The following is a 57671-nucleotide window of genomic DNA, read 5'->3' on the forward strand; positions in this document are numbered from 1 at the left end:
TGCCCGTGTAGATACCCATGTTGCCGACGACGCCGTACCTAAATATTCTATTAAAAAATGGTTAAGCCTACCGGGTGAAACGCGCCCACTTATTTTATGTGAATACGCCCATGCAATGGGTAACAGCCTAGGTAGCTTTGACGATTACTGGCAAGCATTTAGAGAATACCCACGCCTGCAAGGTGGCTTTATTTGGGATTGGGTAGACCAAGGTTTATCTAAAACAGATAAAAACGGTAAGCATTACTGGGCTTACGGTGGCGACTTTGGTGATGAGCTAAACGACCGCCAATTTTGTATTAACGGCTTATTATTTCCAGACCGTACACCGCACCCAAGCCTGTTTGAAGCTAAATACAGCCAGCAACATTTACAATTTACACTGCGTGAGCAAACTCAAAACCAATACACCGTTGATGTATTTAGTGATTATGTATTTAGAGCAACCGATAACGAAAAACTGGTTTGGCAGTTAATAGAAAATGGCCAATGTGTAGAGCAAGGCGAGCAAGTTATTAATATTTCTCCGCAAAGCACGCAAACGCTAACGATTAATACAAAAACGGTGTTTAAAGCAGGTGCGCAATATCACCTTAATTTAGATGTTGCACTGATTAACGACTCAAGCTTTGCAAATGCCGAGCATGTATTAAACACCGAGCAATTTAAGCTTATAAATAGCCAAAGTTTGAGCGCTGATGCATTTTCGCCTGCGTTAACAAACGCCTCAACGCACGGCGCACTAAATATTAGCGAAACCAACACACAGCTAAGCATTGAAGGCGATACCTTTAAACTTGTGTTTAATAGCCAATCAGGCCTTATTGAGCAATGGCTGCACAATCAAACCCAAGTTATTAAAAGCCCATTGGTTGATAATTTTTACCGCGCCCCGCTTGATAACGACATAGGCGTAAGCGAAGTAGACAACCTAGACCCTAACGCATGGGAAGCACGCTGGTTGAGAGCAGGTATTGGGCAGTGGCAGCGTACATGTCGCTCGTTTGAAGTAGTGCAATCAACCGTAGATATACGTATTACCTGTGTATTTAGTTATGAATTTAATGGCGCAGTACAAGCAAAAACAACTTGGCTTTATACACTTAGTAATACCGGTGAAATTAGCTTAAATGTTGATATACAACTAAGCGATACTCTCCCGCCCATGCCACGCATAGGGGTAAGCACAACGCTTAATAAACCAAGCGATACACAAGTAAATTGGCTTGGTTTAGGCCCATTTGAAAACTACCCAGATCGTAAAGCGGCTGCGCGCTTAGGGTATTACAGCGCACAATATAATGAGCTACATACTCCGTATATATTCCCAACCGATAATGGCGTACGTAGTGATTGCAAATTACTAAGCATTAGTAATTTAACCGTAACTGGTGCGTTTTTGTTTGCCGCCAGTGAGTACTCACAAAACATGTTAACGCAAGCAAAGCACACTAATGAGCTAGTCGCTGATGATTGCTTACATGTACATATTGACCATCAACATATGGGGGTTGGCGGCGATGACTCGTGGAGCCCAAGTACCCATAAAGAGTATTTACTAGAGCAAAAGCAATACAACTACTCTTTAAAATTTAGTGCTAAATAAAACAGCGCTTAACCCATACAAAAATAGCGGCTAATTTAGCCGCTATTTTTTTAACACTGAATTGTTATTTACTACTACTGAGGCAGCGATTTATTCGCTAACTTTTTAGCAATTACGTTATCAACCGATAAGCTACCTGCACCTTGTATAGCCAGTGCAGCCGTGGCAACTAACAAAGTAAGTGCGAACTCATAGCCGTTGTTGGCTACAAATAAACCATGACTAATGTGCACGCTAAATATCGCAATCAGCATAGTAAACGCCGTAACTACAGCCGCTGGGCGCGTTAATAAACCAATGGCTAAAGCAATGCCGCCAAAAAATTCAGCGCTGCCTGCCATCATTGCAAGCCAGTAGCCAGGCTCAAGGCCAATGCTTGCCATCCACTGCCCTGTGCCTTCAAGGCCGTAGCCGCCAAACCAAGCAAATAATTTTTGTGCACCGTGCGCTGCTAAAATTAAACCAACGGGTACACGTAAAATAAGTGCTGCCATGCCTGCGTTAGAGCTTAATAATGAGTGTAAGTATTTCATAGTGTGATCCTGTTTTATTGTTAATAAGGCTAGTAACCAATGAGTACAGTTTACTATCATCATTTAAAACAATTAATACGAATATTATTGCCAAATTATCAACATGGTGTTTTTAATTACTTAACTAAGTTGCGCCTATTTTGTACTTAGCGGGCATAAACACCTCAGGAGCTAATTTAATAGCGCACTTTTAAGCGTTATTAAACAGTAAACTAATAGCTAAATAGTCCGGCTCTGCTAGTATAAAAAAGTAGTAAAAATTGGATCCGCTTATGAGCTATAAAGGTAATAGATTGACGTTTTTCCCACCTAAAAATAAGGGGGCGCTCTTTTTTGTTTTCATTACTTTGCTCGCGTTATTTATTACTTTTGATTCTCATGCTGCCGATACATGTAAAATAAAGCACTTAAACTCACCCACGCCTGCCTCTGTGCTAAAGGTAAATACTCCTTCTGAACTCACTGCTCAACGCGGTGTTAATCAATATCAAATAAGTTGCTCTGTTAAAAATGGTGGCGTACTAAGCTTTTTACGCCCGGGGCTAGATAGCTTTACTTGGCAGCAAAACAACACTGTAAAAGCGCCCTTAAAAGCAGGGCAAGTAGCCTACTTAATGGACTCGGGGGCTTTTACAGCCACAATAACATTAGAATCAAAGCTTAATTACACACCGCGGTTTAAATGGCAGCCAACTCATATTTATTTTAAAAAAGCACAGCAACATTCGCTGATTATGGGCTCATTTTATGGGTTGTGCATTACACTTATTTTTTATGTATTAATAATGGGACATAGACTTAACGAAAGTGTATTTAAGCTCTACAGCATTTACATTTTTTGTATTGGCAGCTTTATTTTACTCCAAGAAGGGCAACTGTATTTATTTGTAACGCAGCATGTATCTGGCGTTATTTTTAACTTATACCTACTTAGCATTGGCTTAACCGTACTAAGTGCCACGTGGTTTATGCTTGCGTTACTCGAGACTAATAAACGCTGGCCTAAATTAACTAAGCTGCTCAAAACATTGGCCTGTACTGTAATGCTATGCGCGGTACTTAAAATGCTCGTTACCGACCTGTTATTTTGGACAATAGCAGGGCATATAATGGCTTATTCTTCGCTGTTTATTGTGGCTGTTATTTTTACTTTAGCAGCCATGCAAGCCCTCAAAGGTGTGCGCGAGGCAACACTCGTATTTGTAGCGCTTAGCTTTGTATTAGTAAGTATGATTTTTAGGGTGCTGCTTATTAACCAAAGCCCGTTTATACAGCGTTATGGGTTTGTGTTAGCGTTTGCGGTTGAATCATTTTTATTAGCTGTTGCGGTTTCAAGGCGTATAAGCCGAATGCGAATTGCACAAAAGCGCGCCGAAACCGAAGCCGACTACGACCCCCTTTGTGGTATTTTAAACCGCAGGGGCTGGGCTAAAAAATCATCCGCGCTTATCAATATGCACGCCAAAAAAGGCGGCGTATTATGTTTGATGTATATAGATTTAGACGACTTTAAACAAATAAACGACAGCTACGGCCATGCTGTAGGCGATGACGCTTTATGCAACGTTGCCCGTTGCTTAAAAAGCAGTGTTCGCAGCAGCGATGCTGTAGGGCGCTTAGGCGGTGATGAATTTGTCGTACTTGCACATTTTTATACTAATGCGCAGGTAAATCCTAAAACTCATCATTTAAAAACCGCCTTAAATAGGCTCACAATAAATCACAACAACGACCCTATAGCCATTAAAGCGAGTATGGGTACTACCGTATTTAGTGAACCGCCCCACTCTATTGATGAAATTTTAAAAGCGGGCGACACCGCCATGTACCATGAAAAAATACAACGAAAGGTTAAACCGCTCACGTTAGTAGATGGCTAAATTTAAGTAATACTGCTTATTGCTATTAAACCGTAGCCGGCTTGGCAAATTGTTTACGGTTTACATAGTGGCTCATAATAATGGTAAATAAAGTTGAGCACACTGCAGCCGCTGCATATACCTGCCAAATCACAAATTCAAACTTAAGCGCGAGTGCAATCACAGCAAAAAACACACAGCCCCCTAACGAGCCAATAATGCCGCCGTTAAGCACCTTATACGCCGAGTATTTTTTATCACTTGCATGCGCAATACTGCCCATAACCGCCAAAATTACCGGAAAAGTAGAAAGTAACCCGCTCCACATTGACCCTATTTTTGCCGATATAAACGTAACTAACATAATAAAGCAGCTGACCAATAGCATTTTTAGCGGCAGCTCCCACGCAGCGGTAAAAGGTTTGGCATCGGGCGCAAATTTTAACTTACTCGATGCCAGCGCAAGCACCAATAAAGTACTAAGCGAGAGCACCGATGCAAAGGCAATATTAACCGGCAATAACAAGGTAAATGCACTAAAAGCGCACCATAGTGTTAATGCAGCAAACAGCGCTTTAACCACCCCATATTTTGCAAGCATGGCAGCATAACAAAAACAAAATAAGCCTATACCACTCATGCCATACAGCGACGCCACAGCCGAGTTACTCGCAAATAACTTACCTTGCTCAAGCGCAATAAAATACGAAATAGGGCCCGATGTAATAGGCAAGCCCGGAATAATACCGCTCACAAAACTGCCAAAGCGTTTTTGAGCAAGGTGAATAAATAATAAAAGTAATGGCGCAATGGTGAGTTTTAACAGCAACATAAATAACTATAAAGTATGAGAGTTGCGCGTTAGTCTACGTTTAAAATTCCGTACTGTAGAGTGAATAAATATCACTCATACGGTGTAATTATTTTCATCTATAGGTACAAAAAAGGCCACTACAAAAGTGGCCTATCCTTTAATAAATATTGCTTACGCTTTTTTAAATAAAACCTCAGGGTTTACCATGGTTTTCATTTCAAGCACGTTGCCGTTTGGATCTTCAATAAAAAAGGTTTCTTGTTCAAACTCATCACCAACAAAACGACGATACGGTTTATCTAGGTATTCAAGCCCCGCATCTTCTATACGTTTTTTTAAACCGTTAAATTCATCTTCTGATAAATGAATACCAAAATGCGGTACCGCCACTGCGCCCATATCTACATCGTGGCGAACAGTGGGTAAGCGCTCTTCGCTTTGGTGTAAGGTGAGCTCATTACCCCAAAAGTCTATGTCTACCCAGCGCCCTTCTTCGCTGTTCCCTGTTTTACAGCCAAGCACATCACAGTAAAACGTTTTCGCTACTTTTAAATCGCCAGCGGGTATAGCCAAGTGCAAACAGTTAGACATAAATTACCTTTAATCTTTTAAATTTGTATATTAATAACCTCTATTATACATAAAATATAATTTATGAAACATTAACAGCCACAAATAAGCATAGTTAATACCAAGCCAGCTTAAAAAGTAGCCTTAATAACATTTAACGCTAACATCCACATTTTATTTATTAGAGATAGTTAGAAAGCGTAAAAGGATTAGTTTAAAATGCGCTGCTATGATTAAATTCTTATTTTTAAAGTTTATAACCTTCTTTTTAGGCTTTGTAGCCTGCTTTGCCATGCACACAACTTTTGCATTGCCTTTAGTTATTTCGGCGGCGCTTACAGGGCTAATTGGCTCGTTTATTCCTTTTCCTGCTCGGTTTAAAAACCATCCCTATGCGGCTATTTACGCAGGTAGTTTTGCCGGCATGTGCTCTACACACTTAATTACAAGTTATTGGGAAATAGCCATAATTTCTGTTATTGGCGCCAGTCTATATGTGCTTACCATAAATATGTTTACCGGATTTGGCGGTAAGCTTGGCAGTGTTGCCTTTGCAAGCGTGGCTTTATTTATGTTGGCCAAAGGAATGGTTTTATGAATTTAGAATACCCATTTATAGCCTTATTAGGTGCGTTTTTAACGTTTTACTTAGCCAAACATAATCGTTTTGACGGCATACGTGCCTCAGCCTCGCTTTCTATTATTGCTTATTTACTATTAAGTGCTTTAAACCTAAACCCCGACTTATACTCAGTCGTGTTTTTTGGCGGCACGTTTATAGGCATGAGCGCCCCACACCGATTTGGTATTTATACCGTGGCCAACTCATCTATTTTATTTTCGTTTTTATTTGAATACCTAGTACCAAAGCTTGATGGTTATGGCGGTGCGTTAGGTGTGAGTGCGTTTTTATCTATTTGTATTTGCCACATGTTTATTTTACTCGGAGCGCCAAGAAGTAAAAAGCCAAGCTCTTAAAAGCAAGCTAAAACCAGTAAGTAACTTGTTTATTTTATTGCTTAAAGTAAACGCAACATGAAAAAATTCATAGCTAGTTATGTTCCTTTTTTCTACAACTCTGTTAGAATCCTCCGCGATCTTTATTTACCCTAAATAAAGACTAATCGTATATGGATTTATGAATATGAAAAAAATAATCGCAGTAGCAGCACTTTCTTTACTTCCTTTCTCTAACGCAATGGCTGACCAAGATATTGGTTGTGGCCTAGGCTCTATGTTATTTGCTGGTCAGCAAGGTAAAGGCGTTAAAATTTTAGGCGCTACAACTAATGGTACTTCTGGTAACCAAACTTTCGGTATCACATTTGGTACTTTAGGTTGTGACGGTACTGGTACAGTTACTTCTTCTGAAAAAATCGCATTATTCATCGATGGCAACATGGAGCAACTTGCTCGTGATATGTCTCAAGGTGAAGGCGAAACTTTAGCAACACTTGCTGAGGTTTGGGGCGTTTCAGAACAAGATAAAGCAGCATTCAACAAGCTTGCTCAAGCACAGTTTTCTTCAGTATTTACTTCTGAGAACGTAACTTCACAAACAGTGTTAGAAAACCTAAACGCTGTTGTAGCAAGCGATGCACAACTAGCTTCTTATACTCTTTCTTAATCAGCTAAATTAGCCGGTTTTATATGTATAAATAAAGCCGCTAGAGTATCCTCTAGCGGCTTTTTTATGATTTAGTGATTATGAAAAAAATATTATTTACTTTGCTAGCCATACTTTTTAGTACGCATTCACATGCTAAAAGTATTGAAAAAAGTACCTTAGCCACACACCCTTATTGGCTTAAACTGGGCCACTACCGCAATACCACATTAGGTAGCTTTAAAAGCGAAGTAGATAGCGCCGAATTTTTTTTATCGCCTACAGGTAAAACCAGCCCAGTAGATGAGCTAAATGCCACCATTAACGCATTTAATGCCAATAAAAGCAGTCAACAAAAATACAGCTGCCAATTTCCAGCTCGCTACACATGGCTAAAATCAAAAATTAAAAACAATTGGCCTGCTCTTGATTGCGCTGAGCTTAAAGCCTGGCAACAAGTCATTAATCCTAAAGGGGTTACGCTTGTATTCCCTACTGCATTTATGAACAGCCCTTCTTCTATGTTTGGGCACACTTTGCTGCGCATCGATGCTAAAGATCAAACCCGTAGTAAAGAGCTAATTGCCTTTGCTGTAAACTTTGCGGCAGAACCTGATGGCTCAGATAACGCTGCTATGTACGCATTAAAAGGCCTTATTGGTAGCTATCCGGGTAAGTTTTCGCTTATGCCGTATTATAAAAAAGTACGCGAATATAATGATTTAGAATCACGCGATATTTGGGAATACAAACTCAACTTAACCGAGCAACAAGTTGAGCTGGTGTTACTACATTTGTGGGAGCTACAACACGCCACTTTTGATTACTTTTTTATAGACGAAAATTGCTCCTATCAGTTACTCGCGTTACTGCAATTAGCAAATGAGGAGCTTAACTTAACCTCACAATTTAATATGCAGGCTATTCCTTCAGACACTGTTGCCGTGTTAAGGGATAACAATTTACTGCAAACGCCAAATTATCGTCCCGCCTTTGGCACTAAGTTATTCCACTATTCAACACAATTAAGTGATCAACAACTAAGTGATGCCAGAGCTCTTATGCAAGGCAAGCCATTAAATACACGTAATTACTCGCAGCAAGAACTTGTGGCCATATTAGAAATGGCGTACGAATGGTTAAATTTTGAATTTTACGACAAAGCACTTAACCGTGAGGAAATAGCCCCTCGTCTTACTAAGTTACTTTTAATGCGCAGTAAGTATGCGGTTCCTTCACCTTTGTCTAAGCCGGCAAAGCCTAAAGCGTCACCAGAGCAAGGCCATGGCTCTTCAAGGCTAACGGCTAAAAGAGTGCAAAATAATAACCAGCAAAACACCACCAATGTAGCTTATCGCCTTGCTTATCATGATTTACTAGACAGACCCGCAGGCTTTATACCCGGTGCACAAATTAGTTTTTTTGACTTATCAGCCAACCTATCAGATAGCGGAAATAGCCATATTGAGCACTTTTACTTACTTGATGCTATGTCGCTTGCCCCCGATAACCGTGTATTTGATAGCTGGTCGTGGAATATAAAAATGGGCTTTGATAGGCAACCAAGCCCAAACAAACGCTCTGGCCGTTTTTTTACCAAGGGTGGATACGGTAAATCTTATGGCAATCCAAACAGTGTGCATGGCTACATTTTGGGACAGTTTGAGCTAAATACTGGAGATATTACTAACCAGCTCAGTGTTGGACTAGGCAGTGAAGCGGGCGTTATTTGGCAAGTAAATAACAACCACAAGCTAGCCCTTACAGGTAATATGTTTTGGCTAAGCGATAATAATGCTAATAACCACAGCGAAGCTGCCCTAACCTGGAGCTACGCGCTGTCGCGTAACATAGCGCTTCGCAGCCAAATAAAGCACGAAAAATGGCACAGCTATAATACTGCGACTAGTTTTGCAGTGCAGTTTTACTTTTAAGTCTGTTATTTAACTTTAACGCTACTGGTTGGGTAGCCAAATAGTACTTTGCATTTAGCTTTTAACCCTTTCGCCGTATAGGTACTTTTTAATAAATGAGCCCACTGATGAAACGTTATTATTAGTGGGTTATTACTATTTAGCTGCCCTACTATGCCGTATTTACAGGGCTGATTTTTGTCTTCTTCTACAAAGGTGCCAAATAATTTATCCCAAATAATAAGCACACCGGCAAAGTTTTTATCAAGGTAGCGTTTATTAATTGCATGATGAACCCTGTGGTGCGATGGCGTATTAAATACGCTTTCAAACCAGCCTAATTTAGCCACTATTTGCGTGTGCACAAAAAATTGATACGCCAAATTAAGTGCCACTACGCTAAATACGGTTAAAGGGTCAAACCCTAGTAGTATCATAGGTAGCCAAAATACCCACATGCCGGCTACTGGGTACATTATGCTTTGCCTAAACGCAGTGGTAAAATTCATTTTAGTGGAGCTGTGGTGCACCACATGCGCAGCCCACAACCAATGAATATGATGCGACGCACGATGAAACCAATAATACAAAAAATCTTGCAGTAAAAATGCAAAAGCAACGCTTAATACACTTAGCTTTATATCAAATAAGCGGTACTCGTAAAGCATGTGAAAAAATGGCATAAGTAGCAGCAGTGCCATTGCATCTGCGCCTTGGTGCAACAAGGCTAAAACGGTGTTTGCTAGGCTGTCTTTTATATTGTAATAGCGCTTAAATTTTACAAATTCAAAGCATACAAACACTAAAAAAACAGGGCTTAGGGCAAGTAAAATAATTTCTGAGCTCATACTTTGCCCGCCATAAAGTAATGCTGCAGTTTATTTAATGCCTGGGTTATATCTTTACTAATTAGGTGTTTTAGCAAAGCATTTGGCAGCCACCACGGCGCTTTGCAGCGTATACAATAATTAAGCTCAGTAGTGATACTTTTAGCCCCTGTATTAGCAACTAAATAAATATCACCTTGATGGTGTGCCACAGGCTTATTGCCTACTATTTGGTAGCAAATGTGGCTGGGGTTAGCCATTATTATACGCTCATTAAACGTGGCATTTGCAATTTTCACTTGCCTAATAGCGCCTTTACCGCCTTTTAGCTCACCGCTATTTGCTGTTTTTATTAGCTCAAACTTGGCATTAAAAAAGCGATCTAACTGTTGATGATCCAACAAGGTGGTTATTATTTGCAAAGGATCTGCATTAAGCGTTTGCTTTATTGATATAAAGATCATTGTTTACAGCGAAGATAATTACTCATGTAACTAGCATATAAAAATTGAACATGGCAAGCTTGCTCATACACGACCATTTTTTAGCTTTAGACGACAAATGCATACACTGGCTGATCATTACTTTTCGAGCATTTTAGATTACTTGCAAACCCAAGGGATTGATTCTAATACGGCTCTTAAGGCAATCGGGTTTACTGAATTTAGTCGCCAGCATAGTCAGCAATTAGCACCCCGCATTAGTTTACAAAGTTACAATGCGCTGCTTGTGTATGGCCAAAAAGCGCTAAACGATGCGCTGTTTGGTTTTACTTTAGGTATGCACATTCGTCCCGCAGATTACGGTATATTGGGCTATTTAATAGAATCGAGCGATACCCTAAGTAGCGCTATAAAGGCACTGTTAAATTACGACAGCTTAGTGGCAGATATTGGTAAAGCGCAGTTTTTGCAAACGGCAGACACCGCTACGGTGCGCTGGCATGCTCATCCTCATTGTAATGAACAAGTAGTATTACGAAACATGACTGCGTGGGTAAGCGTTATTCGCCAGTTAATAAACGCATCACTTTGCCCAAGCAGTATCAGCTTTATACATAATTGGCCTAAAAGGCACACACAACAGTTAGAGGCCTGGTTTAAATGCCCCGTTATAAGCGGCGCAGCGCATAACCAAATAAATTTTCCGAGCAGTTATTTAAACCTTGCCTTTAAAACCGATAACGCCATTGTAAATGCTACATTTAAGCAGCTTTCACAACAGCAGCTATCGCATTTTAAAAGCCAGCAGTGCCTAACAGAAAAAGTTAAACAGCTACTTATTGCAAAAACAACATTACAAAATTGCCAGCTTATTACAGTTGCAAGCGCACTAAACGTAACACCGCGCACGCTACAGCGACATTTAAAAAAACAACATGTAACCTTTGCGCAATTGCTCGAACAAGAAAGAAAAAACCGCTCCCACACGTTAATTGGCACGCTCCCACTTAGCGAACTAGCTAACCTGTTAGGCTTTAAAGATCAGAGCTCGTTTAATCGTGCTTTTTTACGATGGCACCATTGCACACCCACACAATTTTTAAAACGTAAATGAACCACAGTGTTATTCACATTAAATAAACATTTATGGTATACCTTTTAATCAACACTCTTTAAACTAGAGCGCATAATAATTAAAAATATGGGTTATATTTGTGCGTGTAGTATTAAGTATTTGTGTGTTTATGCTTTATAGCGCCATGTGCAACGCACAGACCATTACCTTTGTAGCAGAAGATCTCCCGCCTTATCATTTTATAAATGAAAATAACGAACCCGACGGCGCATTAGTTGATTTAGCCAAAGCCACCATTAAACATACAAAGCTATCCGCCAAGTTTGAAATAATTCCTATGGCGCGTATTTTTACAATGCTTAAAAACAACCCAAATGCAATTGCGTTGTCTCTTTTAAAAACCCCCATTAGAGCAAGGCAATACACCTGGCTAGGTGAGTCATACTTTGCCGATGCTTATTTAGTTAGCTTAAAAAACCGTACTGATGAAGTTACCCACCTTAATCACGCAAAATTTTACCAAGTGGCCACAATACGTGGCTATTCAAGTGCCACCTATTTAAAAAACGCCGGTTTTACCGAAGACAAAAACCTAGTTCTTGTAAGCTACTATCAGCAACTGTGGCAAATGCTTTATAAAAAACGCATCGACTTTGTACTAACCAACACACTTACGTTAAATAACGAGCTAAAGCACTCAGGCCTAAATCCCAATTTAATAACTAAGCGAATTCATTTAACCGACTACCCTTCAAAATTATATTTTAGTGCCAACAAAACCCTAGATAAACACACCGCAAGCGCTATTAGCCATGCACTTAACACGCTAAAAGAAAACGGCGAATATCAGGCTATTTTAACCAAGTGGCAACTACCGCTTCCGGCTACTGCCAACAAGTTGTAATAAACAGGGTCTATAATTTTAGCAACGCAAACACTGCTAGTTGGCTATGCGAACAATTAAAACACCTCAGGGTATAAAACTCAGTTACCAAGACGAAGGCGATAAAAAAGCCCCTGTAATCATACTTATTATGGGTTTAGGCGCACAAATGACCGTGTGGCCCGACTCGCTTTACTACACCTTAGTAAAAAAAGGCTTTAGGGTTATACGCTTTGATAACCGCGACACTGGCCTTTCTACTCATTTAGAGCATCACCCTAGCCCGAGTTTATTTAAATCGTGGTTAAGTAAACGCCTGCCCATACGCACGCAAACCCCCTATTTACTTGATGATATGGCAAACGATGTATTGGCGCTTATGGCGGCGCTTAAAATAAAAAAAGCGCATTTTGTAGGTGCTTCTATGGGCGGTATGATTGCTCAGCTAATTGCAGCTCAACATAAAAAAAAGGTGCTAAGTTTAACCACTATTATGTCAAGCTCTAGCCTGCCAAGGCTGAATGCCAAAAGCATTGGCGTATTTATAAAGCTTGCCAAATTAAAGCCCAAAACATCCAGCCGTGATGAGGCGATAAACTACAACATTAAACTTAACCAACTTATTGGCAGCCCCGCTTACCCTCAATCAGAAAACGCACTTCGCCATCATGCAACGCAAATTGTAGAGCGCTCGCATAATCCAAGTGGCTACAAACGCCAGCTTATTGCTATGGCCGCGAGTAAAGACAGGCAACATTTAATTCGTAAAATTAAAACGCCTACTTTAGTAATTCATGGCAGCGACGATGTGGTAATACCCGTAAGTGCAGGCAAAAAAACGGCAAGCCTTATAAAAAAAGCCAAACTAAGAGTAGTCCCTGGGATGGGCCATAACTTTGCGCCAGAACTTATGCCTCTTATGACAAAGTGGATAGTTAAGCATGTAAAAAAAGCGCAGCGCAAACACCTAAATAAAAAACGTAAAAAACAACAGCAACAAAAAACCACTTTGGTATAACCAAAAAGGCACTATAAAAACTACGAAAACAAAAAATTGGTAATGTTGATATTTTAAATTGGTATGTTAGATTAAAGTTGAGCGAAGTTAATATCGCTCATTTTTAATATCATCACACAGAGACAACAATGAAAAATCTAACATCTACCTTTAAACTCACAGCACTGGCTGCTGTTACCCCTTTGCTATTTATGGGCTGTGCCAGCACAAGTACACCTGTTGATAGTAATGTCGCAGTACCTGCGTCAAAATTTGATTTATCGCAATGGAAAATAAACGTACCTGTAGATCTCAATAACGATGGAAAAATAGATACCATAGACGTAGAAGAGATCCAAACCTACGCGCACCCTGATTTTTTCTACCTTGATGATCAAGGTTATATGGTATTTACCTCGCCAAACAAAGCGCTTACCAGCGCCAATTCAGCCAATACCCGCAGTGAACTAAGACAAATGATCCGCGGCACCAATACCAAAATAAAAACTAAAAATTCAAAGAATAACTTTGCCCTAGCAGTACACCCGCTATCGGAGCGTTTTGGCTCGGTAGGCGGAAAAATGGAAGCCACCCTAAAGGTGGATCACGTTGCACTTCGCGCTAACGATCCTAATAAAAAAGCCGCGTATTCTGTGGTGGTAGGGCAAATTCACGCAGGTAAAGATCAGGCCTTAATAGATACAAAACTGGGTTTTGGCTGGGGTAACGAACCGCTTAAAATTTATTATAAAAAATGGCCTGGCCATAAAACCGGATCTGTTTTTTGGAATTACGAACGTAACTTACCAAAAAAAGATCCTAACCGAACCGACATTACATACCCTGTGTGGGGTAATACCTGGGAAAACTCGGACGATCCCGGTGTGGCGGGCATAGCGCTTGGCGAAGACTTTAGTTACACAGTAAACGTGCACAAAAACATGATGTACTTAACCTTTAGCGCCCAAGGCAAAAAAGACGTTAACTACGCAATTAACTTAGGCAATAACGTCGATGCCTATGGCAAGGTAGATGATAAAGATCACCCTAATGGCTATGCTGCCGATTGGCATTATTTTAAAGCGGGTGCTTATAACCAATGTAGCACCAAAAGCGCTAAAGGCATTTGGTACCCAGGTTGTTTAGGCACGGGCGATTGGGCCACCGACAAACAAAATGGTGATTACGCCCAAGTGAGCTTTAAAAAATTAGTATTAAGCCCATCAACTAAGCCGTAAGCGTTGTTGTAGTTAAGTAGTTTTTAAGTGATGTAAACAGTGGCGATGGTAAATTATTAATGTCGCACCAGCGCCACTGCATACATTTATTTGGCTCGTTTAGCACAGGCTCGCCGCCCTCGTAATCGGCTTTTACGTATAAAGTAATGTAGTGTTTATTCTCAGCACTAAAAATATCGTTAGTAAAATCAAGCTTAGTAATTTTACTCACATTTAGCCCTGTTTCCTCAAATACCTCGCGTATTGCGCACTGCTCAACACTTTCACCAAATTCTAAATGTCCACCAGGCGTTGCCCATGTATTTGCACCATGCGACCATATTCGCTCACCTAATAAAATAGTGTTTTGGCGCATTATAATAACCGCAACCCCTACTCTTACTACGTTACTCATATTGTATTTTCTCTTATTTTAATTGCTCGCCATGCTGAGCCACACGCTTTGTATTGTCAATTTTGTATTTTAAAACCCAAAGTGTTGTTTAACTTTTAGCCGACCATAGTCGAATACCTATCGGTTAAAAAAAAGCCTACCTTTTGTAAGGCCTCTCACACACATTTAGTATTAGGAGCCCACTATGTTAGGCCCATATAAACAACAATACGAAAGCTTTAAACAAAACCCAGCACAATTTTGGCTTGAACAAGCAAAGCGCCTACCTTGGTATAAAAATCCTGAACACGCCTACACACAAGACACTGACGGCCTTTACCATTGGTTTGATGATGGCCAACTAAACACCAGTTTTTTAGCGCTCGACCAACACGTTATTGCCGGTTTTGGCGAGCAAACCGCGCTTATTTACGACTCCCCCGTAACCAACACGCAGCAGAAGTATAGCTACTACCAGTTACAGCAAGAGGTAGCTAAATTTGCCGGTGTAATGCAATCGTTAGGCGTTAGTAAAGGCGACCGCGTTGTTATTTATATGCCCATGATCCCCCAAGCTGTAATAGGCATGCTGGCCTGCGCCCGATTAGGCGCTATACACTCTGTGGTATTTGGTGGTTTTGCAGCGCATGAACTCGCCGTACGTATAGACGATGCTAAACCTAAACTCATACTGAGCGCTTCGTGCGGTGTAGAGGTAGATAGCGTAATAGAATATAAACCGCTGATTGATCACGCCATAGATCTTGCCAATCATAAAATAGATCACTGCGTTATTTACCAGCGCGAACAAGTAGCTGCCACGCTTATCCCCTCAAGAGATATTAACTGGGATGAGGCAATGCAAACAGCCACTGCAGTAGAGCCAGTACCTGTAAGTGGGCGTGATCCTCTTTATATTTTATATACCTCAGGCACTACAGGCACGCCTAAAGGCGTAGTGCGTGAAAACGGCGGCCATGGTGTTGCTATGCACTACAGCATGGAAACCGTTTACGGCATGCAGCCCGGCGACGTATTTTGGGCTGCCTCAGATATAGGCTGGGTCGTTGGGCACTCCTACATAGTGTATGCCCCGCTAATTTATCGCTGCACAACAGTATTATTTGAAGGCAAACCAGTTCGCACTCCTGATGCCAGTGCATTTTGGCGAGTAGTAGAGCAATACCAAGTAAATGCATTATTTACAGCGCCCACTGCGTTTAGAGCCATCAAAAAAGAAGACCCAAATGCAGAGGGCTTTAAGCAGTACAACACCAGTAGTTTAAAACGACTATTTTTAGCTGGCGAGCGGCTCGACCCGCCAACGTACAACTGGCTAAAAGAAAAAACCAACCTGCCAATACTCGATCACTGGTGGCAAACAGAAACCGGCTGGGCCATTGCCTGTAACCCCGTAGGCATAGAAGAATTAGTAACAAAACCAGGTAGCTCTACCGTGCCAACCCCTGGGTTTGATGTGCAAATATTGAATATGCAAGGCGAGCAATGCGCACCAAACGAGCAAGGCGTGGTGGCTATAAAATTGCCGCTGCCGCCAGGTTGCTTACCCACCATTTGGCAAAACACAGCGCGCTTTAAAACCGGTTATTTAACTCAGTACCCGGGGTATTATCTTTCCGGCGATGGTGGTTACATAGATGATGATGGTTACCTATTTATAATGGGCCGCACAGACGATGTTATAAACGTAGCAGGCCATAGGCTTTCAACTGGCGAAATGGAAGAGATAGTCGCATCCCACCCAGCCGTTGCAGAGTGCGCGGTGTTTGGGGTTACCGATACACTAAAAGGCCAATTACCGATGGCCATGATCGTACTTAAAAACGACTTTACCGGCTCCCCTACCGATGTAGAGCAAGAGCTTGTGCAAACAGTACGCAACCAAATAGGCGCTATAGCGTGCCTTAAAACGATAGTAAGCGTAGAGCGATTACCAAAAACTCGCTCAGGTAAAATACTACGCAAAAATTTACGCCAATTGGTCGATGGCGACGAACTACAAATTCCTTCAACCATAGATGATGCTGGTATTTTTGAAGAAATAAACCAGCAGCTCACCCTGCGTTAAATCCAACCTAACAAAGCCATTTTATATTTAAAATAAAATGGCTTTTACTTTGACTGAAATTTTATACTCATTAGCACTTTCTTACTTAATGCTAGGGTCTGTTGATCTTTTAAGGTTAAATTTGCAGCTGTCTGTTTGGTATTTAGGTAAGGCAGAGCCTATATAGTGTGGTTGTTCCCCACAAATAGGCGATAACGTAGCATTAATGCCAAACAGGCGCTGCCCAAAGGGTTCTTCCTAGGGGCTATTTACTCTTTGTTGCCTACATGGATGTAGGTAAAGGGCGTGAGCAGGACGCGGAAGCTTTGCTCGGCTTTTACTTAGCCCACTAGGTTACAAACCTCGCGCCGCGATTAAATAGCCCCTAGTTAGAACAAATTTTAATCCGCAAAGGTCAACAGACCCTTAGAACATTAAACAGGATTGTGCATGCTTCGCTTAATACAAACACTACTTGCCACCAGCCTACTATTTACAGGTTTTATGGCGCAAAGTTACGAAATTGAAGATTTAGGCGATGGCCTCCACCGCTTTATTGACGACAGACACCGCTCGGTATTTTTAATCACTCCACAAGGTGCAATAGTTACCGACCCACTTAATAAAAAAGCTGCCACGTGGTTAAAGGAGCAAATTAAAACTCGCTATAACGTACCCGTTAAATACGTTGTATACAGCCATAATCACAGCGACCATATTTACGGCGCAGAGGTATTTAAAAGCCCGCACACAACCTTTGTTGCGCACAAACTTACCGCGCAAGATATTAAAAACACGAAAATAAAAACGGTTATGCCTAACCTTACTTTTGATGACGAACTAATACTTAGCCTTGGCGGCTCAACCTTAAAACTTAACTACCACGGCCCTAACGATGGCCGAGGCTCAGTAAGTATGCTGTTCGAAAAGCAAAAAACATTATTTGTAGTCGATTGGATAGTCATTGGCAGAATGCCATGGCAAAAACTATGGAGCTACGATATTCAAGGTATGATTAATTCAACCCAAGCGGTTTTAAATTACGACTTTAATACCTTTGTGGGCGGCCATGCCGATATGGGTAATAAAGCTGATGTTGCACGTTTTTTAAGTTATATAGAGCAACTGTACAGCCAAGTAACCGCAGGCGCACTTGCAGGGCAAAGCCTAGAGCAAATAAAACAAAACGTTAAGCTCGATGAATTTTCAGATTTAAAGCAATACAAAGCATGGTTGCCACTTAATATTGAAGGCGTATACGAGCGCCTTATGGAAGAGTCGGGCATGGGCTGGCGCAGCGATTTATAAATTGTATGTGTATGCATTTGTTGCTTAAATACAAGTGCATACGTATTCACATTGAATTAACAATGCAAGCTTGTGATAGTGCACTTTTTGTATGCTAAGGCGCCACCATGAAATTAGTTGCTTTACTGTTTAGCTTATCAATATTTGTAGTGCATACCAGCTATGCAAACACGCTCAAAGTGCAAGTAAGCAAGGGCCATATTGAGGTGATCGACAATATAGAATCACAGTTTGTAAAAAACCGTTTTTTAAATGTATGGCTACCGCCAGGTTACAGCAAAAACACCACCTACGATGTACTTTACATGCACGATGGCCGCATGCTGTTTGATGCCAATAGCACATGGAACAAGCAAGAGTGGCGCGTAGATGAAGTAGCCGGCTCATTAATAGAGCAAGGCAAAGTACGCCCATTTATTGTGGTAGGCATTCCAAACGCCGTAGAAAACCGCCACAGCGAATACTACCCGCAGCAACCGTTTGAGGCCTTGAGCAAACAAAAGCAAAACGCCCTATACCAGTTAGAAAAATACCCAGGCCACAAATTATTTGCCTCTAAGGTGTACTCAGACAACTACTCACGCTTTTTAGTTAAAGAAGTTATTCCTTATATAGAGTCTAACTACAACGTAAATAAAGGCGCGCAGCACCGCTATATTGGTGGCTCTAGCATGGGTGGGCTTATATCGTGGTATACACTACTTAATTACCCTAACGAATTTGCCGGCGCTATTTGTATGTCGACCCACTGGCCGGGTATTTTTAGCCACGACGACGAGGTATTTGCCGAGTTTAAAAATTACATTGCCAACAACATCGCCAAGCTAAGTAACCAAAAAGTGTATTTTGATTATGGCGACAGCACTTTAGATGCCATGTACCCTAAGCTACAAGCGCAAATTGATGATTTATTTATGGCGCAACAATACCCAGCAAAGCTATGGCAAAGCCAGTATTTCCCGGGGGAAGATCACACCGAAAACGCATGGGCAAAGCGCCTACACATTCCCCTTGAGTTTATGTTTAGAAAAACCAAACAAGCTGCGGCCGAGTAATCATTTATACCAATTCGTTTGATTAAGTGATCTATTTTGGATGATGGAAAAACGTGTTGATAGCTAGGCAAAAAATTCGCTATTTAGTTGTTCTCGGCAATTGCTCCTGCATTGCTCTACCTTCTGCATCTATACAGTCGTAAATGAGAATTTTTTAACTCTGATAGCGACACGTTTTAGCCCCTCAAAATGATTAAGTATTATTGCGGATTGGTATTATATGTAATGCGCCCTAATAGTAATCATAAAAATGCGGCTTAACGTTCATTGCGTTAAGCTGTAGTGGCTCATATCTAAACTGACACTTTTATACGCGGGTTGAAGCTTCATATGGCAGGCAGCTACAGACAAGGAGAGGACGGTCAGAATGATTTAGGTGTGTATAGTATTTAGCGAAAGAGAAACCAACTTAAACAAAAAGTAGTTCGTGCAGTTTCTATAACGATCATTTGCTTTTTGAATTCTGAGTTTTTCCAAATTTATTATTGTTTTTTTCCGTGGTAATTCGCTTGTTTGCTGCACTTTTGTATCAGATTAAAACAGTCGCACTAACATGCCAAATTCCATCGCAGTGCCTTTCTATTTACGTTCAAAATAATTATTGATGGTGTCAAGCCTCTAAACTCTCCACCTCTAGTTTCAGTATTTCAGCGAGTACATCTGAATCATATTGTATTGCGTAATAATCGCTATGACACATTAAAGTGACTCTTTTTTGGGTATTGGTTAGAACGTTTAGCTCAAAATAAGTTCGTGGCGACTCAGTACTATATATTCGTGTCGTAACTAACAGAAGCTTTTCAAACGAATCAAAAGCGACTTTAATTTTCGGATTGTTCGAACTGCCGACATTTAGCACTTTTTCATTTAGATCAAAATAAAATCTTCTTCTGCTTCTTCTGCATATCAAGGTCGTGCCTAAACTAAAGAGTCCCCCCAATGTAAACACGACAATAACGAAATCGGTTTTCGAATCAAGGTTGGGCTCCAACTGCCAAACTTTAGCTGACATAAATATGCACACTGTCCAACAAAAAATATGCAATCCCCATTCAAACAAATAACTTCTAACGTTAGGTGTAATAGTTACTACATCTTTATTTATGGTCAATTTAGCGTTGCAAAAACTAGAAGCAACTAGGTCTCCCGTAATATCAATTTCGTCACTCGCTTTCATATTTAAGCTCTCTTATGAATCGTAGAAACGAGTATAAGAAACAATAACTCTATAGGCTAGATATAATGGCAGCTGTATTTGAGCCTAGTTTTAAGCTTTCCTGGTAGATGTTTTGAAAAAATATGAAATGAGTTTCCGTCAAGATAATTAAATGAGCTGGTCTTTGAGGTGAAAAAATTCTTTATCCCAAGCTTCACATAACTTACATAGCTGTCTATCAGGTAATGTCCAAACCAATTAACCGAAACTGCAAAATCAGATATGAGCTACTAAATTAAGCCGCTTTTTAATACACTTTTAAACCTAATTAACCAAATAACTAACTAAAATCGACCACCACTTCATAGCGCCCTGGCTTGTCGTTTACATCGTAAACCCAGCCGTGGCGTTTAATTATTTTTTCGCTTAATTGCAGGCCTAGTCCGTACCCTATGCTGGCGTGTTTTGCTGAGGGCGAGCTCGCTTTAGGGGCATCGTCTTGCTTACTACAATTAACAATAGTCACTTTACCGCCTTGCTGCGTAATGTGTACTTGGCCAAATTGGGTATGTTGGTAGGCATTACGAATTAAATTAGTCAGTACAATGTGGCACGCAGTAGCATCGGTGGTAATAACGCTCTCTTGTTGGGTGTTTAAAACCACCTCAACGTGCTTAGCATTAAGCAAGTAGTTAAGCTCATTACTCAGGGTCGTTATTTTATCACTAAGGTTTACAGGTTCTGGACTACTTTGCTGATTTTCGTTGCGGCTTAGCCATAATAACGTATCGGTTAAATCGCTCATGGTTAAACCGGCGCGCTCTATACGCTCAAGTGTAAGCTGTTGTTTATCACTTAACGGGGCTTTTTCGCTCAGCCGATTGAGTAGCTCAACGTTACTGCGAATAACCGAAATTGGCGTACGTAGCTCGTGGCTGGCATAGCTTAAAAAGCGCTGCTCGCGCTCTACGCTTTCATTCGCCGAAAGTAAGCTGCTGCGTATTAATGTGGCTAAAGTATTTAGTTCGTTATATGTAAAATCAGGCGGTGTTTGCTGCAGATTAGTTTGGTTTAACGATTTAGCCCAACCCCTTAACGACTCCACTGGCTTGGCTATTTTTTTCATTACCATAAACAAAAAAAACGCAAATAACACAATGGCCGCAATGCCTGTAATGGCAATCCATAGCATGCGTTGTTCCGGCTCTATATTAGCGAGTAATTGGGGTTTGTCTTTTTCGAGCATAATGCGCGATATATAACGCGGCTCGCCTTCGGGGCTTGGATAATACACCACAAAAAATAAATTTTGCGGCATAGAAAACATCGATGGCCTGTCTTTTGTTTTATGTAAAAGCCCCACCTCTGTTGGTTTTTTAAAACGCTGCTGAATTGACGCAGGCATGTCTTCCCAGCGGCTTGCTATATTAAAGCCCACCAGCTCTTTTGTTTCCCCAGGCTTTACTTCTGTGGTTTGCGAAAGCTTTAACATCACCCCGTTTAAGCCTTTATCTAGCCCATCAATAAAGTAATTTACACTTAAAAACGAAAAGCCAATGGCCATAGCAGAGCTAAGCACCACCATACTGGCAAAAAAGTAGAGCCTTAAACTAGGCCTTATTTTCATTGTGGTTGCCCTTCATTTGCTGTTATTGCAAAGCCCACACTAGGTATCGTTTCAAGTGTAACTTGGTGTGTGGTGGCTTCTAATTGCTTACGTAAATGATGCACATGCACTTTTAAACTGTTGCTGTCGGGCTGCTCTTCGCCCCATATAGCTTGCATAATAGCGCTGCGCGTAACAGGCTGCGGCGCATGGCGTACTAAGGTTTCTAGCAATTTAAATGCAATGGGCGATAACTTTAATGTTTGCCCCTCTACATCGGCACTGCGCTTTGCTAAATCTAAATTTAAATTAGCTAAGGTGAGGCGTTTTGCCTCACCACTTTTGCGCTTTGCCAGCACTTGTACCCGCGCTACTAGCTCTTTCATGGCGAAGGGTTTTACTAAATAGTCGTCGCTACCGGCGGCAAAGCCCTCAAGTTTATTATCGAGGCTATCGCGTGCGGTCAACATTAATACCGGAATATCCTTACCTTGTTCACGCAATGTTTTGCACATTGTTAAGCCGTCCATTTTGGGCATGTTTACATCTAAAATAATCATTTGATAATCATTAATTTGCAGTAAATTTAAGCCCAAAACGCCGTTGCTTGCATGGTCACACTCAATGTCTTCTATATCGAGGTAATCAACAATTGTTGTTGCCAGGTCTATGTCGTCTTCAACCAGTAGTACGTTTATCATTAAGAGGCAGCTCCTTGGGTGCGTTTACCACTTAAAAAGTCTAACACATTGGCAAGTAAGCGCTTAATGTCTATTTGAATCATTAATAATGCCGGAATAAGGATTAATGTAATAACCGTGGCAAACAAAATACCATAACCAAGTGATGCCGCAGCAGGGATTAAAAACTGTGCCTGCATTGAGGTTTCGCTTAATAACGGCACTAAGCCCGCGTAGGTGGTAATTGAGGTAAGCATTACCGCGCGCAGGCGGCTTGTGCACGACTCTACAATAGCATCGTGCGTGCTCATGCCTTCATCTTTTACCAGCTCGTTAAAGCGCGATACCAATAATAGGCTGTCATTTACAACCACCCCACTGAGCGCCAAAATACCATTTAAAGAAAGTATGCTGATGGTTAAGTCGTTCCACCAATGGCCTAAAATAGCACCCACAATACCAAAGGGAATCGCCACCATAATCAACATGGGTTGAATGTACGATTTAAGCGGAATCGCCAGCAATACGTAAATAACTAATAACGCGGCTATAAACATAGTGGCCATTGAGCCTGTTGTTTCGTCTTGCTCTTCGGCTTCTCCGGCAAAGTGAATACTTAAGTTAGGAAATTGCGCGTTAAGCTCAGGTACTAAGTCGCGGCTTAAGTTAGCAACTAATTCGTTAGATGCCACAATGTTTTTATCTACTTGTGCGCTTAAGTAAATTGCACGTAGGCCATCAATGCGGGTTATTTCATCTTGCTGATATTCGCTACTTATATTGGCTACGTTAACCAAAGGTACTACGGAGCCATCGGGTAACCTAATACGCGATTGCATTATATCGGCTGGTGTTTTACGGGCGTTTTCTGGGTAACGCACACGTACTTTTACTTCGTCTTTATCGCGCTGGTAACGCTGTACAATTGCTCCACCAAAAGCTTGTAAAACCTGCTCTGATAGGCTCGCCGTATCCATACCTAAAGCGCGCCCTTGTGCATTTAAGGTAAATTTAAGCTGTGGCTGACCTGGGTTTAAATTATCATCTATGCCATTAACACCAGCGGTATTTTGTAAGCGCTCTTTAAACAGTGCGCCTGCAGCCATTACTGTTTCGTCATCCCACGCTTTTAGCTCCACTTTAAAGTTATCGACCATTTTACGTGTAGCCAATACTTGTAGCTTTTTACTGCCCTCTGGCATACCGGCAAGGCGCTGCCATTCTTGTGCAAATTCGCTTGCAGTAAAGTCGCCCTCGTTTAATAGCTCAACACTTACCGTACCGCTAGTATCGCTACTGCTCACTAATTGTAAGCTCGTTATTTCGCTCTCTTGCGAGTCAAACTTATCCATTAAATTTTGCTGGGCTTGTAGTGCACTTTGCTCAAGCGCTAACAAGTTTTTATTAGTTTGCCCATACGCTGCATCGTTTTGCATAACAAGCTCAGCGGTTACGGTATCGCCGGCAATACTTGGGAAAAAACCTACTTTTACTGCACCGGTCATAGGCATACCAACAACCAGAATAAAAAAGGCTACAAATGCAGCAACAATGGCGTACCTAAAGCGTAACGAGTATTCAATAACGCGGCGGTACACTTTATCGCTAAACCAAGTTAGGCCGCTGTCGGCGCCGTGCTGCACCTTTGACCACAAGCCACTAAGGCCCGATTTCAACTGGCGTTTAGTACTTACGTGGGCTAAATGCGACGGCAAAATAAGTTTTGATTCAACAACCGAAAGCAGTAAACAAATCGTCACTACGGTCGCAAACTGAGAGTAAATTTTACCTAAATTGCCAGATACATTCGAAAGCGCAACAAACGCAGCTACCGTGGTTAATACGCCAAATATGGTAGGTACAGCCACCTTCATGGTACCTAAAATCGTGTTATTAAGGGTGTCGCCGTGTTTTTTGCGAGTGGTGTAAATACTCTCCCCTACAACCACGGCATCGTCGACCACGATCCCCAGCGCCATAATAAAACCAAAGGTGGTCATTTCATTTATGGTCAGTGCGGTGTAGCTGTCGGTCATAAAGTACAGCGTGCCAAAAAATACAAATGGCAAGCCACCTGCTACCCATAGTGCAACGCGTACATTTAAAAATATCGCTAAAATAACAAACACCATAATAATACCGGTTACGGCATTTTTAGTAAGCAGCGATAGGCGCTCGGTGATCATAGTGCTTTTGTCGTGCCAGCTTTCAAGCTCTACATTTTGCGGTAATAAGCCGCGCTCGTGCCATGTATCAATTACGCTTTGTGCCTGCTCAACTATGGTGGTTATATCGCTATTTTCATCCATTAAAATTTCAATGCCTACGGCATTTTTCTGGTTATAACGACTTAGTGAGTTGGTATCTTCTGCGAAGGTGTCGGTAACGGTTGCTACATCACCTAATTTAATTTGTGTGCCTGATTGCGTTGTAAGTAACACAATATTGGCAAAGTCGCGCTGCCAGTAAGCTTGGTCTGCCGCTTTTAGGCGCATAATTTTATTGCTATCGCGCAAGCTAGTAGAAAGCGGGCTCGATGATTCGTTGTTAATCACCTCGCTTACATCGCTAATAGTTAAACCGTAGGCTTGTAGTTTGCCTTCGTCGATTTCTACCGACATCATAGGGTCAAGCACGCCCGATTGCTCTACATCGCTAATGCCCGATTTAGCTAATAAATCGGCTTTTAGTTTTTCACCTAGGTTTTGCAACGTATGGCGGTCGGCATCACCAAATAATTGTAAAGTTAATGCGTGATCTTGCCTGCGCGCTTTGTCGATCACCGGCTCTTCGGCATCTGCCGGAAAGTTATTTATGGCATCAACTTGGTTTTTAACATCGGTGAGTAGCTCATCAAGCGAGTAATCGGTTTTTTTCTCAATGCTTACATGACTGCCGCTGGCATCGGATGTAGAGGTAATGCGCTTAATACCCGGTACGGTTTCAAGGGCTTCTTCTACTTTTAGGGCGATGCCTTCTTCTGCTTGTAAGGCATCGCCACTGTCGTAAACCACCGATACCGAAATAGTATCTGGCTCAAGGCTTGGAAACGCCTCTTTACGCAAAGTAGAAAGCGACATTATGCCCATTACTATTACGCTAATGAGTAATAAATTGGCGGCCACTGAGTTGTTAGCAAACCAGCTAATAATGCCGTGCAAAGGGTTAGTATTATTAGGTAATTGCGGTGCTTGATGCGGGCTCATTATGGCATCTCCTCAACAATTGGGTTTACTAACATATCGTTTAAGTAGCTTACGAGTGGGCGAGCCACCACACGTAAATTAGTGTGTCCTTCAATTGGAGAGATATAAACGTAATCACCGCGCTCAAATAGTTTTTGCGCTTGAATGCTCATTAACGTGTTTTGCTCGTTTACGTACCAAATTAAGCCCTCTTGCGATACTGCTGAGGCGGGTAATTTAATTACGTTGTTAAGCGCTTTGCCGGCAATTTGTACCGCTAAAAATGTACCTGGTAGCAATGGTGTTGCTTGCTCAAAAGGTTTGTCTAGCGCAACCACTACACTGCGCTGGCGTGAGCTATCGTCAAGATGCTGCTCAAAACGAGCAATGTAACCTTGCCACTGATTCTGTGTTGTTACATCACTTAAAATAACCTCGCCCGACTTATCGCTTGCCAGGTTTTGCCATTGGCTTAATGAAAGCGGTACGCTAATTTCTACTTTGTCGGTGCTGTTTAATGTAGCCAGTGTATCGCCGATGCTTACGTAAGTGCCTAAATCTACATCACGCGATAAAATAACAGCATCAAACGGCGCACTTATATGCGTGTTTTTTTCATCACGCTGCGCAGTTTGGAGTGCGTATTGGGCGTTATCGGCCGTTGCTTGGGCAGCTTCTAGCTGTAGCGTTCTAAATACTAAAGGTGAGCTTGGCGCTTGTGTTACACCCGAGCGCTGCCATTCACGCTTTGCTTGGTTTCCTAAGTCTTGCTCTTCTTGTAGGGCAAGTTTGGCATCTGCTAATGTGGCTTTAGCGCTCGCAACTGCTTGTAAGTATTCGGTGTTATCTATTTGTGCAAGCACTTGGCCCTTTTTAACTACATTACCGGTAGCAAATTGCTCGCTCATATTCGTTATTTCGCCCTTAACTTGCGCTTTTAAGCTAAGCGCCCAGTGCGCTTTAGCCTCACCGTGGCCATTAACATAGGCTTGATACGTACTTGGCACAGCGTTAATAACCGATACATTGGGTGCCACAGATTTAGCCGGCTCTGGCTTTGGGCCATTTGCTTGCTGCGCCATTTTTTGGCCGTTATATGAAATAGCAAGCCCTATACAAACAATGGCAACAAGAGTTACAACAACAGGTACTGGCGAAATTTTCATGACGATACTCCAAGGCCCAAGGCAAGGCCTAAATCTATACGGTTAGTTAAAAGGGTGTAATTTATTTGGCTAAGCTGAGCTTGTAGGTCGTACACCTGCTGCTGCACGGTTAGTAGGTCTAAAATATCAACCAAACCTTGCTGGTATTTGCTTTGGTAGTTGCTATAACTGCGCTTAGCACTGGCAAGTGCTTTACTAATTTGTAGCTGCTGCTGTGTTAATGATTGCTCTTGACCTAGTGCGTTTTCTACTTCGTTTACGGCGCTAAGTAGCGTGTCTTGGTATTCCCAAAACGCCTGTTCGGCATTTAATTTTGCAATATCAACTTGTGCACGAAGTGCCCCGCCTTGAAACAACGGCGCACTTAAACTGCCTAATAAGTTCCAAACTGGGCTGGTTAATAATGCTTGGCTGGGTGTAGTTGCTAAATCGCTAAGCGATGCCGAAAGCGTAATGCTTGGCAGTAAATCTTTGTAAGCTACATCCACTAAATAACGTTTAGATTGAATATTGTAATAGGCACTTTGTAAATCGGGGCGACGCGCTAAATCTTGCTCTGGTAGCGCGCTTAGCGGCTCAATTACCTCAGGTAAAACAGAGGTGGTAGGTAAGTTTTCAAGTTTATCAACGCCCACTAATAATACTAAAGCACGTTTAGCTTGCGCTATTTGCTCTTGGTAATCGGCAATAGTGGCTCGGGTTGAAGCGGTATTTGTACGCGCGGTATCAAGGGCTTCTAAATCACCTAAGCCGTATTGGTAACGCTCAACAATACTTTGCTCGTTATTTTCTAAAACCGTTAAGCGCTGCTGCTCTATGTTAAATAAATCTTGCTGCAAAATAATGTTTAAATACGTGCGCATCACGCTGGCTACTAAGGTGTCTTTAGCGCCTTGGTAAGTGGCCTGATTACTGGCTATGGTCATGTCTTGCGCGGCTACGTTATCAGCAATTTTTTGCCATACGTCGGCCTCCCAGCTAACCCCTAGTGATGAGCTGTACTGTGTGCCAGTTGTTTCGTTGCGCTGAGCGTCAAAATCGGCATCTACACTAAACCACTGGCTTGCTGCGGTAACATCTCGCTGCGCATAAGCAAGTTTTAGCGCCACATGCACTTGGTTAAATGAAGGGTTATTTGCAACGGCTTGGTTAATAAGCGAATCAAGCCCCGCTATATTCACTAAATCAGTGATATAACTTACCTCGGTTGCATCATCTTGTGTGTATTGCCAATTTGCATGCTGCTTTAGCGATTGCTCGGTGCTATTACCTGTATAGCTTGGCTGGCTACTACACGAAGCAAGCGTGCAGCTAAGTGCAAGCAATAAAACCGTTGAGCGCTTTTTAAAATAAACCATTTAACTGTGCCTAATTTACATCATTACACACAGTGTATTAGGGCAAGGGTTAAGGATGGGTTAAAAGGGGTTAACTTACTTTAGACAAATTAGTATTTGCCTCGTTTAGCCAAATTACGTAGCCTTTGGCAAAAATTCTCACTTAAAACTCATATGCATAAATTAATTTTTACCCTTTTTTTAATACTCCCTACGTTATTGCAGGCTCAAGTAACCTTAAGTGATAAAACCATTATATACAGTGGCCAAATCAACAAACAAAATAACAATACGGCAGCTGAGCTTTTAAAAACTAACCCTACAATTAATACATTTACGATTACCAGCGGCGGCGGAAACATAGATTTAGGGATGGACTTAGCCGAGTTAATTTTGGCGCATAAGCTAACGGTAAACATAAAGCAGTTTTGCTTTTCGTCGTGTGCTAATTATGTGTTGCTTGCTGGGCACCCTACTACAATTGAGCCCAATACGATTATTGGCTGGCATGGGGATGCAGCCTCAGCTAAGTGGTTAGATAGTGATATTGATGCCATGGTAAAGCACTTAAAAGAGCCACAAAAAAGCCAAAAGTGGCAGACATTACGCGCCCATTACGATGAGGTAATTGCTAAAGCAAGCTTGCGCGAAAAAGCCTTTTACACAAAGCTAAATGTAAATCACGACCTACTCACAGTAGGGCTAAAACCCAGTTTACGCAGCGCCGCCATAAAGCAACGTGCACGAGGCTGGACGTACTCACCTAAGGTGCTTAACTATTTTGGAATTAGCAATATTAGCTATAATAATTGGCAACCTCGGTCAGCTAAAAAATTTCCGCTGCTTATTATTAGCGACTTAAACTAATAACCATACCCCCACTTTACTAATCTCATTTTTACTCATAATAAAGCCCTGTTAATAGCAGGGTTTGGTGTTTTAGCTGCCTTATAAGTACTTTGTGGATACTCACTATTAATATGACAAATACTTTACACACTTTAAAATCTAATTGATATGCGTTATCATTCGCAACATCATTAACTTTTAATATTAACAATAATGAACAAGCTAATTAAATTTACCCAAATATTATGCGCGCTTGCGTTGGCAGGTTGTGGCGGCGGCTCTGGTAATACTGCTCCACAGTTTTCTCAACCTAATTTAAGTTTTACTGTAAACGAAGACACTTCATTTACTGCTCAAGTAACGGCAACCGACGATGACGCCTTAAGCTATACGCTTGCTAATGCACCAAGCAATGGCATCATAGCAGTTGAAGCAAACGGTGAATTTACCTACACACCATTTAGTAATTATTTTGGAGAAGACACAGCAACCATTAGCGCAAGCGATGGCAGCTTAACGGCAAATGTAGTGATACGTTTTAGCGTAGAAAATGTTAATGATGCACCGCAGCTACTAACTACTAATGTATTTGTCACCTCTTCAACCACCACTCAAGGGGTTATTACTACACAAGACTTAGATGGCGACACCGTAACTATTAGCTTAATAACACCACCGAGTAATGGCGTAATGAGCATAAATAGCACCACGGGTGAATTTACCTATGAGGCTCAATCTCTAAGCAGCATTGATGAGCAATTTGAAATTAGCTACACAGATGGCCTAATTAGCGAGCCGTTAACTGCAATTATTTCACTAAGCCCTTCTTATGTAACTAACGAAGATAAACTTAATTATTATTACAGTTCTAGTCTGTCGCACTTAAAACAAGCCGACGAGTTGAGCGCAAATATTGCCGATGAACTTTCTCGATATGAGGTATACGCAACCCAAGCTGCGGCCTATGCACGTGCAGGATTTTTAGATACTGCTAACGACTATTTAGCGCTTATAAACGAGCAAACAGCGCGTTCTTCGGCACTAAAAGATGTGGCACAAGCACTAGACGAAATAGGCCAAACAGAACAAGCAAACGATTACCGTGACCAAGCGGTGGCGGCCTACAACCAATACTTAGCTGATAAAGGCTTTGATAACATTGCCTCATCAGACGCATCAGCCCTTTATTCTTTAGTAAAAAGCTATTTAGCTGCTGATCAAGTTTCGCAAGCAAGTAATTTGTTAAATACAATTTCATTATACGCAGAGCAAGTACGCGAAGACGAATACACCTCAAGCTATGGCTACTTTTTAAATGGCGTACGCTTATCAATAGATGACGCCCTACAAAGCTATGCGCAAAGCCTAGATGAAAGCGATTTAACGCAAGCCAAATTGCTTGCTAATAACTACGCGCAACTTGCAGTAAAAACAGGTTACAGGCTAGTACGTAGCGGCGAATACGAAGGCCAACCATACGAGCAATACAAAACGCTACATGGTGCATGGGCTGCGCAATACCTTTATAGAGCTGGCGAATTTGAAGCGGCAAAAGACTATACTAACCAAGTACTTGCCATGTATGGTTCAACGGGTTTTGATAGTAACTACGCATACTCTGCATCGCCTTATAGCGCCGCTACTTTGGATAACTACACTTACCCTATTCAATTTTTAGCAGGCTTAATTGAAGGCCTATACCAAAGCGGCGAAAACCCAGCAATAACGCTATCAGACAGCGAAACCGATATAAACAACGCGCAAGAGCAAGTGTATGGTTTTAATATAGCTAATCGCCTGCTTGGTGGGGAAGATATAACGAGTGCCGCAGCACAAGCTCGCAGCTTTTTTACAGAAAATGGTGATTACAACGAATTTTTTAGAGCGCTAACATCGCTTGATAACGTCCCTGGCACAGGCCTAATTTTAAGTGAAGCCGGCAGAAACGATCTAGCACAGCAAGTATTTACCTATGCTGGCGACTTTATAGCCTCGGATGACTACATAAGCAAAGAATCATCAACCACGCTTTTAACCGGTTCCAAGGGCTGTAAATTGTTAGTTGATTTAACTGCCCAAGTCGGTGGTGATACAGCAAATGCCGCTAATAAATGCTTAACCATGCTTAATACGCTCAATGCAGGCGGTATACGTACGCTAAGTAATACCTCATCAATTACAGCTCATAATCAAGTAATAGTATCGCTTATTAAAGGCGGCTTATCGGAGCAAGTAGCTGGTGTACACAATCAACTCCTTAGCTACATTGCCCTAGATGAAGATACCGAAGACAGGTTTGAAGCCCGCTTAGAAACCTTAGGTTACTTAGTTAATGCAAACCAAACATCACTGGCAAGTACCACTTTAAATGATGCTATTACTGAAATAACCCCTGAGCTAAATGCATTAACAAGCGATCAGCTAGAAACTATTTTAGCCGCTGTTAAAGCCGAAGTAATTGGCTTAGAAGAAGCTCAAACAGGTGAATTTGAACGTTATTCTATGCTTTCAAGTATGGGTACTAACGCGGCGAATATTAGCGATTTTTCAGCAAACTATAGCAATGCAAAAACACAAGCTAGCACGCTTTTAAATACGCTTGAGCCTCTTATTTTAAACTTTGCCGATACAATTATTGCCGACAACATGGAAGATTTAGTAAACAGTTTTACGCTAATTAACGATACCACTAAAGCACAAAGCTTAATAAATAATGGCGTTAATGGCGAAGCCGATCAGCTTGAGCTTTACATAGGCATGACCAACTTAGTCGCCTCTCGTGATGACTTTAAAGGCATAGCTATTGCCAGCGTAGATACAGACCACGACGGCTTACCTAACTTCTTTTTACCTAACTCCAGCGATGAAGATATAGCCTTAGCTGGATTAATTGCCGACCAAGACGCCGATAACGATGGCGTAATTGATAGCGAAGACACTACCCCACTAGGTATTTAACTAAGAGCCGTAATAAATGCAGACACCGACTACCCTCGCGTGTCTGCTTTTGCTTTCTCAGGGTGTATACGCCGCAGAGCAGCAACAGCAGACCGAACCAAAAACACAGCCATGTAACGACCTTAAAAATGAGCAAAAAGAGCGTTGTGAAGCACTTGAGCACATTGAAGTAAAAGGCCAGTACATAGGCATAGAAGTACCCGAAGTTATTGGGCGTTCTTACTTAAATCGTGACTTTATAAATGCCACACCTAAAGGCAACGGCGATATAAACGAGCTTATTGCATTGCTCCCTGGTGTACAGCTAAGCAACGAGGCTTACTCTATTGGTAGTTTGGCAGAAATCAGCGCACCAGAAATATCAATCTCAGGCGCGCAGCCATGGCAAACTGGCTTTTCATTAGATGGACTAAACTACAATAACCGCATAGACCCTGGTAGTAGTAGCCGCTTAAGCTCTTCATCAAACGATGTATCGGGCGGCGTGCAAAGCATGAATGTAAACTCCGATGTCGTTGAATCGATCACAGTATACGACCATAACATTCCGGCTGAGTTTGGTGGTTTTTCGGGTGGTATTGTTGATAGTAAAACCAAAAGCGTATTTACCAATGACAGTTTTAGCTTTGGTGTGCGGGGTAATCAAAGTAGCTGGGGGAGTTATCATTATATAGAAGCCGATCAAGACAGCTCTCAGCAAAATGTTGATCAAAGCACACTTGAAACGCCTAAGTATGAAAAAGTCAGCTACAACCTGCGTGCTAATAAACAAATTAATAAGCGCCATGGCGTAATGATGAGTGTTAGTTACTTAACCAGCGACATCAGCGATTTGTCGTTAGGGGAAGTCAAAACGCAAAGCCGTAAAAACATAAATGCCATTGTTAAATATGGTTATCGCAATGGCTGGGTAGACGCATTAGATTTAACCCTAATGTATTCACCTTACGAAGTAGATGACTTTATAACCGACACCAAAGACAGCGACTTCCATTTAGAAGGCGGCGCCGTAGGCGCGGTCGCATCACTTACCCAGCACTTTGATTTTGCAACCTGGCGCAGTAACCTTAATTTTAGTATGAGTGATAGCAGCCGAGAAGGCCCAGCGCACTTTTATAACTGGCTGCAAGCTAAAGGCAAAGATTGGGGACAATATGCCGACCAAGGCGATGCGCAAACACGCTACTCTCGCCAAGGAGGCTATGGCGCTTTAGATAACACCCAATACACCACCAGCTGGAAAAACACGCTAAATTTCAATTCATTTGAATTAGCAGGTACTGAGCATAATATTAAGGCCGGTATAGAGCTTATTCGCCAAGAAGTAGAGCGCGAACGCATACAAAATAGCTACAACTACGACTCCCCTATTATATGGTCTAGCGCTAGTACACCACTTAATTGCAGTGGTTACACGCTTGACTGCCAAGCCCTTGAAACCACTATATCTATTGACGAACTTGCAGCGCAGTTAGGGGGCGAAATTGATTTTAACAACCAAGATCACATAACAGCGTACAGCAACAATGTAACAACCACCGCGCAGTATTTTAATGGCCGCTTAGTAACCCCAGCAGAGTATATAAATGTAGCGTTAAATCGCGCCTCGTTTTATGCAACAGATAGCATCACCTTAGGGCAATTAAGCTTAAATTTAGGTATGCGCTACGAATACGATGACTTTTTAGCTAATCATAATATTGCGCCACGTCTATCCCTTGGTTACGATGTATTTAACAACAACCGCACTATTATTAGCGCAGGGATTAACCGCTATTACGATTCAGCCATTATTGGCTATAAAGTAAAAGAGCAGCAGCGTTTTTCATACCGAGAGTACCGCCCAATTGAAAACGGCTACCTTCAAGGGTGGCTGCCGTCTAACTATACCGGCGCGTTTAAATACCGCTTTGATGATGTAAATACCCCCTACGATGACGAACTCGCATTAGGCATTGCGCACTCATTTGAAAAAGCAGGCAATATATCGCTCAAATATGTAAAACGTAAAAAGCATCAGCAATTTTCTCAGGTTACCGATGAAGAAGCAGCTAGTGATGGCTATAAATACATTTATATGACTAACGAGGGTGATGGCAGCTCAGAGCGCTACTCTATCTCGTGGAGTGCACAGTTTGGTAAACACTCTTTATGGGCCAATGCCTCCTACGCTGAAAACAAAGTTTCAAACGACGAATACAGCGCTAGTGCAGAAAATACCCCCCTTGATGAACTCGTTTATTATCTCAATGCACAAGGCGAAGGCGAGCTTGTAACACTTGGGCAGCTAGAGCAAATACGTACCAACTTTGGCACCCCAGTGTCAGGTGCGCTTGGCTGGAATGTTGATTGGAACAGCTCATTTAGTACAGGCTTAAATGTTACCTACAGTGACAGCTACACCAGCGCGGTAAGTACCGGGGCTAGCGAAAGTATTGGGCTTGAGCAAAGCTGTACAAGTTGCCCTGTAGAATCAAGCTTAGTTGATGTATACGAAGAGCAAGAAATACGCGCCAGAACCATGCTAGGGCTAAGTTTACGCTATAGCCATAACCTCACAAAAACCCAATCTATTGACATAAGAGCGGATATTTCTAATTTATTAAATGCCCGCACTTACACAGTAAACGAAGGAGCATCAGGTATTGAGCCTGGGCGTATGTTTTGGGTAGGAGTTAGCTATAACTATGATTAGGTTATTAAGCATTTTTTTACTGTGCTCATTTAGCTTAAACGCCAAATCAACAAGTAGTAACGATTTACGCTCACTTTATAGTAAAGGCCAAGCTCATTGGCCTGCTATTCAAACCAGTGACGGAAGAAGCGTTGAGCCCATGTCGCTTTTGCCTGTAGCATCGCCTAAGCCTGAGCACGTGGCACTAGGCGATAAGCTTTTTCATGATGTGCAGCTTTCACGTAATAATACCGTTAGCTGCGCTACCTGCCATGAACGCGACAAAGGCTTTCATGATGGCCGTACAACTGCCATAGGCATTGACGAGCAAGTAGGCACGCGTAACACCCCCGCTATTTTTGGTATTGATCAATGGCAACATTTTTTTTGGGATGGACGCGCAAGCACCGCTGAGCAGCAAGCGCTTATGCCAATAGAAAACCCGATTGAAATGGACTTAGATCCAAAAATAGCTTTAGCCCGAGTAAATAAAGATAAGAGTTACCGTGCATTTAATAAAAGCGCTTTTAATAGCAGCACGTTAACCACCGAGCAAATGGCAAAAGCCTTAGTTGCGTTTGAGCGCACATTAGCAGCGCCAAATAGCCGCTATAAAACTTTTTTAACGCAGCTTAATAAAAATCCACAGCAAGCAGTTAGTAGCCTAAGTGATAGTGAGTTAAATGGCCTGCACCTATTTAGAACTAAAGCTAAATGCATGACTTGCCATAACGGCGCACTACTTAGCGACAACCAATTCCATGGCACAGGGCTGCATTATTACGGCCGCCGTTTTGAAGATAAAGGCCGCTACGATGCCACCCACAACCCTGAGCATATTGGCCAATTTAGAACCCCATCGCTATTAGGGTTAATGCAAACATTTCCGTGGATGCATAACGGCTTATTTGACGATTTAGCCGGCATTGTCGCCTTATATAACCATGGTGGAGTAAGGCCCAAACCACGAAAAAATCAACTAAACGACCCACACTTCCCTAAAACTACCGACCTGCTTATAAAGCTTAATTTAACCAAGCAAGAACAAGCCGACCTAGTGGCATTTTTACGGATTTTATAAATAGTAAGCTACTCACCTAAAGTGCGCGTGAGTAGCTTAGCGATATAAAATCGAGGCCTGGGTTAGGCTTTTTAATACCAGCGTTTGAATAATGAAAATACTTAAGTGACACGCTATGTTGCTCAGCCTCACCAAATTTCATGGCAATGCCTAGGCGGTCTTCAAACTGGTAATGTGTGCTTATGTTTTTTCCCGCAAATTTGGTGTCATCTAATAAGCTTAAACCAATACCAAACTCGGCAAAAACGCGGTTCCCAGCAATACTGCCAATAGGATAAAAAATAACAGGCGAAAGCGATAAGCCTAAATTAGCGTCGTAGCGTTTTGGGTCATCGTATTCAAAAAAGTTAGCATTGGCTTCTAGGTAAATCTCTAGCTCTTCAAAGCCTTCTATTTGATAATCTAAGGCATATTGATAAGCCACCTTAATCCCTCGCACGTCTCCTTCACCTTGAATATAGCTCATCGAAAAGTAATCTTGTGCAGCCGTTGCAGCGCCTGCGTATAGCGTTATAGCTATTAAAAACAATTTATAAAGTTTCATGTATTCACCTCAAGCAGCTCTATTTTTATTGCAATTGCTTGACCTAAACACAGCAAATTTAGCTGCTCTAGATTAAGCAATGATTCAATGAGGTGCATACTAATTGCATTTAACTATTTTGATAATTGCAATTTAAGTGGAATAACTTTCTTCAATATATTGATAATTAAACAGTGCTTGAGCGCACGCTAACGTGTGGTGTTAACCGCTTATATTGCTGCTTAAAAAGCTGCCAACCCATAATACCCGACAAGGTATTACCGCATGTCATACCGATAAATAACCCTGTTAAACCGTAAAAATACGAGCCTAACCAAAGTAGTGGTAAGTAACACAAAAATAGCCGCAATATGGAGATAAATAAGGCCGTGGTCGCAAAGCCCAGCGCGTTACATACCGATACCGTGATCATACATACACCCAAAGCCGCGTAGCTCAGGGGCACAAATGCAAAGTAATCTGTTAGGTTAGCTACTATTTCACTATTATTGCTAAGCGCATTTGCAAGCGGGTTAGCCACACCTAGCATAATAACCGCTAATAAAATTTGTATGCCAATTACAAAACCGCACGCAAGTTTTACTACGCTTAATATTTGCCTAAGCTCGCCCCGCCCTTTTAAATTTCCAACAATGGGGGGCAGCGCCATGGTAAGCGCTAAAATTAAAATAATCGCAATATATTCAATACGGTTTGCAAGCCCCCAAGCTGCTACAGCAAACCCATCATACGCGGCAATCAGTGCCGTTACTATCATGGCTGAAATAGGCGGAATAAACTGTGAAAGTAAAGCCGGCCCCATCATTTTTGCAATGGCTTTTATTGCCTGCTCGGTGCGGTTTTTTAAAACGTCAAAGGTTACAAGTTCTCGTTTAATAAGCGTGTAAAACACCACTACTAAGCCTATTGCAAAAGCAACACAGCTTGCCCATGCAGCACCCGCTAAACCCATATCAAAGGTAAACATAAACAATGGATCGAGCGCTATATTTAACACGCTGGTTAGCACCATAATTCGCCCGGGCAATAAGGTTTCGTTATGGGCACGGCAAATACTGTAACCAAAATAAAGCAGCGCTCCAAGCCAGCAGCTTATTAACCAAGGCAACCAGTAAAGCTCAGTTAAATTAAATAACGAAGGCGTTGCACCCAGCGCTAAAATTATAGGCTGCTGAAAAAGCCACAACGCCAAGCACAATAGCGTTACTATTACGGTGCCAATAAGTACGATTAAACTACCTAAGTAGCGTGCGTAGTTAACTTTATTTTCCCCAAGTGCAGTAGAAATGGTCGCAGTTGCCGCAATACCTAAGCCTACTTGTACCCCCACAATTACCTGAAAAATAGCAATACTAAAGGCAACTACAGCGAGCGGCTCAGCGCCTAGCTTAGCAATAAAAATACTATCAACCAGCTGGCTTCCCATAATAGAAAACAAGCCAACCAACATAGGCCAAGTTTGCTTAAATAAATACTTTAAAAGTAATGATGTATTACGGCTCATAAGGCAGGCTCACTCTAAACTTAAAAATTTAAACGAGAAAAATACCGAAAAAAAAGGCGCTTATAGTAAGCGCCACAGGAAAAGTCACAATGAATAAGCTGCTAGTATATTTACACAACTAAGTATTGATAATATAGTTGTTTAAATAATCAGTTTATTGAAAAATTTGATAATGAACATTGCCCATTTAAATCTGTTTGTCAGAATCGCAACAACACACAATATTAGCTTAGCTGGCAAGGAGTTAGGTTTGTCGGCTGCGGTTTCTAGTGCGCAAATGAATAAGCTTGAAGAAACGCTCGGCGTTAAACTTATTCATCGTACAACGCGTAAAGTATCGCTAACCGAAGAGGGGCAAGCTTTTTTACCTCACGCCGAGGAAGTGCTTGCCAATGTTGAAATGGCGCGCGCCTCGGTAGGTATTGGCAGTGTAACTCCACAAGGAAAATTGCGCATTACCGCCCCAGCTTCGTTCGGGCGTATGCATATTATTCCTGCATTGGCTGGATTTATTGAGCAATACCCCGACCTCACTATTGATTTACGCCTAAGTGATAGCATTATTGATATGGTTGGCGGTGGCTTTGATATAGCAATACGCGACGCCGCCCTTAACGACTCAACCCTTATAGCCCGAAAGGTTGCCCGCGATAAACGCTTAATTTGCGCATCGCCTAATTACCTTGCAAAACACGGCGCCCCAACAACACCGCAAGATTTAAAAAATCATACCTGTGTTAATTTACATGGTTTAACTACGTGGTCGTTTATTACACCCGAGGGCACACAAAACATTAAAACCAATAACGTATTACAAGCCGATAACGGTGAAGCGGTGCGCGACGCGTGCGTGCAAGGCCTAGGTATTACGTTAATGTCGAGCTGGTGTGCCTATAAAAAACTACAAAGTGGTGAGCTGGTACAAATTTTACAAGACTACCCACTTGCATCCGACACCGCTATTTGGAGTGTTTACCCAAGTTCGCGTTTATTAGCACCAAAAGTAAGGGCCTTTATAGACTACTTTAGCGGCTACTTTGGTGACAAACCCTACTGGGAAAAAATATAATTATTTAACCGTAAAATATAAAAGCACAAACCTAGGTTTGTGCTTTTTGCGCTTTAAATATATGGAGCTTTATTGGTAAACCTTGGGCAAGTAAAAACAGCAGTTGCTAACTTGTACTTTTATACTTCGTATTTAATCGTGTAAGTTTATTAAATAACTTAATAACAACTCCCAATAATGTTAATTAAAAGCTAGCCATGCATCTCAAACATATCAATAACTCTTTTAAAACTTTCATTTTATTTGCACAATTTATTGCCATACTAAAACCTACGTATATAAACCGTTTTGGGGTAAGTATGAGAACAATTAAACGAAGTCGTTTAAAAGCGCCTAGCGTTAACATTACAAAAACTAAGCTCGCATTTTGCCTGCTTAGTGCCACGGTACTTTTAACTGCATGTGGCGAGCAGATAAAAAGCGAAAGTACACCTGCCTCCCCAGAAACTAAAAGCGCTAAAAACACGCTTATAAATACCGATGAATTTAATATTAAAGCCATGGTAAAGCTGCCACAAACTGTTGAGTGTACGCTTGAAAACGGCTTACAAACTCAGTGTGCTCAAGTGGTTTTAAAATATCAGCCCGACAACATTGAAGTCGGCCCTTTTTGCCCAGAAACACTCGACGACGTAGGCGGAATTTGGGATTGGGATGGCACCGATGCGGGGCTATATAGGTTAGATAAAGCATTTTTAACCATGCTTAACGAGCAAGGTTTTACCTTTTACGATGAAGACGGCAACGTGCATATTGTTGATAACGCGACCATTCGCCCAACAGTTGATCATGCATGTATTAATGTATCGGTAGATAAAAGCGTAGAAATTACCGCCCTTTTACCACTGTACCCTGTTATGTCTGAGCAATCAACAGCGCTGGGCACTGTATCTAAAGTGGGTATAGCGCTTGCGGGTGTGCCTATTTTTTCGGATGCGCCAAGTGTGCAACATACTGGGCATTTACCCGCGCTTGATACCTGCGCAGGCCATATTGATCCGGGCGGTTGGTACCACTACCATGCCACCGCTAGTGATATAGACAGCGTATATAAACACGAACATGTTAACGCCAACTGTAATAATTTAACGCAAAAGCCAAGCGCCCTATTTGGTTATGGCTTTGATGGCTACCCAATTTACGGAAGCCAAGAAATTGATGGTACATCCCCAACCGAGCTTGATAGCTGTAATGGCCACACAGGCCCCGTGGGTGAAAGCGGCATAGTTACTTACCACTACCATGCAAGTAATACATTCCCTAACTTACCTAAGTGCTTAAAAGGCGTGGTTGCACAAAATAATTTTACGACCACAGCACAAGCGGGTGTAGGCGCTAAGCCACCTGAAGGCACTAAAATAACTCGCCATGAACCACCAGGTGGCGGCGGTCCAAAAGCAGGTGGCCCTAACAGCGGCATGTCGCCACCGGGGTTTGCTGACGCTGCTAACAAACTAGGCATTAGCGAAGAAGTGCTTATGCAAGCAATGCAAAAAGCCGGCGGCCCTAATGCCGATTTAACGGTTGTAGCAAAGGCACTTAACGTGACACCGGAGCAATTAAAAGCCGCCTTACCCGAAAAACCTAAACGGTAATTAACCTAAACTCTGGTTAGAGATTTACTAACATATTGAACCATGGTGATATTTAAGTTTATTTTCTCTAGCCAGAGATTTTCAGTGAAAATAAGGCAAATTTACGCGTCAATAGCTTGCCTATTGCAAGTAATTTAAACGCGGTTAGCACTGAAAATAGCTGCTCGAGATAGATTTATTATCCAACAATTCAGGCTAATTATAAATTACGGCAAGTGTTAAAAGCACCTGCCGTAACAATTAGTTACGCAACTTAAAGCGTTGTAAAAGTTCCTAAAATCGTCAAAAATGTGAGAAAACGTTGGCTTGTGTCAAGAACAGTAAACGTTAGTAAAAAGCTGTAAACACGCCCCTGTTATCGGTTACATGTCAGTTACCATTCAGTTTAAAGCGCTAGTATTGAACCCAGCTATGTAACAACATACACGAGGCACTAGTATGAAACTGACTCAATTACTCCCTGCTCTACTTGCCATAAGTGCAGTATCTGGCGCTGCATATGCAGCACCCAATGAGCGAGAAAACGCAAAAAGTTTTAATAATGAGCGCGCAAAACGCATCGAATACAAACGAGATGAGCGCCGCGATGACAAAAAACAGCGTATAGAATATAAAAAAAACGACCGTAAAGAGCGCAAACAAGCCAAACGCGAGCACCGCAAAGAGCAAAAGCAAAAAGTTGCCCATTACAAACAGCAGCAACGCACTCGTAATTATTTTAAACATAATCGCCACAACGTAGTGACCTACCGGCCTGGGCATTATTTTAATCATTTACCACGCAATAGTGCTTCAATCAGATTTAATGGCATTACGTTTACATTTAGTGATGGTATTTACTACAGAAAAGCAAAAAGAGGCTACCACGTAGTTAAGCCACCGAGAGGCTTAAGAATACGCTCACTACCAAGGCATTATTCACACTTTAAACGCCATAATACCACTTACTATACCTACCAAAATGTATATTACGTGGCAGATAATAATGGTTATAGAGTAGTTGATGAGCCTAAAATAGTGGTTAATCAGGCTATTAAGGTAGGCAGTGCTAAAAATTATGATTTAGGGCAAACCTACGACACCCTCCCTATTTCGGCAGAGGCAGTCACGATTAACGATCAACAATATTTTAAGTACCAAGATATTTATTTTTTACCGCAAATAAACGGTGACGAAATAAAATATTTAGCTATAAATTTAGGTTAATAATATTAAAAAGACTCTGTAGGATTACTGAGTCTTTTTTTTAAAGGTTTTTAATTATACATTATCGATTAACAACCTGACCGAGACAATTACTATACTTGCTAACAAAGAAATTATTAATGGCATCACCAGCGGAAGTAACACCATCCCCCCATCCCCTTTTATAAAAGTTGTTAACAGAGAAATATAAAGACTCCAAATAGCGAGGTAGGCTATACAATGATAGATATAATGATCAGCAAAAATTAAAATGAAGGGGCAATACCCAGCTAATAAAAAAGGGTAAACAACTAAAAAGACACTAAAGATAAATGTAAAATGCTCATACACAGAAACCTGAAACTTTTTTATAATACTTCGTTTAGCTATTTCTTCCTGATATTTATCGGCCATAATCCCTGCAAACTCTTTTGAAGACATATTCATACTTTTAGCTTCATCAGAAAATTCTTTCGACCGCGCTTTATGCTTTTTAGCTTTGTGTGAACCAATTAAAAAGCTAAATAAAGTTAACAAGATCATTGCAAACAATGCGTAATAACCATACTCAGGCTTAAACAAAGACATAAACATTTTAATTCCTTTTACATTATTGAGTACGTTTCACACACCCTAAGCTTACTAATAATGTGCTGTACACACGTACTTTTATCTACAACCCATAATCCATAACTTATTGGCAGTATATCAATATTAGCGCGGCTAAATAATTTATAGGTATCGAGCTCAAAAAAATCAGCCCATGGCCCTGGAAAGCCAATTAAATTAATCGCAAGATATCGTCCATTATACCGACAAAGAATATCAACATCCGTTCCGGCTATCGTGTAACCAGCCCACGTTTCTATTTTTAAACTAGTTAATTCGCAGATAACTCTTTGCTGAAATTTATCAATATCAGAGGTTACATTGTGAGCTGCTTCAAACTGCGTTATTGAACTTATATAACGTCTTAGTAAATAATGCTCTGGCAATTGCGTTTCATCTATTGATAAAAATACACATTGTTTTTGCCTCGCTCGTGTAATACACACATTAAATACATCTGCTTTATTAATATAAGCCGCAGCTCTTTTAGCATTATTATCTAGCGCAAAAGAGATAAGCATAATGTCTCGCTCCTCGCCTTGAAAACCAAATGGAGTGGCAGATCTCAGTTTATACTTTATTATCTCAGCTTCATTAAAGTGAGTTTCTATCTCTTTGGTAATATAATCAGCTTGGCTTCTAAAAGGCGAAACAACCCCAATGCTATGGCTGATCCCTGCGCTTTTATCATCATCAATTTGTTGCTTAATCGTGTTTATAATACTGCTCGCCTCAAGATGATTAATACCTGAACTATCTCGAGTTCCATTAACACGTTGTACCAATAAGTTACCCGTACTTGTACAAGGTCTGTGCTGCATTATTTTTAACTTTGATTGATAAAAATGTTCGTTACTAAAATTAATTAACTCAGGCTTGCTTCTAAAATGTTCATCTAAAAATGCCAGTTGTTTATTATCGTTTAATGCATTTAAGGTCAGATCTAGAATAGAGTTATCACGATAGCTCATAACGCCTTTATCGCTAAAGCTCACATTATTCTTAGACATAAGTTGGGCTTCTTTGTTTTTTGCCAAAAAAGAGTAATGTTCTAACTGCTTAGTATCACCGACAATAATCGCTCTTTTTGCGCGATAAAGTGCAGGTAAACAACTACTGATGTTACATTGTGTCGCTTCGTCAATAATAACTAAGTCGAACATTTCGGCTTTTAACGGTAGTACTCTATACAAGGTATTTAAACTTACGAGCCACACCGGAAAAGCCGATAATAAAGCCTCGTATTCTATATTATCAAAAAGCTCAAACTGTCTTTTAGATGTGCGACTACGAATAGCTTGATTAAATGCGTTTAACGATTTACGCTGAGTATCAATTAGCGCTTTAAGGTTTTTATTTTTTAACGCGCTTAAATAACTACTCGCCAGTTTTTCTCTTTTAAGTTGTTGGGTATTTATTTGCTCTAACGAAGACCACTGCTTTGCTAATTGCTTAATACCACGACGAGCAAATTTAATGTATAAATTGCTAAGCCATTCGATATTCTTATCTTCAAGATTTTTGAGTCTTTTACCTCTAATTATGGCTCGGTGGCAAAACTGACTAAAGCGCAGTTCTAATTCATTTAATGAGGTATTTAGCTTGTTTAGTTCAGACTCAATAAGCGCGGGGTTATCTTGTTCATCCGCTAAGTACCCTGCTAATAAATCGGCAATATAATCTTTTAATTTTTTTAAAAATTCTTTTTGTCCGGCGCGTATGGATACATCGCTTAGCCCAAAGTTTTCATCAAGTTTATCGGCTATTACATCCAGTGCGGGATTATTGTTTGCTACAATAAGCACCGACTCTCCTCGCGCCATATGTTCGGCTGCAATCGCTGCAATTGTGTAGCTTTTCCCCGTACCTGGCGGTCCTGAAACACACCCTAAATTAATATTTGCGGCAATTGAGATAACTTTCTTTTGCGAAGCTGATAATAACCCAGGCAAATAATCGTATTTCAAGTTTTTATTTTTAATTGAAGGCTTCAAAGCGTCAATTAAACCGTTAATAGTCGGTGATAGTTTATCTGATTCAATGATTTCTTCTAGCTCATGCAGCACACCCCGGCTACTATTTGAGCGCTCAACAAAAACCAGTATAGAAGCAGGTAAAAGTGTTGGGGTTTTACTTTTTAAGGCTTTTTTTATTTCGTCAGAATCAGCAAGTTCAGGGTAGTTTAAAAGCTCAAATAGGTTCAGCGCTATCGGGCTTTCTTTCAATAATGAGGTCCAAAAATAAGCTGACTGAATATCAGCCGTTTCATCGATACTTGTAAGCTTGTTACCCTGTGGTATTAATAGTTGAGTTAATGATTCATTTATATCCGGTTGAGTATCAGTAAGAGAAAAGTAATAGTCACCCTGATCTTTTTCAATAACGGCTTCATTAAATAAAATAGGCGAAACAACCTGCTTTATCTCGCCCTTAACTTCTATGTTACCAACGAATATAAAGCGTGCATAAAGTAGTACCCGTTCTCGCTGATAGACTTCTACACGCTTCATCATTTGCTTAGCAAAATCTGCAGGAATTGGAAGACGCGGTAAAAATCCAGAACCTAAATCATCTCGGCCTTGAAGAACAAAGCGATCCTCTTTTTTTAATTTATTTAGATTCCATAAATTTAAATCCGCGCTATCTTCTTTGTAGCAATCGCGATAATACGACAGGACGTTTTTACTACTCAAAATTTAATTCCATTTAAAGTTAGACACTTAAATTACGTTCGAAATTTACAATATCAACGCCGGCTTTTAGTTTGTATAACTGTGCTAAGCGACCGCCAGATTTAACTTTTTCATCTAGTGTTTCAAACATACCAGAAGCTTCAATGCGCCTTATTATACTTTTACGCTGAACAGGTTTACCTATAATGGTTTCAATGACTGACTTAAATTGCCCTACGGTAAAATGCTCTGGCAAACAATAAACCGGCGCCATTGAGTACAATGCCTTTTGTTTTAAACGCGCTTTAGCTTGCTCAATAATATACTTGTGATCAAAAGCCACTGGCAAATTATTTACCTCATCTATATCTATCCACTTTGCATCATCAACCGTTTCTATATGGGTTGATACTTGCGCCTCTGCAATTAAAGCAAAATAAGCTAAAGTGACACTAAACCCTCGAGGATCACGATTAATGCCTGAGTATGTCTGTAGCTGCTCTAAATATTGAGGCGCCACACTGGTTTTTTCTTTAAGCTTTCTAAGCGCAGTCATACTTACGCTATCGTCAATATCTACGTCGACAAACCCACCGGGTAGCCCCCACCGCCCTGCAAATGGCTTACTCGCACGCTTAACCATTAGTACTTTTAGAGCACCTTTTTTAACAGTAAATAACACACTATCGACTGTAAATAATGGGTTTTTGTATTCGGTAATATCGTAATGGTTAATCATAGCACGCTCACATCAAGTTAAGGTCTTAGTGACACAATAAATTAAACGCATTTCAATATCAACCTACCTTAAAATTATAGAAATATTATTAGTTCAGTGATTTAGTTTAAAAAACAGCTTGATTACTATAGGTACATTTGATAATTTAATTGTGTCGCTAGGACACAAACATTAAAGGAACAAAAAATGAAAATATTTAGCTATAACTCAACAGGAAGTAAATCGTTAGTTGATTATGATCACTTTACTTTTTCAGGTGGTGAAGAGCATGTCAGATTCAACACTGCTAATTTTTCAGACTCTATCAAAATAGAGATTTTTGAACGATTAACCAATTCTTCAAAAATGGTTAGATTAATGATTGCTGTTGATGCGTTAAAAAGATTAACATATGAAAGCACACCTATCGAACTCGTTATTCCTTATTTTCCCTATGCACGCCAAGACCGAGTGTGCGTTGAAGGGGAAGCGCTAGGCGCTGCAGTTATGGCAAATTTTATTAATAGCTTACAATTTTCAAAAGTAACTATTTGGGATGCGCATAGCGATGTATCCCCAGCTTTAATTAATAGAGTAACTAATGTTGAGCAAATTTCGTTACTTGGACGCTGTGAAGAACTTAGCCAACGTTTAGCAAAAGGCGAACTAACGCTTATTTCTCCAGATGCGGGAGCAAGTAAAAAAACGATTAAAATTTCAGAAAAATTCGATGGCGTACCCGAGGTTATTCAAGCTCAAAAAGTAAGAAACTTAAAAACAGGCGAAATAATAAAAACAGAAATTATTGGTAATGTTAAAGGTAAAAACGTACTTATTGCTGATGACATTTGTGATGGCGGCAGAACGTTTATTGAACTTGCGAAGGTACTAAAAAGCAATGGTGCTGCTGAAGTTTCTCTTTTTATAACTCACGGTATTTTTTCAAAGGGGCTTGATGTTTTTGAAGGCCTAATCGAGCGCATTTATACAACTGATTCGTTTAAACCGGCTAATGAGTTTAAAAATAGTAACACCATTAGTTTACAAATAATTGAGATGTAAGGAAAACACCATGACTATTACAGCTGCAAGTATGCAAAAAGATGTTTATAAAGAATTTCATAGCCGTGCTTATCACCCTGATGTAAGTGAAGTATATGCAAACTTTACATCAAGAAGCGGAAAACTTAGCAACATAGAAAATAACGATAGAGTTGCGTTTGTTGGTCTTCAATACTTTATTAAAAGTTATCTTTTAGAAGAATGGAATGAGTTTTTTAAACTAGATAAAGCAACTGCCGTTGCTAACCATAAACGTATAATGAGCTCAATGCTTGGCTATACAGTTGATGTAAAGTATTTAGAAGATTTACATGATTTAGGTTACTTACCATTAAAAATTAAAGCGTTACCAGAGGGAACATTAGTCCCTTATTTAGTTCCGCCTATGACGATAGTAAACACTAAAGCTGGCTTTCAATGGCTAACAAATATGATTGAAACTGTATTGAGCTGCGAAAACTGGCCAATACAAACCAGCACTACAACCTCTGTTGCATATTTAAAAGTATTCAAAGAGTTTGCACAAAAAACAGGGACGCCTATGGAGTTTGTTCCCTTTCAAGGCCATGACTTTAGCTTTAGAGGTATGTTTGGCAAACACGCTGCGGCAATGAGTGGCTTTGGCCATTTAGCATCAGGACTGGTAGGTACAGATACCATACCCGCTGTTTTATTTGCAGAAAAATATTACGGAGCAAATGTAGATAACGAGCTAGTTGGCTGCTCTGTAGATGCAACTGAACATTCGGTTACCTGTTCATGGATTATGGAAGGTGAAATAGAGTTTTTTAAGTACTTAATGAAAGAGCAATCACCAAAAGGGATTTTAAGTGTTGTGTCTGACACATGGGACTTTTGGACACTTGTTACTGACTACTTGCCTCAGTTAAAAAGCGAAATAATGGCGCGCGATGGCACCTTAGTTATACGCCCCGATTCTGGCGACCCTGTCAAAGTATTAACAGGTTACAAAGTTTCACCAGTATCTGATTACAAGGAGTTATTTGAAACACAAAAAGAAGCTGAAGCTGACGTTATTAATAAAGGGTATGAAGCGTATCGCTTTAATGGTCAATATTATGGATTTGAAGATAGCAACACTATTGAGCTGATGGAATGTGAAGTTAAAGGGCTTATAGAGTGCCTATGGGATACATTTGGCGGCACAATAACAGCTAAAGGCTATAAACTGCTTGATGATCATATTGGTGCTATATATGGTGACGCAATAACACTAACTCGCCAACGCCAAATTTTACAGCGCTTAATGGATAAAGGCTTTGCTTCAAAAGTCGTACTTGGTATTGGCTCATACAGCTACCAATACGTAACACGTGACACACATGGCTCGGCTGTAAAAGCAACGAGTGTAGTTAAAGCAGGTGAACGTTTAGCTATTTTTAAAGACCCAAAAACTGACTCAAAGAAAAAATCGGCTAAAGGGCTCTTAAAAATAGACAGAGTAAATGGCGAACTAACCTTATTTGATGACGTAACCGAGCAAGAAGAAGCTAAAGGCCTATTAGAAGTTGTTTTTGAAAACGGTAAAATAGTGAAAGAAACAACACTAAGTGAAATTAGAACTTTAATAGATACACAAATTTAATTGTTAAGATAATCTAATCTCAAAAGAGCAAGTTGCGCTAAGCATCTTGCTCTTTTGACATTAAGTCGGCCATTCGTTGGTTAATTTCTTGCTCACTTAAATCTTCTTTATGGGTGCCTATGGTCCAAATATGCCCGAATGGGTCTTGTAGGGTGCCGGCTCTATCACCATAAAACTGGTCGTGCACTGGGCGTACTTCTGTAGCGCCAAGTTCAATTGCCTTTTTAAATACGCTGTCTACATCTTCTACGTAAAGCATTAAACTTACCGGTGTGCCACCAAGTGCATTGGGGCTTTTAAATGACTCATCTGGGCATGAGTCCGAAATCATAATATGGGAGTCGCCAATTATAATTTCAGCATGGGCTATACCGCCCTCTGGCAGCGGCATTTGCATTACTAACTGCGCATTAAATGCATCACGATAAAAACAAATAGCTTGCTGAGCACCTTCTATAATTAAGTACGGTGTTACCGAACTAAACCCTTTGGGAATTGCTGAAACAGTCATAACGCTCTCCATTATTTTTTATGGGTGTATGTATTTAGCCTATAGGTTAAAAACACTTCTTTCAACGTGTTAACTCATTTAAGTCACTATAATTAAATTAGCCAATTTGTGGTCAATAACTATACTAGCTGTAATATATATCTTACTTTTATTTGCTTAGGACTTTTATAATGTTAGCTAAAATTAGCCTAGCCGCTAAAAAGTATAAAGTTCTGAAATATTTAGTTTTAAGCTGGTGTGCTTTATTTGCCCACCAAAGCGTGGCTAAAGTTGTGATTGCCATTGTAGGTAAAACAAAAAACGACTCTTTTTATCAGCAAGCCTTTAAAGGTTGTTTGCACTTTAGTAATGAGCACCCAGAAATAGAATGCAAGTACGATGGACCAAAAGACTTTCAAGACATTCGTAGCCAATCTATGGTCATTAATAGGTTAGTTGACCAAGAAATAGATGGGTTAATTGTAGCAACAACCGATTCTCAGCATTTGGTCACTCGTTCATTAATGGCGCTTAAAAGTAAAAACATTCCTGTTATAACGTTTGATTCTGATCTGCTTGAAAAACACCAACAGTACCGCCTAGCCTACGTTGGCAGTAACAACTTCGACTTTGGCGTTGCCTTAGGCGAGCAAGTAAAAAAACTGACCAACAAAGCAAATAATACGCTTTGCATGCAGTCGGGGCACCATACAACCCCTAATTTAAACAAGCGTATTGCTGGGGTTAGGTACGCGCTGTCTGATCAAGCGACAGCGCACCTATCAGGTAAAAACGGCTGGCGCGAACATAGTCGCTGCCCCTTATTTAGTTTAGGTAAGCGCGAAGAGTCACTAAAGCAGTTAATGCATTTATTAAAAATGGAGAACCCACCCATTTTTTTAGCTGTGGCGGGGTTTGCACAATTTAACCCTCATTACGTAAATGCCTTAGCGCCTTTTAAGCAACGTATTGCCGATAAAGACATTATTATTGTTTCTGCCGATACAGAAGAAATACAGCTCAATGTGTTAAGCAGGGGTCTCTCTTCGGCTAACATAGGGCAAAACCCTTTTGAAATGGGCCGCTTGAGCACCAAGCTAATGCACGACTACATTTTATATAATAAAAAGCCTGCGCAATCTCACTACTACACCGACTTTCATTACTGTACCCAAAGTAACGCCTCACAGTGCACTGTTAATCATTAAAATTTTACCCCGTTAACTGTGGGTTATGCCCTTTTAAGTACGATGCAGTGCACTTTAGCCAGCGTATTATTGCTCTAAGTTTAAGCGTTGGTGCCACGCTGCAATGCTTTCATCGGGGTATTCATTAAACTGTTTATCGTTCTTTTGAATATGCGGGGTGACCCAATTGGCCTTACTGGCAAGCATTAAATGGGTGTGCTCTGGCGGTACGGGTAATTCGCTGTCTATTGCGCCAGCAAAGGGATGAACTTGCTCAGGCCATCGCGAATCATATAACCACAAGTTACTGCTGCAGTGTTTACAAAAATGGCGCTCAGCAGGGCTGGTTTTATCACCCACTTTGGCATGATAAATAGTAATATGCTCACGCCCTGTAACCTCAAGCGTGCTGTATTGTGCGTTCAAGTTTATAACAAACCCGCCACTGCCGGCCGTTTTACGACAAATAGAGCAGTAACATAAGTTATAAGGATAAGGGTGTTTAGAGCTCACACTAAACGTTACTTTGCCACAGTGGCAAGCGCCTTTAAGCTTCATAATAAATCCAATTAGTTACTGTTTAGAGTTAATACCATAACCAGTTAGCCATAAAAAAACCACACCCTTTACAGGGTGTGGTTATTATTTGCTAAAGCGTTTTGTTCTAACGCTGCCAAAATCTTAAATTGCGCAATGTTTCAATAAACTTATCTGCAGAGTGCATGTTTAAATCTATCCAACCATCGTCGGCTTTACCATCAAGCCCTGCGGCTTCAAATAATGCCATGGCATCTTTTGTGTAGCCTATGTATTTCATGTGCGCGAACGCATCGCTCACAAAGTCTTTTGCCTCAGGAATACCAGCAAGCTTCTTAGCGCCCTCTTGCGTTGCAAGTACCATCACCGCATCGTAAAGCACCGAAGGGCCGCCATTAATTACTTGATCCGCTGCTACATGCTTACCTTTACTACAACATGCACCACCTACTTGTGCGGCCACAATTTCGTAGTTAGCACCTTCAGCGTCTAAGGCATTTGTAACCGAATTAAAAATATCAGCATCAAAGCCATCGCTCACTAAAATACCTAACTTACGACCTTTAAAGGTATCTGGCGCATTTTTTAAAATACTTAGCGCATCTGATACAGGTAAATCGTTACGCGTTGGCATAGCAGCTTCAGCCGGCTCTGGCATATCTTGCAGGCGCAGGCCTTTTGCAACTTCTTGCGCTAATGTGTTATCTACATTTAATAAGTGCGAAACCACACGCTCACGAATCGGCACATGCTCTACTTTTGAAAGCTCAAATACAAACGCATATTGGATGTGCGCTTGCTCTACTTCTGTTTGACTTAAGTAAAATTGGCGCGCTTGGCTGTAGTGATCGCTAAATGTTTCTGAGCGATAACGCAGCTTATCTCCACCGCTTACTTCTGGCTCGCTTGAGCTTTTAAAGCCATGCACTGGGCATTCGCGGGGGTTATGCTCATCGCCGCTCCACGAGTTTGGCTCGTAGTTAGCACGCCCTTTAGGGTTATGCATTGCCATGTGGCCATCTTGTTGAAAATGACGCATTGGGCATTTAGGCGCATTAACCGGAATATGCGTAAAGTTAGGACCGCCTAAGCGTTTGGTTTGAGTATCTAAATACGAAAAGTTACGCCCTTGCAGTAATGGGTCGGGTGTAAAATCAAGCCCAGGTACAATGTTTTGAGTACAAAAAGCCACTTGCTCTGTTTCGGCAAAAAAGTTGTCAACTACACGGTCAAGCACCATGCGGCCCACAATTTTTACGGGTACTTGCTCTTCAGGTATAAGCTTGGTGGCATCAAAAACATCAAATTCAAATTCATCAGCAAATTGCTGATCAAACACTTGTACACCTAGCTCCCATTCAGGGAAGTCGCCTTTACCAATAGATTCCCACATGTCTCGACGATGAAAATCAGGATCAGCACCATTAAGTTTAAGTGCTTCGTTCCACACTACTGACTGCATACCGGCTTTTGGTTTCCAATGAAACTTAACAAATTTTTCATCGCCATTTGCATTTATAAATTTAAAGGTATGAACACCAAAGCCTTCCATAAAGCGTAAAGAGCGCGGTATGGCTCTATCTGACATGGCCCACATAATCATATGAATTGACTCAGGCGATAAACTTACAAAGTCCCAAAAGTTATCGTGCGCGGTTTGCGCTTGTGGAAAACCACGGTCTGGTTCAGCCTTAGCTGAGTGAATTAAATCAGGAAACTTCATTGCATCTTGAATAAAAAATACAGGTATGTTGTTACCCACTAAATCCCAGTTTCCTTCTTGGGTGTAAAATTTAACAGCAAACCCGCGAACATCACGTGCTAAATCGGGAGACCCTTTATTCCCTGCCACAGTTGAGAACCGTGCAAATACCGGTGTTTTTTCACCTTTACGCTGAAAAATATCAGCACAGGTTAAATCTTCAAGCGTATCGTAGGTTTCAAAATAACCATGAGCACCGTAGCCTCTGGCATGTACCACACGCTCTGGAATGCGTTCGTGATCAAAGTGAAACAGCTTTTCGCGCATTACATGATCTTCTAATAAACCTGGGCCGCGCTTGCCTGCACGTAATGAGTTTTGATCGTCGCTAATAGGGCACCCTTGCGCGGTGGTCATCGTTGGGTATTCATCAGAAGCCTTTTGATGTAATTCGCCACCATGCCCTTTATTGCCTGAGTATTTAAATGATTCAGCCATGTTTAGTCCCTCATACAATTTGATTTAATGGGTCGATAGTTTTTATGAGCTTTAAAACTAAAAGCGACTATGGAAATGCAAAATAAAGACCAGCCATCCAACCTAGTAAAAAAGGGCTGTACAGACAAAAAAGTAGTATTTGAGGTAATTTATAAAAGAAAAAATTACACAGGTGTGTAACTTTTTCAGGCAAAAAAAAGAGCACTTATAAAGTGCTCTTAGGCTTAAGCCTTAATCTTTATTCTCGTTAACTAAAATAACTTTACGATGTGGGAATGGAATTTCGATATTGTTTTCATCAAGGGCTTTTTTAATCAGCTCTGGCACCGTGTATAAAATTTCGAAGTAGTGCTCGCCTTTACAAAAAGGTCTTACTAAAAAGTCTACCGAGCTGTTGTTTAGTGTTTCTACTTCAACAAAAGGAGCTGGGTCTTTTAGTATGTGTGGGTGAGCCTCAAGCACGCTATCAATAACTTTGCGAACAGCGTCGGTGTTTTCATCGTATGCCACACCAAAGTGCATATCTACGCCGCGAATAGGATGATGCGAGTGATTAATAATTTGCGCTCCCCAAATTTGGCTATTTGGGATAATAACTTGCTGATTATCGAACGTTTGCAAAATAGTTGTAAACATATCAACCTCGGTAACTTTACCAAAGCGCCCTGCGGCTTCAATAAAGTCGTTTACTTTGTAAGGTCTAAATATAAGTAACATTACACCTGCAGCTAAGTTAGACATAGCACCTTGCAGCGCTAACCCAATAGCTAAACCTGCCGCACCTAATAGCGCAATTATTGAAGCTGTTTGCACACCAAAGCGGTTTAACACGGCAATAAATACAAACGCTAAAATAACATAGCGCGCCATACTGCCTAAAAAGCGAAACAACGTGTCATCAAAGTGAGTGTATTTATGGCATAAACTAATAATCATATTACGCACTTTACCCGCAAGCCATAAGCCTATTAGTAATATAACAATTGCCATTAGAATATTTGTTGCCCACATTACTGCTGCCGGCAAATACTGATTTACATCAATATTATTTATTATCTCGTCCATTTTATTGTTCCTGTTAGACTGGTTGTAAATATAAAAGCATATTAAACACTTTATATTAACTTTTTATTAACTAGATTACGAATTTTTACTTATTCGCTATATTTGCCTTTCATTTTTATCACTAATAACAGTTACAAAATCAAATCAGTATATAAATTGACCGGAAATATTTTTTATTGCGTATATATTGTTCAATTTGTAAATAAAGCCAATGTGTTCTAAACCTTTAAGAGACACCTTGTTAAGGAGCGTTGTTATGCCAACAACAAATACGATGAATAAACACTCTGAATTTGCCCGCTGCATTGAATGCAATAAGGTAAACACATTTGCGGCTTTTCACTGGCTAGCACTGGCATTTAAAGACATGACCCGTGCGCCCATATTGAGCCTTATTTACGGGGTAATATTTACCCTTATTCCTGTTGCTATTGTTTACTGGGCAATGTTTACAGGTACATATTTAGTAATACTGCCTGCAACCGTGGCGTTTGCATTAATAGGCCCAGCCTTCGCGGCAGGCCTTTACGATGTAGCATGGGAGCTTGAAAAAGGTCATAAACCCACACTTAGCCACTCTATAAAGTCGATGTTTAGAAACCCAGTAGGCGAATGGGGCTTTGCAATAATGCTAATGGTTATCATGATTGCTTGGATGCGTTTAGCCGCGCTTGTGCATGCTTTATATCCTAGCCACGCCAATCCCACCTTTGAAGAGTTATCGGCGTTTTTAACGTTAGGCAGCATAATAGGAGGGGTATTACTGGTGACTGTATTTTCGCTTTCTGCTTTTGCTCCACAAATAATGATGGAGCGCCGAGTAGATATTATGACCGCTGTAATAAGCTCTATGAACGCTGTAAAAACTAACTTTGCCGCTATGGTGGTATGGTCAATTTGTATATTTTTATTGGTAGCTGTTGGTTTTGCTACCGGTGCCACGGGCTTTATTGTAATTATGCCTTTGCTTAGTTACGCCAGTTGGCATGCTTATATTGCAGTTATTAAAACCAAAAAACCTCGTGGTTACGAGTAACAGCCAACCACTTAAAGTTCCAACCACACTGACTAAAAATAGCGCCAAAAGGCGCTATTTTTTTATCAGCCTAGCAAAGCAAGCTTTGCTTAAAATACCCAAATAGCATGTAAAAAGGGCTGATTTTCTATTTTATTAGTCCCTAACTTGTTGTACCAATAGCGCCACTCTACCCCTACCATTAACTGCTGCGGGTTTAAATTAAAGTTTTGCCCTACATCCCAATGCACAGCGGGTTGAGCAAGCAACCACTCATTAACTTTATTGCCTAGTTCGTCATCACGCCCAGAAATATATTCTACGTGGCCGGTAAAATAAAATGCTTGGCTAGCTAGTGTAAAAGGTGCACCCCATGCAAGGTCTATAAAAATGCTGTTGTCTTGCTTGGCTAGCTGATCTTTTTGCACGCCGCCGTTGGCATCAATATAACCTGCAAAAGTAGTTGTTAAAAAATCAAAGCCTGGGGCATCCCAGCTGAGCTTGATGCCTGGGGTATATTTCATTAACCCCTCTTCACCGGCGTTTATACCAAACACTAAACCTGTGTCTTTTATTGCACCATAACGCACAGAGGTATCAAAGGCTTTTGATAAGCTAAGTGTTGTGTACCACTCGCCATATATACCCGTATCTTGAAAACCATCACTAAGGCTGTCGTTTAAAAAGTCGATAAAAAAGTAGTTATCACCTAAGTCATGCTCTGAGGCATGCTCTATGGTGTAGGTGCGTGTAAATGACGACTCCCCGGTAAAGGGATTTAAGGCATCGCCAAAATTTGTGTGAAGCTGTGTGACGCTCCAATTTTCTGCTAGTGCTGAGTGAGACAAAAGCAGTATAGATGTTGTAAACAGTGTTTTTAAAAAATTCATGATTTATTTACATAACCCCAATTAAAATGCGGCAGGAGTATATCAGTGAGCATTCACCAACTAAAGAGATTAAATAAGTACAAAGGCTGATTTTTAAAATCTAAGCAGTAAAGCCCAGTAGCGCGGCTTTAAAAGAGCTGCGTTAGCCCTGTATAAAACACCTGAATTAATCATTACGCAGGTAATAAATAAGCGCCTTTATATTTTATATACCCTTGCTTAGCTTATTTACTGGGTTTTATTTAGAGGTTGTAGCACGTGCAAGGTTAAGCTGAACTTTTAAAGGCAATTTAATAACGGCGTGAATTGTAAGGCTAGGTACTTTAGGTAGCTGTATTACACAGACTATGCCTTATTGAGCATAAACAAATTTCAACTCTTTCGATAAACAGCCACAGCTTTTTTACTACTGTGCACAATTTACAAAAATAAGTGCATAAAATTCATATTCTACGCCTCTCCCTTTTTAACCCTACGTACCCAAGTAAAAACAAAACATTAAATATCAACAACTTAAACAAATAAACTTGGTAGGCATAGGCTTTGCTTCATGTATTGCAAGTTAAATGGTAGCAATGGCTACATACAACAAATTACACAACGGGAGACATTATGAGTAACTCACAACACCCAATTGAATTTACAGCCCCAGGTATGGATAACGAATCAGCAAAAAAAACAATTGAAACACTCGATAACCGACTCGTAGCGCTTTTAGACTTACAACTTACTTTAAAGCATATTCACTGGAATGTAGTAGGCCCAAGCTTTATTGGTGTGCATGAAATGTTAGACCCACAAGTCGATGCTATTCGCGAAATGACCGACACCATCGCAGAGCGTATTGCTACATTAGGCGGTACGCCACAAGGTACACCTAAGTCAATTGTAGATCGCCGCACATGGGAAGAATACTCATTAGGTAAAGCCTTTGTAGTAGAACATTTAGGTGCATTAGACAAAGTATACAGTGGCGTAAACGCCGACCACCGCAAAGCCATTAGCACGCTGTCTGAATTAGACCCAGTATCAGAGGATATGATCACCAGCCAGCTAGGTGACTTAGAGCAGTTTCAATGGTTTGTACGTGCACACATTGAATCGTCTGCAGGTAAACTAAATCATTAATTTATTACCCACTTTGCCATACAAGGAATGTTAATAAGAGTTAAAGGACTAATAAAGATACAAGGAGACGTTACATAAGTAGGTACAGGATGAAGTGCAAACTACAAGGACCCGTTGCTTATTACATAAAGGATGTAGTAAATGCACCAAGGATGATTAAAGCTTGCTAACGGATTTGGTAATTCTACAAGGATTGTTAAAATGCAAACGCTTAGCATACCTATACTAAGCGTTTGTATTTTTACCACTTTAAAGCTTAAAACTATCCCAAGGACCAGTAATAGCCAACGTTTTAGTTGGCATGTATACGTTTACAAACAAGGTTTGCCCGTCAGGTGAAAAACACGCCCCAGCAAGCTCTGTTTGCGCATGCAATTTAGCAAAGTTATACACCTCTCCTTTAGGTGTTACCCCGCGTAAATGGTTATTCACCGTGTCTGTGTATTGATCCTCACATACAATTAAATGCCCGTTAGGCGCTACCGTTAAATTATCACCAAAGTTGTATAACGACTCGTTTGTACTTTCTACAAATAGTTGTATTTTACCAGGCTCATTTTGCTCTAACTCAGTGCCTTCGTTTTTTGAAGGTGTGTACTTCATTACCTGACCTAACTGCTTTTTGCCCCCATTAGTACAGCAAAAATAAAGCTCATTTTTACCCCAATGTATTCCCTCTCCTCTTGCAAATAAGGCTGCACCGTTTTTATAACCTTGCTTACGTAGGTCATCATT

48 protein-coding genes (1 of these 48 running past the window's edge) are annotated in these 57671 nt (G+C 40.9%); 25 read left to right on the plus strand and 23 right to left on the minus strand.

Going from position 1 to position 57671, the window contains the following annotated elements; translation table 11 throughout:
* Positions 1-1606, plus strand: a 1606-nt coding sequence (locus OIZ54_RS12135; RefSeq protein WP_264390478.1) for a glycoside hydrolase family 2 TIM barrel-domain containing protein, incomplete at its 5' end; no start/stop codon positions are given.
* A 74-nt stretch (positions 1607-1680) separates the two neighbouring features.
* On the opposite strand, the gene OIZ54_RS12140 is transcribed toward OIZ54_RS12135, so the two are convergent.
* Positions 1681-2139 carry a DoxX family protein gene (locus tag OIZ54_RS12140; protein ID WP_004586061.1) on the minus strand — a complete coding sequence of 153 codons (459 nt, stop codon included), beginning with the start codon at positions 2137-2139 and terminating at the stop codon, positions 1681-1683.
* 272 nt (positions 2140-2411) lie between these two features.
* On the opposite strand from OIZ54_RS12140, the gene OIZ54_RS12145 reads away from it, so the two are divergent.
* Positions 2412-4019 carry a diguanylate cyclase gene (locus OIZ54_RS12145; protein WP_264390479.1) on the plus strand — a complete coding sequence of 536 codons (1608 nt, stop codon included), beginning with the start codon at positions 2412-2414 and terminating at the stop codon, positions 4017-4019.
* A 25-nt stretch (positions 4020-4044) separates the two neighbouring features.
* Here the strand turns inward: OIZ54_RS12145 and OIZ54_RS12150 are convergent, their stop codons facing one another.
* Together OIZ54_RS12150 and OIZ54_RS12155 are read right to left on the minus strand one after the other, a co-directional pair.
* Positions 4045-4830 (minus strand): hypothetical protein, encoded by a 786-nt coding sequence (locus tag OIZ54_RS12150; RefSeq protein WP_264390480.1) that lies wholly within the window; start codon positions 4828-4830, stop codon positions 4045-4047.
* Between the two features lie 153 nt (positions 4831-4983).
* Entirely contained in the window at positions 4984-5403 is a 420-nt protein-coding gene (locus OIZ54_RS12155) for a VOC family protein (protein WP_024033213.1), read from the minus strand.
* Positions 5404-5674: 271 nt separating this feature from the next.
* Here OIZ54_RS12155 and OIZ54_RS12160 point away from each other — a divergent pair, with 271 nt between their 5' ends.
* The 4 genes from OIZ54_RS12160 (at position 5675) to OIZ54_RS12175 (ending at position 8922) form a co-directional block, all read left to right on the plus strand.
* The gene (locus OIZ54_RS12160; protein ID WP_036963831.1) at positions 5675-5980 is read left to right on the plus strand and encodes a hypothetical protein; all 306 of its coding nucleotides are present in this window, start codon (positions 5675-5677) and stop codon (positions 5978-5980) included.
* Positions 5977-6360, plus strand: coding sequence for a hypothetical protein (locus OIZ54_RS12165; protein WP_264390481.1), 384 nt, complete (start codon positions 5977-5979; stop codon positions 6358-6360). Before OIZ54_RS12160 ends, OIZ54_RS12165 begins: the two co-directional genes overlap by 4 nt.
* Before the next feature lie 166 nt (positions 6361-6526).
* Complete coding sequence (locus tag OIZ54_RS12170; RefSeq protein WP_024033216.1) at positions 6527-7009, plus strand: DUF3015 domain-containing protein; 483 nt, start codon at positions 6527-6529, stop codon at positions 7007-7009.
* An 80-nt stretch (positions 7010-7089) separates the two neighbouring features.
* Positions 7090-8922 carry a DUF4105 domain-containing protein gene (locus tag OIZ54_RS12175; RefSeq protein ID WP_264390482.1) on the plus strand — a complete coding sequence of 611 codons (1833 nt, stop codon included), beginning with the start codon at positions 7090-7092 and terminating at the stop codon, positions 8920-8922.
* A gap of 5 nt (positions 8923-8927) precedes the next feature.
* Here OIZ54_RS12175 and OIZ54_RS12180 read toward each other — a convergent pair whose 3' ends face one another.
* Both OIZ54_RS12180 and OIZ54_RS12185 read right to left on the minus strand, forming a co-directional pair.
* Positions 8928-9749 (minus strand): sterol desaturase family protein, encoded by an 822-nt coding sequence (locus OIZ54_RS12180; RefSeq protein WP_264390483.1) that lies wholly within the window; start codon positions 9747-9749, stop codon positions 8928-8930.
* Positions 9746-10192, minus strand: coding sequence for an SRPBCC family protein (locus OIZ54_RS12185; protein WP_264390484.1), 447 nt, complete (start codon positions 10190-10192; stop codon positions 9746-9748). The genes OIZ54_RS12180 and OIZ54_RS12185 overlap by 4 nt, the downstream gene beginning before the upstream one ends.
* 97 nt (positions 10193-10289) lie before the next feature.
* Between OIZ54_RS12185 and OIZ54_RS12190 the strand changes: the two genes are divergently transcribed.
* The 4 genes from OIZ54_RS12190 (at position 10290) to OIZ54_RS12205 (ending at position 14364) form a co-directional block, all read left to right on the plus strand.
* Positions 10290-11285 carry an AraC family transcriptional regulator gene (locus tag OIZ54_RS12190; RefSeq protein ID WP_264390485.1) on the plus strand — a complete coding sequence of 332 codons (996 nt, stop codon included), beginning with the start codon at positions 10290-10292 and terminating at the stop codon, positions 11283-11285.
* Between the two features lie 94 nt (positions 11286-11379).
* Positions 11380-12150, plus strand: a complete 771-nt coding sequence (locus OIZ54_RS12195) for a substrate-binding periplasmic protein (RefSeq protein ID WP_055252902.1) — start codon at positions 11380-11382, stop codon at positions 12148-12150.
* A 46-nt stretch (positions 12151-12196) separates the two neighbouring features.
* Positions 12197-13147 (plus strand): alpha/beta fold hydrolase, encoded by a 951-nt coding sequence (locus OIZ54_RS12200; RefSeq protein WP_264390486.1) that lies wholly within the window; start codon positions 12197-12199, stop codon positions 13145-13147.
* Between the two features lie 128 nt (positions 13148-13275).
* Positions 13276-14364 carry a polysaccharide lyase family 7 protein gene (locus OIZ54_RS12205; protein WP_264390487.1) on the plus strand — a complete coding sequence of 363 codons (1089 nt, stop codon included), beginning with the start codon at positions 13276-13278 and terminating at the stop codon, positions 14362-14364.
* Here OIZ54_RS12205 and OIZ54_RS12210 read toward each other — a convergent pair.
* Positions 14354-14758 carry a nucleotide triphosphate diphosphatase NUDT15 gene (locus tag OIZ54_RS12210; protein ID WP_264390488.1) on the minus strand — a complete coding sequence of 135 codons (405 nt, stop codon included), beginning with the start codon at positions 14756-14758 and terminating at the stop codon, positions 14354-14356. The genes OIZ54_RS12205 and OIZ54_RS12210 overlap by 11 nt on opposite strands.
* A 184-nt stretch (positions 14759-14942) precedes the next feature.
* Here OIZ54_RS12210 and OIZ54_RS12215 point away from each other — a divergent pair, with 184 nt between their 5' ends.
* From OIZ54_RS12215 to OIZ54_RS12225, 3 genes are all read left to right on the plus strand, one after another.
* Positions 14943-16826 carry an AMP-binding protein gene (locus OIZ54_RS12215; protein WP_264390489.1) on the plus strand — a complete coding sequence of 628 codons (1884 nt, stop codon included), beginning with the start codon at positions 14943-14945 and terminating at the stop codon, positions 16824-16826.
* A gap of 429 nt (positions 16827-17255) precedes the next feature.
* Complete coding sequence (locus OIZ54_RS12220) at positions 17256-18113, plus strand: MBL fold metallo-hydrolase (RefSeq protein WP_264390490.1); 858 nt, start codon at positions 17256-17258, stop codon at positions 18111-18113.
* Positions 18114-18220: 107 nt separating this feature from the next.
* Entirely contained in the window at positions 18221-19168 is a 948-nt protein-coding gene (locus tag OIZ54_RS12225) for an alpha/beta hydrolase (RefSeq protein ID WP_264390491.1), read from the plus strand.
* 610 nt (positions 19169-19778) lie between these two features.
* On the opposite strand, the gene OIZ54_RS12230 is transcribed toward OIZ54_RS12225, so the two are convergent.
* The 6 genes from OIZ54_RS12230 to OIZ54_RS12255 form a co-directional block, all read right to left on the minus strand.
* Complete coding sequence (locus tag OIZ54_RS12230) at positions 19779-20345, minus strand: hypothetical protein (RefSeq protein WP_138578496.1); 567 nt, start codon at positions 20343-20345, stop codon at positions 19779-19781.
* A gap of 319 nt (positions 20346-20664) precedes the next feature.
* A complete protein-coding gene (locus OIZ54_RS12235; protein WP_264390492.1) occupies positions 20665-21951 on the minus strand; it encodes a sensor histidine kinase in 1287 nt (428 codons plus the stop codon).
* Positions 21948-22631 carry a response regulator transcription factor gene (locus OIZ54_RS12240; protein WP_024033231.1) on the minus strand — a complete coding sequence of 228 codons (684 nt, stop codon included), beginning with the start codon at positions 22629-22631 and terminating at the stop codon, positions 21948-21950. The genes OIZ54_RS12235 and OIZ54_RS12240 overlap by 4 nt, the downstream gene beginning before the upstream one ends.
* On the minus strand, positions 22631-25816 hold the full coding sequence (locus tag OIZ54_RS12245) for an efflux RND transporter permease subunit (protein WP_248530566.1): 3186 nt from the start codon (positions 25814-25816) through the stop codon (positions 22631-22633). Before OIZ54_RS12245 ends, OIZ54_RS12240 begins: the two co-directional genes overlap by 1 nt.
* Positions 25816-26961 carry an efflux RND transporter periplasmic adaptor subunit gene (locus tag OIZ54_RS12250; RefSeq protein ID WP_248530565.1) on the minus strand — a complete coding sequence of 382 codons (1146 nt, stop codon included), beginning with the start codon at positions 26959-26961 and terminating at the stop codon, positions 25816-25818. The genes OIZ54_RS12245 and OIZ54_RS12250 overlap by 1 nt, the downstream gene beginning before the upstream one ends.
* Complete coding sequence (locus OIZ54_RS12255) at positions 26958-28319, minus strand: TolC family protein (RefSeq protein WP_248530564.1); 1362 nt, start codon at positions 28317-28319, stop codon at positions 26958-26960. The genes OIZ54_RS12250 and OIZ54_RS12255 overlap by 4 nt, the downstream gene beginning before the upstream one ends.
* A gap of 153 nt (positions 28320-28472) precedes the next feature.
* On the opposite strand from OIZ54_RS12255, the gene OIZ54_RS12260 reads away from it, so the two are divergent.
* The 4 genes from OIZ54_RS12260 (at position 28473) to OIZ54_RS12275 (ending at position 35860) form a co-directional block, all read left to right on the plus strand.
* Positions 28473-29165, plus strand: coding sequence for a hypothetical protein (locus tag OIZ54_RS12260; RefSeq protein ID WP_264390493.1), 693 nt, complete (start codon positions 28473-28475; stop codon positions 29163-29165).
* Between the two features lie 195 nt (positions 29166-29360).
* Complete coding sequence (locus tag OIZ54_RS12265) at positions 29361-32105, plus strand: Ig-like domain-containing protein (protein WP_264390494.1); 2745 nt, start codon at positions 29361-29363, stop codon at positions 32103-32105.
* 16 nt (positions 32106-32121) lie between these two features.
* Entirely contained in the window at positions 32122-34800 is a 2679-nt protein-coding gene (locus OIZ54_RS12270; RefSeq protein WP_264390495.1) for a porin, read from the plus strand.
* Positions 34793-35860: a cytochrome-c peroxidase gene (locus tag OIZ54_RS12275; protein ID WP_264390496.1), complete on the plus strand. Its 1068-nt coding sequence runs from the start codon at positions 34793-34795 to the stop codon at positions 35858-35860. The genes OIZ54_RS12270 and OIZ54_RS12275 overlap by 8 nt, the downstream gene beginning before the upstream one ends.
* A 16-nt stretch (positions 35861-35876) precedes the next feature.
* Here the strand turns inward: OIZ54_RS12275 and OIZ54_RS12280 are convergent, their stop codons facing one another.
* Entirely contained in the window at positions 35877-36404 is a 528-nt protein-coding gene (locus OIZ54_RS12280) for an acyloxyacyl hydrolase (protein WP_024033246.1), read from the minus strand.
* A gap of 166 nt (positions 36405-36570) precedes the next feature.
* Entirely contained in the window at positions 36571-37908 is a 1338-nt protein-coding gene (locus OIZ54_RS12285) for an MATE family efflux transporter (RefSeq protein ID WP_264390497.1), read from the minus strand.
* A 172-nt stretch (positions 37909-38080) separates the two neighbouring features.
* Between OIZ54_RS12285 and OIZ54_RS12290 the strand changes: the two genes are divergently transcribed.
* The 3 genes from OIZ54_RS12290 to OIZ54_RS12300 all read left to right on the plus strand — a co-directional run bounded on the left by OIZ54_RS12290 (position 38081) and on the right by OIZ54_RS12300 (position 41778).
* Entirely contained in the window at positions 38081-38977 is an 897-nt protein-coding gene (locus OIZ54_RS12290; protein WP_264390498.1) for a LysR family transcriptional regulator, read from the plus strand.
* 299 nt (positions 38978-39276) lie between these two features.
* Positions 39277-40572, plus strand: a complete 1296-nt coding sequence (locus tag OIZ54_RS12295) for a YHYH protein (RefSeq protein WP_264390499.1) — start codon at positions 39277-39279, stop codon at positions 40570-40572.
* A gap of 438 nt (positions 40573-41010) precedes the next feature.
* The gene (locus OIZ54_RS12300) at positions 41011-41778 is read left to right on the plus strand and encodes a DUF6515 family protein (RefSeq protein WP_264390500.1); all 768 of its coding nucleotides are present in this window, start codon (positions 41011-41013) and stop codon (positions 41776-41778) included.
* A gap of 54 nt (positions 41779-41832) precedes the next feature.
* Here the strand turns inward: OIZ54_RS12300 and OIZ54_RS12305 are convergent, their stop codons facing one another.
* From OIZ54_RS12305 to OIZ54_RS12315, 3 genes are read right to left on the minus strand one after another with little or no spacing between them, the layout of a single operon-like run.
* Entirely contained in the window at positions 41833-42351 is a 519-nt protein-coding gene (locus tag OIZ54_RS12305; RefSeq protein ID WP_264390501.1) for a hypothetical protein, read from the minus strand.
* Between the two features lie 11 nt (positions 42352-42362).
* Positions 42363-45059, minus strand: coding sequence for a DEAD/DEAH box helicase (locus OIZ54_RS12310; protein ID WP_264390502.1), 2697 nt, complete (start codon positions 45057-45059; stop codon positions 42363-42365).
* A gap of 19 nt (positions 45060-45078) precedes the next feature.
* Positions 45079-45777, minus strand: coding sequence for an NUDIX hydrolase (locus OIZ54_RS12315; protein WP_264390503.1), 699 nt, complete (start codon positions 45775-45777; stop codon positions 45079-45081).
* A gap of 186 nt (positions 45778-45963) precedes the next feature.
* On the opposite strand from OIZ54_RS12315, the gene prs reads away from it, so the two are divergent.
* Together prs and OIZ54_RS12325 are read left to right on the plus strand one after the other, a co-directional pair.
* Positions 45964-46818, plus strand: a complete 855-nt coding sequence (gene prs / locus OIZ54_RS12320) for a ribose-phosphate diphosphokinase (protein ID WP_264390504.1) — start codon at positions 45964-45966, stop codon at positions 46816-46818.
* 10 nt (positions 46819-46828) lie between these two features.
* A complete protein-coding gene (locus tag OIZ54_RS12325; protein WP_264390505.1) occupies positions 46829-48424 on the plus strand; it encodes a nicotinate phosphoribosyltransferase in 1596 nt (531 codons plus the stop codon).
* Positions 48425-48461: 37 nt separating this feature from the next.
* Here the strand turns inward: OIZ54_RS12325 and OIZ54_RS12330 are convergent, their stop codons facing one another.
* Entirely contained in the window at positions 48462-48935 is a 474-nt protein-coding gene (locus OIZ54_RS12330) for a VOC family protein (protein WP_004588872.1), read from the minus strand.
* Between the two features lie 170 nt (positions 48936-49105).
* Between OIZ54_RS12330 and OIZ54_RS12335 the strand changes: the two genes are divergently transcribed.
* On the plus strand, positions 49106-50122 hold the full coding sequence (locus OIZ54_RS12335; protein ID WP_264390506.1) for a substrate-binding domain-containing protein: 1017 nt from the start codon (positions 49106-49108) through the stop codon (positions 50120-50122).
* Between the two features lie 66 nt (positions 50123-50188).
* Here the strand turns inward: OIZ54_RS12335 and OIZ54_RS12340 are convergent, their stop codons facing one another.
* The 3 genes from OIZ54_RS12340 to OIZ54_RS12350 form a co-directional block, all read right to left on the minus strand.
* Positions 50189-50659, minus strand: a complete 471-nt coding sequence (locus OIZ54_RS12340; RefSeq protein WP_264390507.1) for a GFA family protein — start codon at positions 50657-50659, stop codon at positions 50189-50191.
* Between the two features lie 106 nt (positions 50660-50765).
* Positions 50766-52838 (minus strand): catalase, encoded by a 2073-nt coding sequence (locus OIZ54_RS12345; RefSeq protein ID WP_264390508.1) that lies wholly within the window; start codon positions 52836-52838, stop codon positions 50766-50768.
* A gap of 231 nt (positions 52839-53069) precedes the next feature.
* Positions 53070-53903: a mechanosensitive ion channel family protein gene (locus tag OIZ54_RS12350; RefSeq protein ID WP_004589490.1), complete on the minus strand. Its 834-nt coding sequence runs from the start codon at positions 53901-53903 to the stop codon at positions 53070-53072.
* A gap of 256 nt (positions 53904-54159) precedes the next feature.
* Here OIZ54_RS12350 and OIZ54_RS12355 point away from each other — a divergent pair, with 256 nt between their 5' ends.
* Positions 54160-54939, plus strand: a complete 780-nt coding sequence (locus OIZ54_RS12355) for a DUF2189 domain-containing protein (RefSeq protein ID WP_264390509.1) — start codon at positions 54160-54162, stop codon at positions 54937-54939.
* 89 nt (positions 54940-55028) lie between these two features.
* Here the strand turns inward: OIZ54_RS12355 and OIZ54_RS12360 are convergent, their stop codons facing one another.
* Positions 55029-55808, minus strand: coding sequence for a nucleoside-binding protein (locus OIZ54_RS12360; RefSeq protein WP_055252763.1), 780 nt, complete (start codon positions 55806-55808; stop codon positions 55029-55031).
* A 612-nt stretch (positions 55809-56420) separates the two neighbouring features.
* Here OIZ54_RS12360 and dps point away from each other — a divergent pair.
* Positions 56421-56936: a DNA starvation/stationary phase protection protein Dps gene (dps, locus tag OIZ54_RS12365; protein ID WP_248451236.1), complete on the plus strand. Its 516-nt coding sequence runs from the start codon at positions 56421-56423 to the stop codon at positions 56934-56936.
* Positions 56937-57185: 249 nt separating this feature from the next.
* On the opposite strand, the gene OIZ54_RS12370 is transcribed toward dps, so the two are convergent.
* Positions 57186-57671: the 3' portion of an alkaline phosphatase PhoX gene (locus tag OIZ54_RS12370; protein WP_264390510.1), read on the minus strand. The gene runs 882 nt beyond the window's last position; the window shows 486 of its 1368 coding nt (coding positions 883-1368); the start codon falls outside the window, past its right edge; its stop codon occupies positions 57186-57188.

Source organism: Pseudoalteromonas sp. A3, assembly GCF_025942345.1.
Lineage (GTDB): Bacteria > Pseudomonadota > Gammaproteobacteria > Enterobacterales > Alteromonadaceae > Pseudoalteromonas > Pseudoalteromonas atlantica.

Bases quoted from the DNA above. Each gene is read 5' to 3' on its own strand.
- OIZ54_RS12140 (WP_004586061.1), bottom strand. From the start codon at position 2,139: ATGAAATACTTACACTCATTATTAAGCTCTAACGCAGGCATGGCAGCA.
- OIZ54_RS12145 (WP_264390479.1), top strand. From the start codon at position 2,412: ATGAGCTATAAAGGTAATAGATTGACGTTTTTCCCACCTAAAAATAAG.
- OIZ54_RS12150 (WP_264390480.1), bottom strand. From the start codon at position 4,830: ATGTTGCTGTTAAAACTCACCATTGCGCCATTACTTTTATTATTTATT.
- OIZ54_RS12155 (WP_024033213.1), bottom strand. From the start codon at position 5,403: ATGTCTAACTGTTTGCACTTGGCTATACCCGCTGGCGATTTAAAAGTA.
- OIZ54_RS12160 (WP_036963831.1), top strand. From the start codon at position 5,675: ATGCACACAACTTTTGCATTGCCTTTAGTTATTTCGGCGGCGCTTACA.
- OIZ54_RS12165 (WP_264390481.1), top strand. From the start codon at position 5,977: ATGAATTTAGAATACCCATTTATAGCCTTATTAGGTGCGTTTTTAACG.
- OIZ54_RS12170 (WP_024033216.1), top strand. From the start codon at position 6,527: ATGAAAAAAATAATCGCAGTAGCAGCACTTTCTTTACTTCCTTTCTCT.
- OIZ54_RS12175 (WP_264390482.1), top strand. From the start codon at position 7,090: ATGAAAAAAATATTATTTACTTTGCTAGCCATACTTTTTAGTACGCAT.
- OIZ54_RS12180 (WP_264390483.1), bottom strand. From the start codon at position 9,749: ATGAGCTCAGAAATTATTTTACTTGCCCTAAGCCCTGTTTTTTTAGTG.
- OIZ54_RS12185 (WP_264390484.1), bottom strand. From the start codon at position 10,192: ATGATCTTTATATCAATAAAGCAAACGCTTAATGCAGATCCTTTGCAA.
- OIZ54_RS12190 (WP_264390485.1), top strand. From the start codon at position 10,290: ATGCATACACTGGCTGATCATTACTTTTCGAGCATTTTAGATTACTTG.
- OIZ54_RS12200 (WP_264390486.1), top strand. From the start codon at position 12,197: ATGCGAACAATTAAAACACCTCAGGGTATAAAACTCAGTTACCAAGAC.
- OIZ54_RS12205 (WP_264390487.1), top strand. From the start codon at position 13,276: ATGAAAAATCTAACATCTACCTTTAAACTCACAGCACTGGCTGCTGTT.
- OIZ54_RS12210 (WP_264390488.1), bottom strand. From the start codon at position 14,758: ATGAGTAACGTAGTAAGAGTAGGGGTTGCGGTTATTATAATGCGCCAA.
- OIZ54_RS12215 (WP_264390489.1), top strand. From the start codon at position 14,943: ATGTTAGGCCCATATAAACAACAATACGAAAGCTTTAAACAAAACCCA.
- OIZ54_RS12220 (WP_264390490.1), top strand. From the start codon at position 17,256: ATGCTTCGCTTAATACAAACACTACTTGCCACCAGCCTACTATTTACA.
- OIZ54_RS12225 (WP_264390491.1), top strand. From the start codon at position 18,221: ATGAAATTAGTTGCTTTACTGTTTAGCTTATCAATATTTGTAGTGCAT.
- OIZ54_RS12230 (WP_138578496.1), bottom strand. From the start codon at position 20,345: ATGAAAGCGAGTGACGAAATTGATATTACGGGAGACCTAGTTGCTTCT.
- OIZ54_RS12235 (WP_264390492.1), bottom strand. From the start codon at position 21,951: ATGAAAATAAGGCCTAGTTTAAGGCTCTACTTTTTTGCCAGTATGGTG.
- OIZ54_RS12240 (WP_024033231.1), bottom strand. From the start codon at position 22,631: ATGATAAACGTACTACTGGTTGAAGACGACATAGACCTGGCAACAACA.
- OIZ54_RS12245 (WP_248530566.1), bottom strand. From the start codon at position 25,816: ATGAGCCCGCATCAAGCACCGCAATTACCTAATAATACTAACCCTTTG.
- OIZ54_RS12250 (WP_248530565.1), bottom strand. From the start codon at position 26,961: ATGAAAATTTCGCCAGTACCTGTTGTTGTAACTCTTGTTGCCATTGTT.
- OIZ54_RS12255 (WP_248530564.1), bottom strand. From the start codon at position 28,319: ATGGTTTATTTTAAAAAGCGCTCAACGGTTTTATTGCTTGCACTTAGC.
- OIZ54_RS12260 (WP_264390493.1), top strand. From the start codon at position 28,473: ATGCATAAATTAATTTTTACCCTTTTTTTAATACTCCCTACGTTATTG.
- OIZ54_RS12265 (WP_264390494.1), top strand. From the start codon at position 29,361: ATGAACAAGCTAATTAAATTTACCCAAATATTATGCGCGCTTGCGTTG.
- OIZ54_RS12270 (WP_264390495.1), top strand. From the start codon at position 32,122: ATGCAGACACCGACTACCCTCGCGTGTCTGCTTTTGCTTTCTCAGGGT.
- OIZ54_RS12275 (WP_264390496.1), top strand. From the start codon at position 34,793: ATGATTAGGTTATTAAGCATTTTTTTACTGTGCTCATTTAGCTTAAAC.
- OIZ54_RS12280 (WP_024033246.1), bottom strand. From the start codon at position 36,404: ATGAAACTTTATAAATTGTTTTTAATAGCTATAACGCTATACGCAGGC.
- OIZ54_RS12285 (WP_264390497.1), bottom strand. From the start codon at position 37,908: ATGAGCCGTAATACATCATTACTTTTAAAGTATTTATTTAAGCAAACT.
- OIZ54_RS12290 (WP_264390498.1), top strand. From the start codon at position 38,081: ATGAACATTGCCCATTTAAATCTGTTTGTCAGAATCGCAACAACACAC.
- OIZ54_RS12295 (WP_264390499.1), top strand. From the start codon at position 39,277: ATGAGAACAATTAAACGAAGTCGTTTAAAAGCGCCTAGCGTTAACATT.
- OIZ54_RS12300 (WP_264390500.1), top strand. From the start codon at position 41,011: ATGAAACTGACTCAATTACTCCCTGCTCTACTTGCCATAAGTGCAGTA.
- OIZ54_RS12305 (WP_264390501.1), bottom strand. From the start codon at position 42,351: ATGTTTATGTCTTTGTTTAAGCCTGAGTATGGTTATTACGCATTGTTT.
- OIZ54_RS12315 (WP_264390503.1), bottom strand. From the start codon at position 45,777: ATGATTAACCATTACGATATTACCGAATACAAAAACCCATTATTTACA.
- prs (WP_264390504.1), top strand. From the start codon at position 45,964: ATGAAAATATTTAGCTATAACTCAACAGGAAGTAAATCGTTAGTTGAT.
- OIZ54_RS12325 (WP_264390505.1), top strand. From the start codon at position 46,829: ATGACTATTACAGCTGCAAGTATGCAAAAAGATGTTTATAAAGAATTT.
- OIZ54_RS12330 (WP_004588872.1), bottom strand. From the start codon at position 48,935: ATGACTGTTTCAGCAATTCCCAAAGGGTTTAGTTCGGTAACACCGTAC.
- OIZ54_RS12335 (WP_264390506.1), top strand. From the start codon at position 49,106: ATGTTAGCTAAAATTAGCCTAGCCGCTAAAAAGTATAAAGTTCTGAAA.
- OIZ54_RS12340 (WP_264390507.1), bottom strand. From the start codon at position 50,659: ATGAAGCTTAAAGGCGCTTGCCACTGTGGCAAAGTAACGTTTAGTGTG.
- OIZ54_RS12345 (WP_264390508.1), bottom strand. From the start codon at position 52,838: ATGGCTGAATCATTTAAATACTCAGGCAATAAAGGGCATGGTGGCGAA.
- OIZ54_RS12350 (WP_004589490.1), bottom strand. From the start codon at position 53,903: ATGGACGAGATAATAAATAATATTGATGTAAATCAGTATTTGCCGGCA.
- OIZ54_RS12355 (WP_264390509.1), top strand. From the start codon at position 54,160: ATGCCAACAACAAATACGATGAATAAACACTCTGAATTTGCCCGCTGC.
- OIZ54_RS12360 (WP_055252763.1), bottom strand. From the start codon at position 55,808: ATGAATTTTTTAAAAACACTGTTTACAACATCTATACTGCTTTTGTCT.
- dps (WP_248451236.1), top strand. From the start codon at position 56,421: ATGAGTAACTCACAACACCCAATTGAATTTACAGCCCCAGGTATGGAT.